Source organism: Pseudomonadota bacterium, from assembly GCA_018823135.1.
Taxonomy (GTDB): Bacteria; Desulfobacterota; Desulfobulbia; order Desulfobulbales; family CALZHT01; genus JAHJJF01.
Genome location: JAHJJF010000086.1, coordinates 1 through 57671, shown reverse-complemented (window position 1 = coordinate 57671; position 57671 = coordinate 1). Strand labels below are relative to the sequence as shown.

29 protein-coding genes and 1 pseudogene (1 of these 30 running past the window's edge) are annotated in these 57671 nt (G+C 45.5%); 17 read left to right on the top strand and 13 right to left on the bottom strand.

Annotated features, from left to right (window positions below; genetic code table 11):
• The 3 genes in view from KKE17_09165 to KKE17_09155 are tightly spaced (at most 10 nt apart) and all read right to left on the bottom strand, a layout consistent with a single transcriptional unit that may run on beyond the window.
• Nucleotides 1–1696: the 5' portion of a two-component sensor histidine kinase gene (locus tag KKE17_09165; GenBank protein ID MBU1710158.1), read on the bottom strand. The gene continues 41 nt to the left of window position 1, outside the view; 1696 of the gene's 1737 nt are visible here — the first part of the coding sequence; the start codon lies at nt 1694–1696; its stop codon lies off the left edge, out of view.
• Nucleotides 1693–2052, bottom strand: a complete 360-nt coding sequence (locus KKE17_09160; GenBank protein ID MBU1710157.1) for a hypothetical protein — start codon at nt 2050–2052, stop codon at nt 1693–1695. Before KKE17_09160 ends, KKE17_09165 begins: the two co-directional genes overlap by 4 nt.
• 10 nt (nt 2053–2062) lie before the next feature.
• A complete protein-coding gene (locus KKE17_09155; GenBank protein ID MBU1710156.1) occupies nt 2063–3442 on the bottom strand; it encodes a sigma 54-interacting transcriptional regulator in 1380 nt (459 codons plus the stop codon).
• 367 nt (nt 3443–3809) lie between these two features.
• Between KKE17_09155 and KKE17_09150 the strand changes: the two genes are divergently transcribed.
• From KKE17_09150 to KKE17_09100, 11 genes are all read left to right on the top strand, one after another.
• Complete coding sequence (locus KKE17_09150; protein MBU1710155.1) at nt 3810–4121, top strand: hypothetical protein; 312 nt, start codon at nt 3810–3812, stop codon at nt 4119–4121.
• A 49-nt stretch (nt 4122–4170) separates the two neighbouring features.
• The gene (locus KKE17_09145) at nt 4171–4575 is read left to right on the top strand and encodes a hypothetical protein (GenBank protein ID MBU1710154.1); all 405 of its coding nucleotides are present in this window, start codon (nt 4171–4173) and stop codon (nt 4573–4575) included.
• A gap of 163 nt (nt 4576–4738) precedes the next feature.
• A complete protein-coding gene (locus KKE17_09140; GenBank protein ID MBU1710153.1) occupies nt 4739–5182 on the top strand; it encodes a response regulator in 444 nt (147 codons plus the stop codon).
• A 13-nt stretch (nt 5183–5195) separates the two neighbouring features.
• Nucleotides 5196–6968 carry a GHKL domain-containing protein gene (locus KKE17_09135; GenBank protein ID MBU1710152.1) on the top strand — a complete coding sequence of 591 codons (1773 nt, stop codon included), beginning with the start codon at nt 5196–5198 and terminating at the stop codon, nt 6966–6968.
• Nucleotides 6965–7378, top strand: a complete 414-nt coding sequence (locus KKE17_09130) for a response regulator (protein ID MBU1710151.1) — start codon at nt 6965–6967, stop codon at nt 7376–7378. Before KKE17_09135 ends, KKE17_09130 begins: the two co-directional genes overlap by 4 nt.
• Before the next feature lie 87 nt (nt 7379–7465).
• Nucleotides 7466–8755, top strand: coding sequence for a sulfite exporter TauE/SafE family protein (locus tag KKE17_09125; protein MBU1710150.1), 1290 nt, complete (start codon nt 7466–7468; stop codon nt 8753–8755).
• A complete protein-coding gene (locus KKE17_09120; protein MBU1710149.1) occupies nt 8752–9438 on the top strand; it encodes a hypothetical protein in 687 nt (228 codons plus the stop codon). The genes KKE17_09125 and KKE17_09120 overlap by 4 nt, the downstream gene beginning before the upstream one ends.
• 224 nt (nt 9439–9662) lie before the next feature.
• On the top strand, nt 9663–12248 hold the full coding sequence (locus KKE17_09115) for a pyruvate, water dikinase (GenBank protein MBU1710148.1): 2586 nt from the start codon (nt 9663–9665) through the stop codon (nt 12246–12248).
• The gene (locus KKE17_09110; GenBank protein ID MBU1710147.1) at nt 12232–12645 is read left to right on the top strand and encodes a response regulator; all 414 of its coding nucleotides are present in this window, start codon (nt 12232–12234) and stop codon (nt 12643–12645) included. The genes KKE17_09115 and KKE17_09110 overlap by 17 nt, the downstream gene beginning before the upstream one ends.
• Nucleotides 12646–13182: 537 nt before the next feature.
• Entirely contained in the window at nt 13183–15918 is a 2736-nt protein-coding gene (locus KKE17_09105; protein ID MBU1710146.1) for a VWA domain-containing protein, read from the top strand.
• A 204-nt stretch (nt 15919–16122) separates the two neighbouring features.
• Nucleotides 16123–18456 (top strand): peptidoglycan-binding protein, encoded by a 2334-nt coding sequence (locus KKE17_09100; GenBank protein ID MBU1710145.1) that lies wholly within the window; start codon nt 16123–16125, stop codon nt 18454–18456.
• Between the two features lie 364 nt (nt 18457–18820).
• On the opposite strand, the gene KKE17_09095 is transcribed toward KKE17_09100, so the two are convergent.
• The 5 genes from KKE17_09095 to KKE17_09075 all read right to left on the bottom strand — a co-directional run bounded on the left by KKE17_09095 (nt 18821) and on the right by KKE17_09075 (nt 24614).
• Nucleotides 18821–19636, bottom strand: a complete 816-nt coding sequence (locus KKE17_09095) for a methyltransferase domain-containing protein (GenBank protein ID MBU1710144.1) — start codon at nt 19634–19636, stop codon at nt 18821–18823.
• A 115-nt stretch (nt 19637–19751) separates the two neighbouring features.
• Nucleotides 19752–19967, bottom strand: coding sequence for an RNA-binding S4 domain-containing protein (locus tag KKE17_09090; GenBank protein MBU1710143.1), 216 nt, complete (start codon nt 19965–19967; stop codon nt 19752–19754).
• 166 nt (nt 19968–20133) lie between these two features.
• Nucleotides 20134–21732: a DNA mismatch repair protein MutS gene (locus KKE17_09085; protein ID MBU1710142.1), complete on the bottom strand. Its 1599-nt coding sequence runs from the start codon at nt 21730–21732 to the stop codon at nt 20134–20136.
• A 176-nt stretch (nt 21733–21908) separates the two neighbouring features.
• Nucleotides 21909–23879 (bottom strand): response regulator, encoded by a 1971-nt coding sequence (locus tag KKE17_09080; GenBank protein MBU1710141.1) that lies wholly within the window; start codon nt 23877–23879, stop codon nt 21909–21911.
• Between the two features lie 471 nt (nt 23880–24350).
• Nucleotides 24351–24614 (bottom strand): GIY-YIG nuclease family protein, encoded by a 264-nt coding sequence (locus KKE17_09075; protein MBU1710140.1) that lies wholly within the window; start codon nt 24612–24614, stop codon nt 24351–24353.
• Nucleotides 24615–24905: 291 nt separating this feature from the next.
• Here KKE17_09075 and KKE17_09070 point away from each other — a divergent pair, with 291 nt between their 5' ends.
• Nucleotides 24906–25634, top strand: a complete 729-nt coding sequence (locus KKE17_09070) for a DUF481 domain-containing protein (protein ID MBU1710139.1) — start codon at nt 24906–24908, stop codon at nt 25632–25634.
• A 227-nt stretch (nt 25635–25861) separates the two neighbouring features.
• Here the strand turns inward: KKE17_09070 and KKE17_09065 are convergent, their stop codons facing one another.
• The 4 genes from KKE17_09065 to KKE17_09050 form a co-directional block, all read right to left on the bottom strand.
• Complete coding sequence (locus tag KKE17_09065; GenBank protein ID MBU1710138.1) at nt 25862–26458, bottom strand: OmpA family protein; 597 nt, start codon at nt 26456–26458, stop codon at nt 25862–25864.
• Nucleotides 26459–26632: 174 nt separating this feature from the next.
• Entirely contained in the window at nt 26633–28018 is a 1386-nt protein-coding gene (locus tag KKE17_09060) for a protein kinase (protein ID MBU1710137.1), read from the bottom strand.
• A gap of 43 nt (nt 28019–28061) precedes the next feature.
• Nucleotides 28062–28940, bottom strand: coding sequence for a DUF4384 domain-containing protein (locus KKE17_09055; GenBank protein ID MBU1710136.1), 879 nt, complete (start codon nt 28938–28940; stop codon nt 28062–28064).
• A gap of 127 nt (nt 28941–29067) precedes the next feature.
• On the bottom strand, nt 29068–30411 hold the full coding sequence (locus tag KKE17_09050) for a tetratricopeptide repeat protein (protein ID MBU1710135.1): 1344 nt from the start codon (nt 30409–30411) through the stop codon (nt 29068–29070).
• Between the two features lie 398 nt (nt 30412–30809).
• Here KKE17_09050 and KKE17_09045 point away from each other — a divergent pair, with 398 nt between their 5' ends.
• The 4 genes from KKE17_09045 to KKE17_09030 all read left to right on the top strand — a co-directional run bounded on the left by KKE17_09045 (nt 30810) and on the right by KKE17_09030 (nt 57049).
• Nucleotides 30810–32363: a tetratricopeptide repeat protein gene (locus KKE17_09045; protein ID MBU1710134.1), complete on the top strand. Its 1554-nt coding sequence runs from the start codon at nt 30810–30812 to the stop codon at nt 32361–32363.
• Nucleotides 32364–33206: 843 nt separating this feature from the next.
• Complete coding sequence (locus KKE17_09040; protein MBU1710133.1) at nt 33207–49649, top strand: hypothetical protein; 16443 nt, start codon at nt 33207–33209, stop codon at nt 49647–49649.
• Entirely contained in the window at nt 49642–56031 is a 6390-nt protein-coding gene (locus KKE17_09035) for a hypothetical protein (GenBank protein MBU1710132.1), read from the top strand. The genes KKE17_09040 and KKE17_09035 overlap by 8 nt, the downstream gene beginning before the upstream one ends.
• A gap of 1 nt (nt 56032) precedes the next feature.
• Nucleotides 56033–57049: a hypothetical protein gene (locus KKE17_09030; protein ID MBU1710131.1), complete on the top strand. Its 1017-nt coding sequence runs from the start codon at nt 56033–56035 to the stop codon at nt 57047–57049.
• A gap of 33 nt (nt 57050–57082) precedes the next feature.
• Here the strand turns inward: KKE17_09030 and KKE17_09025 are convergent.
• Nucleotides 57083–57379, bottom strand: a pseudogene (locus tag KKE17_09025) (transposase).
• A 60-nt stretch (nt 57380–57439) separates the two neighbouring features.
• Between KKE17_09025 and KKE17_09020 the strand changes: the two are divergent.
• Nucleotides 57440–57671: transposase (locus KKE17_09020; protein ID MBU1710130.1), on the top strand; the 232-nt coding region annotated here is incomplete at its 3' end.

The following is a 57671-nucleotide window of genomic DNA, read 5'->3' as shown; positions in this document are numbered from 1 at the left end:
TGCCGATTCCCACAACGCTTTGGACCTGGATGTCTCCATGGAGCTTTTTCACCAGGCCATATGTGATAAACAGCCCGAGCCCGGTCCCCTGTTTATCTTTTTCATTCTTTGTCGTGAAAAATGGTTCAAATATTTTTTTCTGGATCTCGGGAGACATGCCGGGGCCGTGGTCTGATATTTCAATCCGGATGGCAGCCGGCTCCACTTTCTTTGTTCTGATCTCAATGCTGCTGTTCTTGTCCACAGAATCAATGGCATTGTTGATGATGTTGAAGAGAATCTGCTGGAGCTGCCCCTGGTCACTGGTGATGGCCGGCAGATCCTGTTGCAGATCAAGATCGATCCGGACGCTCTTGTACTGAGCCTCCCTTTCAAGAAAGCTTAAAACTTCCTCGATTACCATGTTGATCCACACCGGTTCAAGCTTGCTTTCCATTCTGCGGGCAAAGCCCAGGAGCCGGTGGGTTATGTCTCGGCTTCTGGCAACGGCCTTCTGCTGTGAGTCTAGTTGTGCTAAGAATTTTTCTCGATATTCAAAATCCTTTGTTAATGCCAGTAGATCCTTTAATAGCTGGGCCTTGGCATGGATAATGGCCAGAGGGTTGTTTATTTCGTGGGCAACACCTGCAGCCAGCCTGCCAATGGAAGCAAGTTTGTCATTATGTTCGGTCTGGGCAAGTAGGGCTTCTCGCGCTTCATCCGCACTACGGATCGATGCGGCAACAAATCCTGCTATGCGGTAAGCAGCGATGACGATTAACAATGAACAGACACAGAGAATGATCAGCAGTTTGCGTTTGAATTGGCGCCAGGGTTTTTTCTCTGCATATTGGGTATGTTCCAGGACAAGAGTCCAGGGGGTGTCCTTTATGGGGCTGTAGGTTCGGATTATCGGTTTGGAATTGCGGTATTCCTCGACAAGATTCAACCTGTTTTTGCGTGGAATTTTAGTTAAAGGACTTTGTGCGCCGACCTTTCCGTAAAAACTCGAGGAGCTTTGCAGCAGGCCTGCGCTGTTCACAAGAAAAACGTCCTCTACTATATCGGAATGGATTGACAGCAGAAAACGGTCAATTGTTTCCGTGTCAATGCTCGCCCGCAAAATCCAGTGGCTGTTGTCGGTTGAGATCTTTCTGCTCACTGCAACAACAAAATGCGGCAGATTGCGAAAGCCCAGGAAGACTTCGCTGATGTAACTTTGCTGGGCCAGTGTTTTGCTATACCAGAGGCTTTCGGCGTAATTTTTGCCCGTCAGGTTGAAAGGGCCGGAGTAGGTCTGCTGAACACCGTCTGGTCCGATTACACTTAAATCAACCACCCCTGGATTTTCGTGTTTGAGTTTTTCAAAAACCAGGTCAAGAGTATTCTGCTGCGTCAGATCCATGAATGAATATGCATCTGCGATGATGGATATTGATGACCGCAGTTTGCCCAAAAAAGTCTCAATATTCTGTTTGGTGCTCACCGTGCTCCAGCGGGCATTGCTTTCCACTTCCTCTTTTACCACCTGCCGGTATTGATTGTAGCTGAGTCCGGCGGTGATGATCAATGGAATCATCGCGACCATGCACAGGATCAAAAGCAGGCCTCTTCTGAGGTACAGATAGCGCTGCTGGGCAGAAAGGTTCGAATCATTGATGCAGAAGACGAACTGGTTCTGGGTGAAGCGAATGAGGCGGAGCCAAGGTGATTTCATGATTTTTCCTTGGATGGGGTCGAGGGTTGAATTTCCCGGACAACTTTTCCTGGCTGAAGATCCCCGTTGATTAATGAATGGAGGACACAATCAGCTGATCCGATGACCCGGTCGATAATTTCTATCTTCTTCCAGCAGAGGTATTGGTAATGTCTTTCTTCAATGCCGCCGCACACAACCAGGGTAATGTTTTCTTTAAGGATGAGGCTGCAGAGTTCGTCGCTTGACGGACCCGGCAGCAGGATGGTCCTCGATGTGGGGGGGACCCCTTGTTGTGCTTCCGTGATGATCACCTTGGTTGTGAGATCAAAACGTGGAGCGATGTAATCCTCAAGAAGGGTGAGCAGGATTTTCACTGAGCTGTCCTCATTCAAGACCGTAGAGCTTCATCTTCCGCCAGAGCTTGCTTCGGCCCCATCCTAATTGTTTGGCAGTCTGGGTACGGTTGCCATCGGTGTTTACCAGGCTGTCGAAAATCTTTTTCTTTTCAAAATGAGACCAGTTAGAGATTGTTGCAGCGCGTTCATTGCCCTGGCCGGTAGTTTTCGTGCTGTCCGCCGGTTCGGGAATATCCGCTATGGCTGTATGCAGATATGCGGGCAGGTGTGAAAACTTGATCAGTTCACCCTGGCATATATTTGCGGCGTATTCCGCAATGTTACTCAACTCTCTGACATTGCCGGGAAAGTGGTAATCCAGAAGACATGTTTCTGCGTCCTGATTGAACCCCCTGATATTCTTCTCCAGGGTTTGTGAAAATTTATGGAGAAAATGTTCCAGCAGCAGCTTGATATCGTCGCCTCGCTCGCGGAGCGGCGGCAGGTGGGTGCGCAGAACGTTGAGACGATAGTAAAGATCTTCCCGGAATTTACCCTGCTGAACCAGTCGACGGAGGTCGTGGTGAGTGGCGGTAATCAGGCGAACATCGACCTTTACTTTTTTTGAGCTGCCCAATGGATAAAATTCCTTATCGTCAAGCACCGTGAGGAGCTTGGTCTGGAGGGCTACCGGCAGATCGCCAATCTCTGTCAGGAAAATGGTGCCTCCCTGAGAAAGCCTGAACATGCCTGGCTTGTCGGCGTGCGCCCCGGTAAAAGCGCCGCGAACGTAACCGAACAGTTCCGATTCAAGCAGGGCCTCCGGGAGGGCGCCGCAATTGACCTTGATGAAGGGTGCTTTTGATCGACTGGAGAGCTGATGGATAGTCTCTGCAAGGAAGTCTTTTCCGGTGCCGGTCTCGCCGGTTATCAATAATGTGGTGTCGGTGTGTGTGAGGATTGGCAGCAGTTCAAAAATTTCCTGCATTTTCGGACTGTGGCCGATGATTCCCATTTTTTTTCCGTCATCATGGATATTTTGTTGAATGGCACGCTGGGATGACAAATCTTCAAGCAGTAGCAGAAAGCACTTCACCTCATGGGTTTCACCGAAGAGCGGTGAAAGGGTCAGGCGCACCGGCACTCTTTTCCGGTTCGCATTGATAGTATCCCCTTCCATTATGATCTGTTCTTCGCGGGAAGCTGTCTGCAGAAAAAATTTGCTGTGAATGGCAAGGTTGGTGCGAATTACCTGGTCAACCGATGTGCCACAGACCTTTTCTGTCGCATAGCCTGTGCATGCCTCCAGATAGTGATTCATCTTGGCTATAGTGCCATCTTGGCCAAGCACAGCCACTCCGTGCGGCAAGGAATTGATGACCTCAAGAAGGCTGATATGCTCATCAAGGGGGGGATTCTGTTTTTTCATGTGCAGAACCATGGTTGGTGGATGCCGACTATCCGGCTGTTTTTGTTTTATTAGACAGATTGTGTATCGATATGTCTTGAGTTGTTTTGTACTTTTTTGCACCTTGAATGTCAATAAGTTTCTTTGTTATTGGTGGTTTGCGTGGAATTAGAGCCTTGTTTTCGGTGCTGCGAGATATCATTAAACTGTATCGTTGTGTGTCGATTTGTTCTCTGTCTCGTTTATTTTGAGTCGGGTGACGGGGTGTTGTTTCGGGTAACTGTTTGAATTTGCAGCTATTTTCGATCATGGCACGAACATTGCTTTTTATTAAGTCAAGCGCAAAACGTTGTATGACGATCAATTATTTTGCAAGGGAGGTTACGCCATGAACAAGAAGATGAATACGGATCAGACCCATCAGAGTTGGATGAATGCCATCACCTTTGCTGAAGCAGGGGAATGGGATACCGCAAGGGCCATGATTCCTGTGGTTCGGGGTATAAGTCGAAAAATTCCGCACTTCTTCAAAGTGTTTATGGCAGTTGCCTTTGCAGAGGAAGGACTGCATGCCGAAGCCGTTCGGCTGATGGAAGATGAACATCATGAAAATCAATACATCATGGATTTTATTAAGACATTAGGCCTGGAGGGCATTCGCATGTCCTATGGGGCCTTAGCATGGGAACCAGGGGAATGAAAGAGCTCCGCAGGGTATTCCCTCGGAAAGGCGGATCGGAGTCCACTTCATGAGCACGGTGTATATCAAAACCTTGGATGCGGAATTTGCACAGATGCTCTGCAGAACCATTGAAGCCTGGAAAATTTATGCAATATGGCATGAAGAGGCCCAAGATAGCTGGGAAGATCCCAATTATCTCTTGTTGGACAATATTGATGTCGTCCTCCTTGATATCCGGTGCACCCCGGAAAAGGCAGTGAGATTTCTGCACCGGTTGCGGCAGAAATCAAAATATGTGGAGGTCATTCTGCTGAACACCAGCGACCGGGTTAATGCATCCATGGATGGTATGCAGGCCGGTGCTTCTGACGAACTCACCGTCCCGTTCGACACCGACACATTAAAAAAAAAATTCTGGAAGCCTGTAGTCGGAGAAAAAAATCGGTCAAAAGGCGGCGAGGAATGTCGCTAGGTGAAAAAATCAGACAGACAATGGCTGCTGCAACCTTTGCTCAAGCCGGGGAATTTGAAAGCGCCCTGGATTTCTTGGATGAAGATGAAACAACAGACCATGAATAACCATCGATCGTATGATTTAACCATAAGTTGCAAAAACATTATAGAGGAGAGGCTTTATGGAGGACATTAAAATATTACTGGTTGATGACGAGGAAGATTTTATCGTTTCCATTTCTGAGCTACTGGACTTGAGAGACCTTAAAAGTAAAACGGCCTTGAACGGCAAGGATGCCTTGCGATATGTGGGGCAGAATCTTCCTGACATCATCGTTCTTGACCTAAAGATGCCGGGGTTGGACGGAATGGAAGTTCTGCGCAGGGTGAAAGAGCACTACCCGAGGATTCAGGTCATAATTCTTACCGGCCACGGCAATGATCTTGAAGAGGGCGAGGCGCGACGCCTGGGGGCTTTTGATTACCTGAAAAAGCCTGTTGATATCGAGATGCTGGTGGACAGAATCAGATCAGCGCACAGAGAAATGAATAAAAACAATACGATGGCCGCGGTTGCCTTTGCCGAGGCAGGTGAATTTGAGACGGCACGGAAAATAGCAAGATGAAAAGAGTTAGTCGGTGGCATCAGGTGATGGTAATCGGCAGGGCGGCACGCAGGGAGCCCTGCCTGCCGTGAAAATGTATTTCGCCACCATCCCCGGGGAAGTAATGAAGCAGAAACCGCGGGCGGATTACTATTCCGGCCAGAAAAGGATTTTTAGCCTGGTGATTATCCTGCTTGCCATTCTACCGCTGATTTTTATCAACTGGAACTCCTCAAAACTTTTTCAAGATTCCTGGTTGACCAAGACAGAAAACGAACTCTCAAGTTTTTCAGAAAGCAGAAAAGAGCTGATCGATCTCTTCCTTGCCAATCAGGAAGATCTGCTTGGCGGACTTTTGCAACTCTTTATGCAGGAAGAGCTCAGCCGGGTAGACAGGCTGGAGAAGGTTTTTTTTGCGGTTAACCGAAACAATGTGATGACTGATCTTGGTGTTATTGACGGGGCTGGGCGCCATCTAGCCTATGTTGGGCCTTTTACGGAAAGGCTGGTGGGAAAAAATTATGCGGATTCCCCTTGGTTTGTCGAGGTCATGAAACAAGGCAGATATGTGAGTGATGTATTCACCGGTTACCGCGGTGTACCCCATCTTGTTGTTGCAGTCGCATCACAAGACAGATCATGGCTGTTAAGGGCAACGATCAATTCTGAAATGTTTAATGCCCTGGTTGCCAGTGCCAATGTCGGACCAAATGGTGACGCCTTTATAATTAGCCGTCAAGGCGAGATGCAGACAACGAGCCGTCTCGGGCAGACGATTTTTGATCCGGGTCACGTCCGCATGCTGCACGAAATCGCCAGTAGAGGTGTTAAGGTAACCTCCTATAATAATTATCTTTATGCTGTGGCGCCATTAAACAGGGGTAACTGGCTGCTGGTCCTGAAAACTGATATCCCTTCTTCACTCAAAGATTTTTATCAGGCCAGAAAAATCGGGCTCACCGTTATCGTGGGAACCGCGCTCCTGATCCTTATTGTCGCCAGGTTAGTGATAAACCCCCTGGTAAATAAAATTGAACGCGCGGAAGAACAGAGGATGAACCTGACGGATAAGGTCAGAGAGGTTGAAAAGATGGCCCTGATCGGTCGTCTGGCCGCCAGTGTCGCTCATGAGATAAATAATCCGCTGCAAGTCATTAGTGCACAGGCTGGGTGGATAAACGAGCTGCTGGAGCAGGAAACGGAAGGTCAAGCTTACGATCATCAGGAAGCTCTTCGAGCTATTGAAAAAATTCGAACTCAGGTCAGGCGTGCAGGGGGCATTACGAAACGCCTGCTTGGGTTTGCCGGTTCAGATGATGGGGAATGGTTTGAAACGGATATTAACAAGATCGTCGAAGAAACGATAAATCTTCTGGAAAAAGAGGCGTGCAGCAACCGGATTATTATCAAGCGAGAATATGCGGAGGGTCTGCCGGTGGTAAGAACTGAGGCAACACAGTTGCAGCAGGTGTTTCTCAACATTCTAAATAACGCTATTGATGCCATCGGCAGCGAAGGAGTCATTACCGTAAGTACTTTGCAGGTGGATGGCAGGATTCATGTGCAGTTTGCTGATACGGGTCCAGGGATACCCGAACACGATACAGATAAAATTTTTCAGCCATTTTACACCACAAAGGAGAAAGGCAAGGGGACCGGACTCGGGTTATTAATTTCACGCAATATCATGCAGAAGATGAATGGTGATCTTGAAGTGGTTAACCGGGAGCAGGGAGGGTGTCTCTTCACGGTTTCTTTGAGTTTGAATAATAAGGTCGAAGTTCAGACCCATGAGGAAAAATTATGAGGAATAAACGAATTCTGCTCGTGGACGATGAAAGGGATTTTGTTGACTGTCTGGCCAAAAGGCTGCTGATGCGCGGTGTCAACTGCGAATCAGCATACAATGGCGCCGATGCAATCAAGAAAATTTCCACAGGCCACTTTGATGCGGTGGTGCTGGATATGCTGCTGCCGGATACCAATGGCGTCCATGTATTGCGGACTATACGGTGTGTCAGTCCTGAAACCATTGTAGTCATGCTGACCGGACATGCCTCAGCCAGTGATGGTAAGGAAAGCATGCTTCAGGGTGCAGTGGAATACCTCATAAAGCCGGTGGAGCTTGAGACCTTGCTGGAAAAGCTCTGTCTCCTGCTCAAGTGTGAGCCTTACGGCAAGATCCTCCTGCAGCAGAATTGCAACGATACAGTTTAACACCGGACAAAAACGAGCATTGTCCCGGAAAATAAAAAAAAGCGACATGAAAAATAAACTTGAACACTTGAGGGAGGAAAACAAAAGATGAAGATGGGAAAACAGTTATATGAGATGATGATGTCTGGGGCGCAGGCCTATGCTGCCTGGGACCTGGACACGTCCCGGCGGATATTGCAGAGTCGCCGACGTCTGATGATTTTAGGGCTGCTGCTGATCCCGATTGTTTTGGGTGGCATCGCATTTGCGGAAGAAATCGCCATCGCCCTGCCGGATGTTCTGGGCGGTAAAAAGGCCTATAGCCCGGCATTTTACACGAATACCATCTTCTTTGCTTCCATCGGTGTCGGCCTTTGTGCAGGGCTCATCACCGGCTGTATCGGAGCGGGCGGTGGTTTTATAATTGCCCCGGCCCTGATGAGCGCAGGCGTAAAAGGAATTCTGGCGGTGGGCACCGACCTGTTTCATATTTTTGCCAAGGCGATTATGGGCAGTGTCCTGCATCGTAAACTCGGCAACATCTCTGTATCGCTGGCAGGGACCTTTCTGATCGGCTCCATCGGCGGGGCCACTCTGGGCGGCTATATCAATCGCACTCTCTATGAATTGAACCCTGTTTTAAGCGATGCCTTTATTACCACAGTCTATGTGATCATGCTGGGTTTTCTGGGGTTTTATTCCCTGGCTGATTGCCTGTCGGCAAGAAAGTCTGCCGCAAAGGCTGCAAAAACCGGCGATGTTGATGCAGGCGGTGAATCAATGACCGGCCTGGCCCAGAAAATTCAGTCCGTCAACATTCCGCCCATGCTGCATTTCGACCAGGGCGTGGTGCCGGGCGGCCGCAAGATCTCGGCAATTTTTCTGGTGATCAGCGGTGCCATTGTAGGCCTCGCCGCAGCCATCATGGGTGTCGGCGGCGGCTTTCTCACCTTCCCGATTTTCGTGTACGGCCTTGGTGTTTCCTCGGCAACCACGGTTGGCACCGACATCTTCCAGATTATCTTTACCGCCGGGTATGCAGGTCTTGGTCAGTACGCCATCTATGGGTTCATCTTTTATACCCTGGCCATCGGCATGCTGCTTGGCTCACTGCTCGGAATTCAGATCGGTTCGCTGGTGACCAAGGTTGTTCCCGGCACCACTATCCGGGGTTTTTACGCCACGGCGGTACTTGCCGGGTTTGTCAATCGGGTCTTCGCCCTGCCCGCCAAGCTTGGCAAAATGGATGTCATTACCATATCCGACAATACCGGAAAAATTCTGGAACAGATTGGCGTCTATCTCTTTTTCGTGGTCATCTCAATTTTTGCGATCTGGGTAATTGGTACTTTTCTGATGAATATAAAAACACTGAAGGGTGAGGGGGTGCACGCATGATTGCCAACAAGAAAGAATTCGGCGGCGGCCTGCTGCTGTTTATCGGTTTCTGGATAGTATTCGCCATCGGCATGTCGCCACTCTTTGCCGGTCAGAACATCCTGAATTATATGGACAATCTGTATAATACCATTTCAAAGAAATCAGCTTATTACATTCCGGGCGTGGTGAAAGAGGCGCAACAGTACAAGGGCCAGCAGGTCACCTTGAACATAAAAGCCGGCAGCCCCGAGCAGGCCAAACGGTATGCCAAGCTTTTTAAGGCAGGCGATGCTCGGGTTGCGGTTGATGACGTAAATGTCAAAGTGGAAGGTGGTCTTGGCCTGATGCTTGAAAATATTCTCAATGATGCCGATATGGCGTTTGCTAATGACGGGCAGGCATTTGCCGCAAAATACGGTTTAGAAGCAAAGCAGGTTATGTATGACTGGTGGTATGCCCTCAAGGCTGCGGAAAAGGACTTCAATAAACAGAAGATGTTCAAAGAAGCCAAGATTATTAACAAGTCGCAGACCAGGGGAGTGGAGCCGGCCTATAATTACTACGGCATTCCGGCCGAGAGCATTAAGGATAAAGCGGCAATTGTGGTTGTTTCCCTGGTGGGGTATGTCATTTATACATTATGGTTCGGTTTTTCCATTCTTTTCATGTTCGAGGGCTGGGGATTGAAGTTGGAACATTGATGCCTGGTTGAAAGCGGTTTTGCAGTTATAGAAGACTGCTCTCCCTTGCCGCGTCTCATTCAGCCAAGTTTCAATTAAGCGCCACAGGGCTCAGATACTCCTCTTCCACCTTGTGGCGCTTTTTTTGTCTGAAAACATGCAATTTTTTTCAGGAGGGATTAAAAGTCATCAAATGATGTGTCTGATACTCCATATTCGCACCGAATGAGAACAGTACCAAAGCCATGCATAGCTTTGTAAAATATATCATACAGCTCTTTCGCGGAGGACCGGGATTAGATCCTGTCGATCTCCAGGCGACCTTTCAACAACATTTCAAGGTATTTCGATCCCTGCTTACCGCCAATAATAATGCCCTGAAATTAATGGCTGAGATGGAGCAGACCCTTAATTCCGGACGCTCTTTCGGCATGGCTTTTGTCCGCGGGAATTGTACCGCTCTAACGGCAAATGTCTATAAAATGGTCATAAATCTCGTGGAACTTGCTGACGGAAGATATGAGAGTATTATTCCACGTTTCAAGGAAATATCATTACGAATCGAAAACACCATTGCCAGCAGGCCCATATTTTCCGATCTGATTCAGCCCTTTGTTCTCCCCCTGTCGGAGATTGACCGGCATTCCGTTGATGCCGTCGGCGAAAAGATGGCAAATCTCGGTGAAATCCGCAAGCATCTCGGGTTGAACACACCAGACGGCTTTGTGATTACCGCTGAAGCAGCCCGGCATTTCATCACAACGAATAATCTTCAGGATGAAATCAACCGTCGTCTCAAGCAGTTGAACGAGGACGATCTTGAAGATCTTTTCACGGTCAGTGCCGCTGTTCAGAATCTTATTGTCAATTCCAGGATGCCTGAAGATCTCGATAGTCAGATTAATCAAGCCTATTATCAGCTTGCGGTGCGGCAAGGCCGGGAAATTCTTGTCTCCATGCGATCAAGCGCCTCAGGCGAGGACCTTGTCAACACTTCCTTTGCCGGCCAATACAGGACGCAACTCGACGTGCATCCCGACTTCCTGGGCCATACCTACAAGGAGATACTCGCCGGCAAGTATAAAAGTCAGGCCCTTGTCTATCGTCTGCGGCGGGGGTACAGGCATCAGGATATCGTAATGTGCGTCGGATGCCTGATGATGATCGATGCAACAGTCAGCGGCGTTTCCTATTCAAATGCCGGCAGCAATCTGATGCATATCTATGCTGTTGCCGGGACTGCGGCAAACGTTGTGGAAGGTGAAGCGCCGTGCGATGTTTATCATTTGAATCGCCAGCAACCATTTCCAATTGTATTCAAAAGCCCTGGAGTAACGAATACGCCGGATAACCGGCAGACAGAGGGCGTCTTTCTTTTGTCAGATGAACAAATTCAGGAACTGGCACAAGCCACGCTGCTGCTTGAAAAACATTTTGGTGGCCCTCAGGATATTGAGTGGTCTTTTGATTCCGAAGGGAAACTGGTCATTCTGCAGAGCCGCCCTCTCGATTCCGAAACTTTTCAGGCTACCGCCCTTGCTTCTGCCGGAGATGACCAGAATACAGATGCCGCCATCTGTCCAGGTGGAATAGCGGTCAGCCGGGGAATTGCTTCAGGGCCGGTTTTTAAGGTGGAGTCTCAGGTCGATCTGCTGCAGTTTCCCAGAGGAGCCGTGCTCCTTGTGCGTTATCCCCATTCCGACTGGGCGGTCTTGGTGAGTCATGCGGTGGCCATAATCAGTGCTGCCGGGGAGGCGGCCGCCCATCTGGCAACGGTTGCCCGTGAATTTGGAGTCCCGGCTATTTTTGGAGTGGAAGATGCTTTTTCCACATATAATGATGGTGAAATCCTTACGGTAGATGCTATTGAAAATGTTATCTGCCGGGGAAAGGATGCTGAGCGTATCGCCCGGAGTCAGCCGGCAGTCAAACTCATGGTTGGCAGCCCGGTTTACAAGATTTTACAAAGAGTTTTGCAGGAGATTTCCCCACTGAATCTGACTGATCCCAAAGCGGTTCAATTCGCCCCGTCATACTGCCGGACGCTTCATGACATAACTCGTTTCTGTCATGAAAAAGCGGTACAGGAAATATTTCAATTCGGGATGAAATATCGATTTGACAAGCGTTCGGCAAAACAACTGGTTGTCAAGACGCCCTTCCAGTGGTGGGTGATCAACCTTGACGATGGTTTCAGTGAAAATGTCCAACCAGAAAGTAAATACGTAAGTCTTGATGATATTCAATCCGAACCCATGCATGCTGTCTGGCGCGGCATGGTGGCTGTCCCGTGGGAAGGCCCCCCGCCTGTTAACCTGAGGGGCTTCGGGTCAATTATTTTGCAGTCAACCATGGACCCGCGTCTGGAGCCGGCTGTAGGTGCCAGCATGGGCGGCAGGAATTATTTTCTTGTTTCAAGGAATTTCTGCAATTTGAGTGTCCGGCTTGGCTATCATTTTGCGCTTGTCGAGGCAAATCTTGGGGAATTTCTTACTGAGAATTATATCAGTTTCCAGTTCAAAGGGGGGGCAGCCGATGAAAGACGCCGACTGGTGCGAGTTACTCTTCTGGCTGAGATTCTCCGATTGTATGGTTTCCGGGTCGACTTGATAAGAGACGCACTTACGGCCCGCCTTGAAAAATATCCGGCGGCATATCTCAAAGACCGACTGGCATTACTCGGGTATCTGCTCATTCATACACGCCAGATCGATATGGTCCTGGGTGAGGAGGCCATCTTGGATCGTTACAAGCGGAAGATAATGGCAGACCTCGCAAACATTATGGATAAAGCGCATGATGAGGAGAAAGGCAATGAGAAAGATAATTAACATCCTGCTGGTTGATGATGAGGCAGATTTTCTGGAGGCCACCCGGAAAAGTCTTCTCAGGCGGGGTTATCTGGTTAAATGCGCCGGCAATTGTCTTAATGCTTCCCGGTTTCTCGATATTGGCGGGGTGGATGTGGTTGTCTTGGATGTCATGTTGCCGGACAGAGATGGCCTGCTATTCCTCAAGGAGATAAAGCAGAAATGGCCAGAAATCCCGGTGATTATACTGTCCGGCCACGCGTCCATGCAGTCAGGTATCCGAGGCATAGAGTTCGGGGCATATGATTATTGTTTAAAACCCATTGAGGTGGATGAACTGGTAGAAAGGATAGAAATCTGCTGTCGGATGTCCCCACCACCAGCAGAGGGATTATCTCGTCCAGCAAATAATCTGTAATGATGTAATAATAAAGCGCTTCATTTAGATAATCTTAAAATATCTCCTCAATGAACAGTTGGCATCCTGGATGCAATGAATGGAATAAAGATACGCTCGATTGAATATTGCTATTCTTTCTCTGGGCCCTGGCAATGTCCGGGGCTTTTTTGTTTGCTGATTCAACGGAAGTGTAGGATAGGCGCATATACGAGTCAGGTTGTTGCATACGTTGAATCCAATAAAATAATTAACCCAAATTAGCTCAATTTTTTCATCTCTAATTTGTCCAATATCATTATTTTCTCAATTAATTATATTCTTATATCCTAACACGCTTTATATCCAAAAAAATGTTGACTTTATATTTCTTTGAGTATTAAGGTCAAGTGTCAATCATTGGTTATGATGAATGATGTCAATGCTTCAATGCCAGTAATAATCTCAACTATCTCATTAAGTTAATAATTTTTTGACAGTGAAAGAATTTTTACTCGAAGTCCAGCCTTGCAGACTTTTTGATACCTTTTGGTGAAAACGATTAGGAGGTGACATGAAATGAAAACTTTTTATTTCAGAAGTGTCTTATTGAGTACTGTTGTCCTTTTTCTGGCAGCAGGATTGGCGCTGTTCCCAAAGCCCGCTTCGGCGGCGGTTGTCGCAAACGATGGCGGAATAACCCTCTGGATTTCGTATGATAATCTTGACGTGGCAGGCGCGAGTCTCGACGACACGATTACTGAAGCTGACGTACTTCCGGGGGGGTTCTCCTGCGATGTGACTAATGCGGGGCGCAGCAGTCTCGGTGCTCCCGACAGTCCGCCTTCATGCCCGGGAGGCACAGGGTCATGCACCGGACGTGAAAAAATCGAAGGCGACATCGAGAAACTTGCCGACTACATTTATGCGGCAACCGAAGGCGGGCATTATCTGCGACGCGTTTATGTTTCGGATCAGGGCCGCGCCTGGACCAGCGCCGATATCAAATGGAATACCGGTGTGGGCGGCTCGTCAGCTCCAACAGCAGGATGGGTAAACTCAGATTCCCAGATGTCGTTGAACTCGGGATACCGGACCTGCATTCACGATATTGTCCACCATGAACTGGGACATTATTTTTACCGGTTACCTGACCGTTATGCCAAGTCCGGCGGGTATTACCAGGGAACTATCGACGGCAGTGCTCCATTTCAGGTTGACGTTACAACCGGTGACCCAAACACCGTTATGTCCAGTAACTTCCCGCATTTATATGTCGATACAACAAACGCCCGGATTGTCGTGGATTATGATCAGCCTGGTCCCGGTTCGACTACCGGAGAAGTATTAACCCCGGGATTATTGAGCGATGCCGATGCGGACAACGACGGACCTGACCGCGCCCACCACTATTTTACCAATCCCTTTGCCCAGGATGAATGGAGTCTGATGCCTTCCGAACATGCCGATCTTTCCGGGGTTCATACGGAAGGCATTTTTGCAGATCCGGGCGTCCGCCATGCCGTTGATATTGTTTTTATCGGCGATGATGAGCCGCATCCCGGCACCGTGCTGCTGCTTGACAGATCCGGTTCCATGGGTGTCACAACTGACGGCATAACCGCGGCGCAATTTGTCCAGGAAGCCGGCATGTTTCTGTATCACAGCTCGGAGCCGGCGGATATTGTCGGCACCTATCTCTACAACGCCAGTGTTGAGGAACTGTTCCCCTATGCGGTTTATGACGAGACAAATGACTTAGCTTTCGTAAGCTTCAGAAATGCTTCCGGGTTGACAAATATCGCCCTGGTGCTTGAAACCGCGATTGACCAGCTTATTGCAACGCATGGAGAGGCAGGCGTAAGCGGCGCGGAAATCTATCTGATGTCCGACGGACGCCAGACCACCGGCGCAAGCCTCTGGGATCAGGTGACCCGGGCAAATGAACGTGGCATTAAAATTCATACCTTCTCTTTCGGCAACGCCGATGCCACGACAATGGACTCCATCGCCTCAGGGACATCAGGGACCACAACAGCTGTTTCCGAACGCGACGACGCGGCTGAACTGAAAATGATTATGACCAGGAAATTCTCCACCGGTCGCGGTAAGACGCCGATTTTTACCTATAAGGGAAAAATGGAGAAAAAGGTAACTCTTGGCAAGACACAGATTTGGGGGGGGCAGTTTGATGTGCCGCCTAAAACGCGTGAGCTGCAATTTTACGCATTTCTGCATGTCGGCGATGCATCAAAATCACTGACAATCCATCTCGAAGACCCGGGCGGCACAAGCTTTACATCAGCATCTCCCAATAACGTCGCCCAAAAGGGGCGTTTCAACGGTGTCGATGTCAGCGCTCCCAAGCCGGGTACCTGGAAGTATTATATCGCGGGTATTGACGGTTCAGGGCTCCCCAATGAAAAAATTGAAATCGCCGCGTATGCCGATAACCGCGAACTCAAAGGACGGGTCTGGTTTGAGGATTTCACCGAGGAAAATAGATTGCCGGTGCGGGCGGAGCTTTCCTTCAGATATCCTCTTACCGATCTTGTCGTTGACGTCAGTCTGTATATGGCAGGCGATCTCATCACGGTGGTCCCCATGAAGGATGACGGTTCTATAGGCGTTGATAATCAGGGAAAAGACGGTATTTATTCTGCTTTGATAGATTTGAGTGACAAGAATCTTCAAAAATTGCTTGGCGACCGGAAACTTCGCACCCAGAAACTTCGCGCCGAAGTCAATTTTAAGGTTACCGAAAGTTCAAGACCGGCTCCTTATGTGAAATATGAACCGGGCACAGATATTGACATGATCAAAAAAGACTATGTCCTCGGCAACAAATCAGCTTTTAAAGCCTGGGCTACCGGAGTTATCAACCTGGCTGACCGCGACAAGGATGATCGCGATAAACCTCGGATTATAATTCCTGATTGGAAAGATATTTTCAAAATCGCGCCCGGCAAATCCGGAAAGTTTGTATTCAAGGTAGTGAATCTCCCGACGTTTGCCAGCCAGTTGCGTGTTTCCCTGGGGCAGGGTGTTGAGGTTACGGTGGAAGAAACAAAACCGGACCAGGGCGGGCAGGGCGACTCCCCCGGCCAATCATACCTCCTGCGCTTCACCGTGGATAAAGAGGCAACTCACGGGACGCGCGATCTGAAAGTGCAATTTGGCGGAACAATAATGGCAATGGCCAATGTCCTGGACATCGGAGATAAGCCTTGCTGCTTTAATCTCAAATACCTCTGGATTATCATTATTGCGCTTATTTGCATCGGCTATTTAGTGCGGAAAGGTAAAACATCCTGAGAACCAAGCCTTGTCAGGAGTTGAGTTTTTTGGTTTGGAAACTTTAATTATTTGCCATTAGCAAGAACGTAATACAATGAGATCATTATGATTATCACGATAAAGGAAAACATGCAGCAAGCCAGAACAAAATAGTTGTAATCCGAGGCCACGAATTTTGAACTGACTTCGTGACCTAACCATTTAAAATAAAAGGAGAGAATTATGGACATTAAAAGTGGCGCAAAAGGCGACTTGGTTCAAAAAATTCAAAAAAGATTGATTGAACTCGATTTTATCCCAGGGTCAATTGATGGAGATTTCGGCAGTAAAACAGAAAAAGCGGTGATTGAGTATCAAAAAAGCGCCAAACTGAAGGCCGATGGCATTGTCGGCCCTGTTACCGCTGAAGCACTTGGGCTTGGCCACATCTTTCATGTTTCTGAATTAGAACGCAGGCAATTTAAAACGCTGCTTTCAAGCAACCCCAACTATTTTGGAAACTATCCTGACAGCGGATATAACTCTGTAACGATACTGTCTAAAAAAACAAAATATGAGGAAATAACCTGTGTCGGTTTTAACCCCGACACAAATATTTTAACAGCGACTGTTCAGATTAAACTGCCTTACGGCTATGGCGGAAACCAGTGTGGCGATGGAACGATGGAGCATGTCCGCTTCTATATCGATTATGGTGGCGGTGCTGGCTGGGAAGACGCAGGCCTTGGGGGAGTGAAGGTGTGGGATCTGCCCAACGCTGCCGATTGCGCCAAAAAACCGAACAAGCCACTCTCGTATGTTGTGTCTATTGAAATTGATCCGAAAAAGAAATATTGCCTTACCCCGGTATTACCAAAGGTACGCGCCATTCTCTCATGGGAGCGAATACCACCTGATAGCAATCCCGACTGGCCACCAACATGGGGCAATGTAATGGAGCGGGATATACAGATAAAACCGAGACCCTGGCTGTCTGTCATACCTATCGATGTCGTTAAGCTCGAATACATTGATATATTAGAGGGTAAGCTTGAGCCGCCTGAGTTAATACCGATTGATATTCCGGGTCCACCGCCTGTTGAGTTTATGGAGGTTGCAAAGCTCTATACATCAAAGGAGTTTATTAAGAAATCTGGAGTAAAGGTGGAGCCCCACCGCTTTGGTCATTCCGCTCTGAAAATGATTTCAGGAACATCACTTCCAGACCCTGGATTAGCTTCCGTGACTCTTGCCGAATGGAATGATCTGAAACTGGACTTTGGAAAAGCAATTAAGTTGTTGGATAATACTACCGCTGATATTTCTTATGAAGAGCTTCATTGCATTGGCCTTGATCCGAACCGCGATTGGCTTGAAGCGACGTTTACAATCAAAAAATCTGCCGGTTACAGCAGCGGTTTGTGCAAACCCGGCAGCATGGAGTACGTGGCGTTCTGGGCAGATTGGGATAACACCTGCAGCTGGACTTATCTGGGCACAGCTGAGGTAAACGTCCACGACTTACCCGACATACCCACCGCCGGACTCAATTACACTGCATTTCTGCCGGTTGATTTGGATAAAATTCGACAGCATTGTTCAGAACCTAAAATCGGCCGTATCCGCGCCGTGCTTTCATGGAATCAATCTCCATCAACAACCGATCCCAACAATCTTCGACATTACGGCAATCGGCTGGACACCCACGTTCAGATCAGACCTGCCGCCCCGAAAGCCCTGATTGAACGTATCGGCGGTGTTTCCGTGGCCCAAATCGATTATATCGGCAATGGAAAGACGAAAGTAGGCGCACAGATGATGCCGGAAGGGTCCTTTGCTGACTATTGGGGCGCTGGATCTAACGCGTGTCCTTTCGGAGGTACTATGTTTATAGTCGGAAAACAGTTTAATGACGGAAAGTACCGTCTTAAAGTGAGGCCAGCAGGTGACTCAAGCTCTGAAATAATCGTGAAAACCAAGTTCTGGATTACCAAAGGCTTAAACCCGCCAACAGTAATAACACCAGACCCTGTGACAGGTTATGTTAACTACTCGGATGTCTTTAATAACCACGATGATATGCTTGGATGGTGGGCATCAGCTAGTAATAATGGCATGTGGGAAATTATGCTTGAACGGGTAAAACCAGATTTAACGGTCGTAAATACACCATGGTATAAGATTTTACTGGATAACATCGAGGCGAAGGCGGAAATCACGCTGGATGGTGGAGCGTGCAAAACATTTGTCAAAGGAGTGGCGGCTGAGATCACAGGAAAATTCGTGGCAACCGATAATCCTCACTTTGCCGGTTTCAGGTTGCGTACGCTTCCGGCAAGTATATCACCTCCTGCACCGCTAACCCCGGGAACAGTATCTTCCTCCTCCGGCAGTTGGACAAAAGGCACCACAGAGGCCTTTAGCCCTGGAAGAGTCTGGAAACTTATAGTGGATGATATGGTACCGTGTGGTTATGTTGTAGAAGTTTACGCCTATGATCAGACTATTCGAAGCAACCACTCGAATGCTCATTCATATGGTAGAGACGATGTTGGTTTCTGTTTACTTGAAAAGTGATCTGACTATTGCGATTATCATCTGATTTTTTAATGCGGTGAACGCAAACAGGTTTTGCGTTCACCGCTATTGTATTTTTGCGAGTGCAATGGTCGAGGCACAAACGAAAGTGATCTTTCATCTAAAAAAACGGGCAACTTATTTAATAACCAATCCTTTCAGGGTGTTAAATAGAGCTGCTCTCTTTCTCGCGCGTACGCCCTGTAACCGTCCGGGGTATTTTCATTTCCAGAAAAAAAGCTTTAAAATATTTTCGAGCTCCGCATTACTGATTTCATTAGCGGTATTGGAAACAGGGTCGGAATATGAGTGAGTGAGATCTGAAATGATTTAATGAATATTTCACAAATTCAAATAATTGCAGTTAGTTGCGTGTACCAATTGTATAAAGAATACTCATCTCAAGCCAGAGGCCGTCATCGGTTGCCAGTTTTTCGATTTTCTCAAGATGTTCTTTCTTGAATCTGTCCTGGTTCTGAGGAGCCACCTGGTTTACCAGACCGCGGAAGCCGCCGTTCCAGACGATGTACCACCAGTCGGACGGGCTTTGGAGATAATAGCCGCTTTCCACCTGGTGGCAGCTGATATTGCTTAAACCCGCCTTGCCGAACAGGTCCATGCACTGTTTCCTGGTTGCCACCCGTTTCCAGGCGATATTCGGAACCTGCACGCCATATCTTTCCAGATCAGCAAAAAAAATATTCACCAGGGGTGAAAAGGAATCGTCATAAAATGTCGTGATGAGGATTTGGCCGCCTTTTTTTATTTTCTGGGCAATATGCTGAAGCTGTTTTTCCATGTCTGTGACAAAGAAGAGACTGAAGGCGCTGACGCCAAGGTCAAAGAAGCTGTCCGGAAAATCAATTGCCTGCATATCCATTTCATGAAAGGTGACATTGCGGATATTCCCTTCCTGCATTTTTTTCAAAGCCTCAGCAAGCATGCCTTCTGATAAATCAATGCCTGTGACATGTCCTTCTGGCAGGTGTTGACAGAGGGAGAGGGCAATGTTGCCGGTGCCGGTTGCCACATCAAGGACATGCTCATCACCTTTGAGATTGAGGTGTGATGGGATCTTCCCGGCGCTCTCAGTAAAAAAACGCATGGCGGAACTGTCATATCCAGTGGCCACGGTATTGAAGGTTTTTTTGTAAAACTCTTTTAATTCCTTCTCATCCATCTTGTCTCACTTTGCAGTTGTCAGGATTAAAAATTGGGGAAACCCGGGTGGATTAACGAAGTCAGGATTATGCCAAAAAACATAACAGGGGTAAAGAGTAAATTGCGTGGATGACTTAGCTGGCCTGCTGCACGGTATATTCCATGCCGGCAAAGCGCACCAGATCGCCGTGCCGGAGCTGACGGCCCCGGCGGGTCTCGGTTTCACCGTTGACCTTGACCTCGCCGCCCTGGATGACGATTTTGGCATGGGAGCCGCTTTCAACAGCAGTTGCAAGTTTGAGCATTTGCCCGAGTTTGATGGTTTCTGAATGGATGGTAATTGGGATCATTGCTCAGTTGTAGTCCTTAATAATTTATAGCTGTTGTAATGAGGTTTAAAGGGGTGTCGACCAGCGAAGCAGTTCGGATCAGCCGAAGCACTTAAGCCTCAATGGATCGTATTATAACAGAAAAAACCTTTTGGGTTTAAGTTGATAATAGTTTCAATGCTCAGTATCAGATATAACCGTTTTTCCGGAGATGCTGCTGGATGTCTTCCGGGGTGAATCCGAGTTTCTTCACAACGATTTCCGCATGGCTGTCCCTGGAAATCCCCGGAATAATCCGGTGGGTTGGTTTGTTGTCCTTGAATTCAACCTGCAGGGCCTGGCCGCGGTTCATCTCCTGAAACATTTCAACCAGTTCATAGTTATGGGTGACCAGAATCGTGTTGGTTACCTTTGCATAAAAACCGTTTAAAATTGCCGCAGAAACCGGCAGCCTCTCGTGCATTGTGGTGCCTTCGGCAATTTCATCAAGAATGGCCAGACTCTTCGGGGTTACGTCAAAGAAGATATCTCTGGTGCGTTTGAGCTCGGTGCCGAACCTGCCCTCGGGGTCGCTTAAGGAATCAAAGGCCGGCGCCTGATAGACGATTTTGTCTGCAACGTTCATCTGTGCGGAACTTGCTACAATCGGCGAGCCGATCTGGCCCAGGAGCTGGTTCTGGGCAATGGTTTTACAGAAGGTTGTTTTGCCGCCGCTGTTCGGGCCGGTAATAAAGGTGAGGCCGACCCCGTCGAGATTTACGTCATTACCCACATAATTTTTGTCGTTTTTGGCAATTATCGGATTCATCAGGTCTTTGGCAACAAAATAATGCCTTTCCTGGTTGGTGATCTCGGGAATCACTGTGTCGTGGGGAATGCCTTCCTGGAAAGCGATGAATGACAGCAGTTCATCAAGACAGGCAACCGCCTCTATTGTCGAAGTGAAATAATCTGAACTGATAAGCCGCTGGCGAATGGGAAGAATGGCCAATTCGTCGTCGATAAAGGGTTTCAGCAGAAAGGCATATACTCCGCCGAGAAGAACGCCGCCGCCGGTAAGCAGCACCAGGGATTTTGCAACAGCATAGTCAATAAAGCCGAAAATGCCCGCGCCAAGGGACAGAATCAACGGAATCGATGGCGCAATGGCTCCAAAGCTCAGCCAGCCCGGTCTGAACCGTAAAGCCGGGGTGTAGAAATGTTTTTCATCCCGGGTTTTGATGCCGTCAAAGGTCCTGAAAGTGGGTTTGCTGACCAGACGGCTCTCTTCAGTTTTGCCGTAATTCTTGATAATCTTGACAAGAGAATCAAGGTAGATGGTTTCCGGCTGCGGTATATTTTCCACGGAGGAGATCAAGGTTTCCATTGCCTTGACGGCTCTTTTCAGGGTGCGGTAGGGAAAGATGGGAAGATAATTGACATTGAGAAGCTTAAAGAGGTCCTTTTCCTGGTCGCTGAATTTTTCGATCAGATCATGAACCGCGTCCCGGAGTTTATGGTTTGCCTCAAGCTCCATGAGTGATTCCTGCTTGGCATGGATAATATCGATGGAATCCAAAGGGGAGTGCAGCGAGTGAAAAAGCCGCGCAGCTCCGACCATGGTCCGGGTATGGTTAATGGATTTATAGAGATCATGGATTTCGATCATCAGCAGCGTTCGCTTGTCGAGAACGGTTTCCGAAAGCAGATCGAACATCTTATAGCTGTCAAAGGCGTTAGCTTCCAGCTGTTCGTTGATGATCTGCTTTCGATAATTAAGATCGATAATTAACTTGTCATTATCCATGAAAAACCTGTCAGGCTCCTTCTTTCCCCTTTCTGAAAAGAGAATATTGCTCTCAGGATTAAAAAGAACGTTTGTTCGCTCGGTTGCCAGGAAAAAGGCAAAACGGTAATCAATTTACGAAGGCCTTGTCAATAGAATAAACGGTTGCGGGGTTTGTGAAATTCTATGCGTTGAGATTAAGCGGTACGGGTGGCGTTTTCGATGGCGTTAAGCAATAAGTCTTTTCGTATCGGTTTTGAAGTATGATCATTCATGCCCGCGGCGATACATTTGTCTTTGTACCCTTCCATGTCATGAGCGGTGAGGGCAATGATCGGGATGTTGGCCCCGGTTTCTTTTTCCATATCACGTATTTTGCGGGTGGCCTCAAAACCATCCATTTCCGGCATCTGGACATCCATAAGGATAAGATCGAAGGTGTCGGACTTATATGCTTTGAGAGCCTCAAGGCCATTAGACGCGGTAGTTACCTCATACCCTTGTTTGGTAAGGATGTTGGTGGCTACCTTCTGGTTTACCAGATTATCCTCCGCCAGGAGGATGCGTATTTTTTTTGAATATTCAGGGGTTTCTTGGATATCTTCAACACCTTGCGGTTCGGGCTGTTTGCCAAGCCTGAGAGTGAAAGTAAAGGTGCTTCCTTTTCCTTCAACGCTTTCTATTCCAATCCTTCCACCCATTAATGCCACCAACTGACGGGCAATTGATAAACCGAGACCGGTGCCGCCGTATTTTCTTGTGCTGGAGGTGTCGGCCTGAGTGAAGCTGTCAAAAAGATCATTGATCTTGTCCTGAGGAATGCCGATACCCGTGTCTCTGACAATGAATTGTATTATTGAATGATTATTTAAGTCCTGATCGAGTTCAGCAGTGACCATGACTTCACCTTTTTCAGTGAATTTAATGGCATTGCCAATGAGATTGGCAAGTATCTGTCTGATCTTTCCGGGATCGCCGATCAGGTGGTCCGGGACATTCGGTTTTACCCGGCAGAGTAACTCAATATTTTTTTCCGCAGCAGGCCCGGCAAAATCGTGAGCTGCATTTTCCACGGTATCCGCCAGGCGAAAGGGAGTTTCATGCAACTGGAATTTACCCGCCTCAATTTTGGAAAAATCCAGAATGTCATTGATTACTGCCAGCAGTGATTCAGCGGAGGACTCCAATATCTTCATGAATTCCCGCTGCTCGGGGTTGAGATCGGTTTGCAGAATAAGGCCGGTCATACCCATGATGCCGTTCATCGGCGTGCGGATTTCATGGCTCATATTGGCAAGGAATTCACTTTTTGCAAGACTTGCGCGTTGGGCCGCCTCCTTGGCGACCTTCTGGGTAAGAACGGCGTCTCGGTATACTGTGATATCGTTGAAATCTTCAATGATTCCTATAATTTCACCTTCAGGATTGAAAAAAGGCGCCGCAGTCAGACTGCAGGGAACAATGGAACCGTCCAGCCGTTTTTTTTCTACCTCCACGGTCAGCCGTTTTTTAGTTTTTGGAAGAAACTCCATGGGGCAGTTTTCAGTGCCGCAATAAACTCCGGCAAAAATATCATAACATTTCTTGCCGATGATTTCTTCCTGTAGACCTGTGAAACCGATCAAGTCCAAAAAGGCCTGATTTACTCGAAGCATGTTAAATTCTGTATCAATAACCCTGATACCGTGAACGGCGGTATTGATTAATTGATCTATTTCAAAATAGGAGTTTTTCAGCTCATTCTGAGCCCTGGTGCGTTCCTTGATTTCTTTGTTGAGCGTCGTATTTGTTGCATTAATTTCTTTGGTCCGCTCCAACACGCGGGTTTCAAGTGTATCGTTGGCAAACCGCAGGCGATTTTCGCTTTCATTGATTGTATGTATGGTGCTTTCCGACATATTAATAATCAGGAATACGAAGAAGGCGCCGCCCAGAAAGACCAGGCCGGTGATGGATTCCAGCGGAAAAGGAATATCTGCGACAAGAAGGGTGACAAACGCAATATAGCAGGCAACAAAGAAAAACATCAGCAGGGTAATAATCAACCAGGACTGTTGATGAGTGTGCGGCGCAAGCCGCCTTACACGGAGTCCTTTTTTTATTGAAGCCGCCAGGAAAATCGTACCGGCGCCAACCAATAATGCGGAGATAAGTTGAATGATGGTCATTGCTAACTTTTCTGTTTTAGCTGAAATATCTCAAATCAAGAGGATGATTTCAGCATGGTTTAACTATATCATTACAATAGTTATATTCTGATGCAAACGCATTATTATAATAATAACGATTATGAATTAGAAATCAAGCTAAAATCATCTATTTATTGATTGGATGTTCTGGGTTTTGAGAGCCATTACCAGGTGTATGTCGGACTTGAGATTTAAAATACTGCAAAATTGCAGAATTGGCATATTTTTTCTTTGATTTTCTTTAAATAGCGATGTTATCCGCATTATATCCATGAATATCTACCCTGGCTAATCAATTTTTCGCAACGATTCTTTGAGTCAGGCAGACTCCTGAGTTCTTAATGATTTTTAATGTTTAATGTATGCAATGTTGTATGCATAGAACTGAAAAAAAAACTCAAACAAGATGAGTGAAGACGTTTTTTTATATGAATTCAGGGTCTGCATTCATCACGCATCTCCGTCACTTATCAATATCTCCTTTTGGGCTTTTGTGAACTTTTTGAGCTGGATTTCCCGTTGAGTCGCCTCGGACCTGTCGGGATATGTTTCACAATACACCAGTTTCACCGGTCGACGCGGCATGGTGTATTTTGCTCCGGATCCATCATTGTGTGCTTTCAGGCGTTTCTCAAGATCATTGGTAATGCCGGTATAATAGGTGCCGTCATTGCAGCGGACCATATAGGTGTACCAGTTTTGATTTTTTTGCATTGTCTTTAGAAATTCATTTGACTGTTATTTGAAAAGGTGATCACATTGTTAAAAGTTGCACCCGGTTATGGAGTTGCTTTTGTTATCGATTCTTCTTAATAAAGAGTGGAATTCATCTGCAGAATACAGTGAAATCCGGGATTCTGCACCTGTAGTATAAATACATCAATCAGTGCCAGTCCATAAAAGGTATTTTACTCCGGCCTCTGCGTCATGCTTTTAAAATATCCTCGTTTCTGGACAGACACAGATTAATCGACAGATTATAAAAAATAATATAAGGAGGCAGTTATGAATGTGAAAAGGATACTTGTCCTTGCATGTGCCGTATCGGTCATTGCTTTTAATGTCCAGGCGGAAGAGGGCAAATGGAGTGATGAGGCGGAATTGTCGTATGTTGAAACGCGGGGAAATTCCCTGGTGTCAACTTTTTCAGCCAAGAATCTATTTAAATACAAGTTTACCGAAAAAATTGACGGTGCCTGGAAAATTGCTGCTTTAAACAGCAAGAGTGAAGGGACCAGAAGCGCTGAAAATTATTCCACTGAAGCCCGGGCCAATTATTCCATCACTGAACGGTTCTATGCATCTGCAATTGGTGGTTGGCTCAAAGATAATTACTCAGGAATCGATGCGCGGTATTATGCAGGCCCTGCGGCCGGGTATAAGGTACTCCTGGGACCGGAACATTTCCTCCACGGTGAGGGTGGTCTTGATTATGTCATGGAAGACTACAGAGACGGCACGGACAGTAATTACCTGCGGGGCAGGCTTTTTTCAGCCTATGAGTATCATTTTAACAAGAAGAATAAGTTCAGTCAGTCCCTGGAATATCTGTATGATTTTGACAACAGTGAAAATTATAATGCAATATCCATTACCGCAGTTACTTCTTCGGTAAATGATTATATGTCGCTCAAGGCAAGTTACGAAATCAGATACGATAACGTGCCGGTACCGGCAAGCCTCGAAGACAAGGACACAATCTTTTCTGTGGCGCTGGTGTTTAACTTCAATTGAATAATTATTCTTTTTGAGGGGCTAATACTTTACAGCTTGCTCTGCGAATTGTCCCGGAATCCAGGAGCCAGGAGTCTGAATGCAGAAGTATTCAAGATGTAACATCTGCTCGCCTCGTTATCCCCTGGCATCTGGCTTCTGTGTTTTGACTTCGTAATTTCGAAAATAATAAAAGGGGCTGTCTCAAAAGTGAGGCAGCCCCTTGATTTTTTTGTGCGTAGATTTTTTTACTCGGCGACAATCTCCACCCTTCGGTTCAACTGACGATTTTCAGGTGTGTCGTTTTCCACAAGAGGATTTTCTTCCCCGAAGCCTGCGGTTTTTATGCGTGCTTCTTCAATGCCGTTTGCAGTAAGGAATTGCTTGATGGTTTCTGCCCGGCTGAGGCTGAGGTTCCGATTGTATTCCTCGCTGCCCACTGAATCTGTATGACCGTTGATTGTAAAGGTCTGTCCCTGAAGTTCCTGGCTTTTCATGGCATTTGCAAGTTCGACGAGGATTTGAGATGATTCCGGACGGACGGCAAAGGAGTTGATATCAAACTCAACTTTCAGGTTAACCCGGGAGTCCTCTTTCTTGGCTGAGTCCAGAACCGCTTCGGCGTAATCTTTGTCTTCTACCACCTTGATGGTGTTTGTCTGGAACGACATGGATTCGCCCGACTGCATCTCAACCATCCCGGAGTCGTCCTGGCTGCCGCCATTATTCTTTGTTTTTAATTGCTGAATAATTCCTTCGGATGTGCTTTGAAAGTTCAAGTCCTCGGCAACTGCTGTGGATCCCAGCAATAACAAGAGAGAAAGAGAAATAACTGCGGTTTTCATAAGGCCTCCTGGTTCAACTGCTATTTGTCTATCCTATTGATCAAAGGGAGAATTTACACAGAAATTATTTTTTTGTCGGTCTCGCAAAAAAAACGCGAGACGGACGCGTAATCTGTCTCTAATCGGCTATATAATTAGTAGCGATAATTTAGCATCTGTCTCTTCCGGATGGTATCATTTTTTTTGCATATTGATATTCATGGGAATATTCCCCTTATCAATTACCGAAATCGCCAGCGCCACATCATAATAACCGTCGCGACTCAAGGTGAATTCATATATTCCTGGCGTAAGCTCAAGCTCCAGTGGAGTGGTGCCGATCCTGCCTTTTTCGGGGCTGTGAACGGATATTTCCGGAGGCAAGGTCGTAAATGATACAAGTCCTGTAGACGGCAGGGGCGGTTGGGTTGCTGCTATTGTGGAAAGAGCCGTATTGGCCTGATCGGTTTTCGGTTGTTCTTTCCCTGAATTGGATATGAAGAAGATTCCTCCACCAATGCAAAGCAATAAGAAAACTGCAATACCTATAAACAGGCCCTTATTCGACTTGGTCGCAACGGTTGGTGCAGTGGGAATTTCGCCCATGAGTTTGTCAATTACTGTGGCATCAGTCCTTTTCGGTGGAGCCTGGGGCGCAACAGGGCTTTGATTTGGACCTGCGCCGTCAACCCTGGTGGCATCATCAGAGCCGCCGCTGCTCATTGAATTGCCGAATACCGAGGCGCTGGCGCCTTTCGTGTCAGTGGCAGTAGCGGCCTGTTTAATTGCTTCGGCAAATTCGGTGGCGGTCTGAAAGCGGTCTTCGGGTCGTTTTGCAAGGCTCTTGGCAATAACCGCATCAAATGATCGGGGAATGTGCAGGTTCAGATCCGACGGCGGGATTGGGTCGATATTCAGAATCTTATGATAGATCGAGGCAAGGGAGCCGCCGGCAAAAGGCTTTTCCCCGGTGAGCAATTGATAGAGGATGACCCCTGCGGAAAAGATGTCAGCCCGGCCGTCAACCCTCTGGCCCATGCATTGCTCCGGACTCATGTAATTTGGGGTCCCCATGGTGGTGCCGATCTGGGTGAGTTCCGAGGATTCGATGCGGGCGATGCCGAAATCGGTAATCATGATATGGCCGTTTTCCTTGACCATGATATTGCTGGGCTTGATGTCCCGGTGGATTATCCCCTGCTGGTGGGCAAATGCCAGGGCATCGAGAAGCTGGTTCATTATATTGACGATGCCCTGCAGGGAAAAAAGCTCGTTTTTGTCAAAATAGGATTTCAACTCCCGGCCTTCCACATACCCCATGGAAATAAAGGCGATATCGCCTTCTTCGCCGTAATCATATATCACCACAATATTGGGATGGCTCAAACGGCCGGCAGACTGGGCTTCCTGTTTGAAACGGGCAATCATCTCACCTGCGGCTTCGGATTCAAGGGCGCTTTTGTTGATTGTCTTTATGGCAACAGTCCGGCCGATCATCGGATCAGTGCCTTTGTAAACCGTTCCCATGGCGCCCTTGCCCAGTTCGCCGATTATTTCATATTTACCGAGTTTTTCTAACATCTATGAGGCCCGTTTTTTAAGGTAAGCCGTAAATCCGACCTGGTCATGGGGCTGTGCTGAATTCCATTTCAGCTATTGATAAGGGCAGACAGTAAAAAGTAACCCGTGCATCATGAGCCTGTAAAGTTTTGACCAGATGTGCGGTCAATGTATCCCGTACCGAGTTCATGCTTTCCTTTATCGTCCCAAACACACCCTTATATCTGTCAAGCAGCGGTTCAAATTCCTCGGTGCTGGCAAACAGGAATATTTTTTCGTTACCGTATGGCTCGTCAACAATCAGGTGAAAAGTCTCGCCTCTTTTTTGGTCAGGGAATAAATGTGGCCTTGTTTCTTCAAAATAGACTGTTTTTTTCAGCCGATTGGGAAGCAGTTGAATAATCTCGCCGGTTGCATTCTGATTAATCAGATTTCCGTAAAATCCTTTATTACCCTGGATGGTGAAGATGATTTCATCGTCTTTTCTGTATTGGTCTTTTTTGCCCGATACACTGACCTGCAGCGGCCCCTTTGCCGATTGAACCACGGAAGCATTGGTGCGTAATTGCACTTCGCCGATAATTCGAATACCGGCAAGCTGTTTTCCTGTCCGGTTTGCATCAATCCGGGACGAGTCGAGTATCCTCAGCAATTTCCCATCCTCGCCGGGAAGAAATTCATAGTCTTTTTCGGTAAGTCCGGCATCCTTGAGATATTGCCGGCAATTTTCCAGCCCGAAACTTATCGCCCGGTTGCGGGCCAGATCTTCAGCCCGGGAGGGTTCCTGTCCATCCTGAAATGAGTAAGCGGTTGCGGAAAAGATCAGGAAAGATGAGTGCTGCTGATTCGCATACGCTTCATCTGCACCGGCTGCTCCTGTGAAGATCATGGTCATTAAAATGAAACACAGGCGTTTCATGCGGGATATTGGGTAAGATTTCACTGGTGGATTGTATCCTTTATTATCGTGATGGGTTGACATGAAATGATTAGCAAAATAGTTACCCCATAGAAGTGTTTTTTTCAAGCGTGCAGAATATAACCACAGGTTATTGCGAGGTTTGCTGTTTTCAGGCAATCTTGAGGATAAATATTCTGCCGTTGATCCACTGACCCTGTTCCTTGCGGATATTCTGCTCCTGGTCAGCTGCAACGGTAAATCCGCACTCAGCTGCAAGTCGGTGAATATAATCCGCCGACTGTGCATATCTTCCTGAAGATCGCAGTTCATAATCCCGAACCTCGCCCGCCGTCTCAATGGAAAAGGCAAGATAAGCAGAGCTTGCCGCTCTTTCCCTGATCGTTTTAAAAATCCGCAGCAGGTCACCGATATATATAAAAACGTCCGTTGCGATGAAAAGATCGAATTTGTCTTCTGTTTTTTCAAGAAAAGAGATGAGGTCGTCTTTGTAGAGTTTGTCGTAGATATTTTTGGATTCGGCTTTTTCCAGCATTCGTTCGGACAGATCAACCCCGGAGAGGGTCTTGGTCAGACCACGAAAGGCAAGACCGGAAAGGCCGGTGCCGCAGCCGAGATCAAGGCCATGTGCAAAGCGTGTGTCGCCGATGGTTTGTATCAAGGCATCTTTCAGTATTCCCGGCACCTGATATCCGAGTTTTTCAGTCAGCTGATAGTCGAAATGGGCGGCATACCGGTCAAAGGTGTCCACCACGTAGTCAGCGGGCGCCTTGTGCGTTGGAGTGCCACTGATCGCCGCGAGCATATGGCGGGCCGCGGCATTGTGCTGATCAGCGGCAAGAGCCTGTTGGTAAAAGGATTCAGCTTCAGTCTCGTTGCCTGCCGTATTCAGCGCACCTGCCAGGTTATAGAGGGTTGCGCTGTCTTGGGGATTTGTCGCCAGGGATTGTTTGAAGCAATCAATGGCTTCGGATGTACGCCCCAGGGCGCAGAGCAGCACGCCCAGATTATTCTGCGCCAGAGGATAATCCGGAGCGATCATCACCGCCCGGTTGAGATAGTTCAGTGCTTCCTCAGTCTTCCCCTGCAGATACAGAGCTTTGCCAAGATTGTTCAGAATTCTTGGGTCATTAGGATCGGTTCGCAGTGCTTTTCGATAGCAATTTAATGCACCTTGCATATCGTTATATTCCTCGAGGGTCGCACCGAGATTGAGGTTGACTATGGGATTTTCAGGATCAATGGCCCTGGCCTGTTGCAGGCAGGTTACTGCGGATGCCGGATCTTTCATCTCTCTGTAGAGGGCGCCCAGGTTGCAGAGCAGATTGATGTTTTCAGGGATCTGCGCAAGGACGCGATTATACAGCTGTTCAGCTTCCGGATAATTGCCGGCTTGATGCTGTGACAACGCCTCGGTGAAGAGGCTTTGCAGATCGGCGGTTGATTCGGGATATCCCGCGCTGTGGTTTCTGTTTCTTGAGTCGTGTTTATTCATAACCACACACGGGGGGAGTGAATTAATTCAGCAGGAAATGAATTCCTTCATGGAATAGACATCAAATTTACACTGAAAAATGAAGATAACATATAATGTATTTCCGATGCACCCGCAACCAGTGTTAGTGACTGGTGACTTCAAGGTACTGGGGTAATTTTTCCTGATTACAATGGAATTTAATAAGCATAAGGCGCATGGTGACATACCCGGACCGATTTCCTTCGCGTCGCCTTTGAGGTCGATTGTGCTGAAAAATGACCGGTTATCCCCTCTGGAATTTGACATGCGCATCGTATTTTATTAAATTACTAGCCTTTTATGGATTTCATTAAATGGAGATAGTTTGGGCAGGCATGTGACTGTCCGGCCTTGTTGATTAAGAAACGGCTGAACACATGAAGAACGGAAAAAAGAAAAAGAATCGAAAGTCCGGATCGGCAATTGGCCGACTCCGTCCACAGAGTCGGGATGAGCTGTTTCTTCTCGGACTGGCGCACCATAAGGCAGGCAGGTTTGGTTACGCCGCATCGTTGTATCGCCAGGCCATGGCGATTTCCCCGGATGATGTCGAGCTTCTGTTCAATCTTGGTATTGTCTGCCACAGTCTTGATGATCTTGAAGGAGCGCTCCGGCACTATTCGGAAGCCCTTAAATATGATCCTGGAAATCTCTTGATTCTGAGGAAGAAGGGGGCGGCGCTGCAGGAACTTGGCAATCTGCAGGAGGCGGCTCAGGCCTATGGTGATGTCGTTGCCCTTGCCCGGGAAGATATCGAAGCGCATCATTGCCTCGGCATTATTTTGTATGAGCTGTGGCAGCTTGATCAGGCCGCAGGCTTTTTTGAAAAATGTCTCCGGCTGAACGACTCACATCCCCATGCAGCATATAACCTTGGCCTGGTTAGATACGGCCAGGGGCGCCTCGAAGAGGCGGTTTCCTGTTTTAACCGCAACCTGGAGATCGATCCGGAAAACGGCAATGCCCTCTATAATCTCGGGACGATCCTGCGTCAACTGGGGAGAAATGAAGCGGCTGGCCGGCATCTTCGCGCCGCACTTAAAGCTAATCCCCTGGATGTGGATGTTCTTTTCAACCTCGGCATCGTATCCAAGGATCTTGGCGAGCTTGACGAGGCTATCCAGTTTTTCAAACTGGCCCTTAAAATAGATCCTCAAAACGGTGTTATCTTAAGAGGGCTTGGACTCATTCATCATTTACGAAATGAAATTGACCAGGCAATAGAGGCGTATGGCCGCGCATTTGCCACCGCTGACAGCCTGGAAGCCGATAATCATATGCTTTCGGCGTTGATGGGCAGGATGGCGCATTCGGTGCCCAGGCAGTATGTGGAGAATCTTTTTGACGGCTATGCCCTTAATTTTGAAAAGAGTCTGACTGCCATGAAATATGAGATTCCGGCCCGCCTGAAACAGGCGCTGCTGAATCTCCCAGGCATTCCCGGACATTTTGAAAAGGCCCTTGATCTCGGGTGCGGCACCGGTTTGTCCGGGATGCAGTTCAGGCCCATCGTCGGTTGGCTGGCCGGGGTGGATCTGTCGGCAAAAATGCTTGAAAAGGCGGCAGCAAAGGAGGTCTATGACACCCTGTCCCAGGGTGACCTCGTTGAATTCCTCAATAATGTTGAGGAGCGCTTTGCGCTTTATCTGCTCACCGATGTTATCATTTATTTCGGGAACCTTACCCCTCTTTTCGATGCTCTGAATAAATGCACAGCTGCAGGCGACAGGGTTCTGTTTTCAACTGAATTCTGCAATATGAAAGAAGAGTATATGTTGAGGCAGTCCGGTCGCTTCGCTCATTCGTCGGATTATATCAACAGGCTTGCCGACAGATTCTCCTTCCACGTCGAGTTTTGTGAGTCTGCCGGGATTCGTGAGGAGAAGGGTGAGTGGACCATGGGTGAGATGTACATCCTGTCCAGGATATAAGCGGATCTGTATCCATCTCGGTTTGTGAGAAGAGCGGGGCAAATCTCCACAGACAAAAAAGGGGCCGCCCAATTTGGGACAGCCCCTTGATTTTACTTGGTGCCCGGGACGAGAATCGAACTCGTACAGGGATAAACCCCGAGGGATTTTAAGACCTATTTTGCAGTAGTTAAGAAAATGCTATAATATTAACAACTTACTGAAATAATTATAAAAAACTGGTAGAAAATTTTGGAGGATTTTCTCTCATTTTGACCATTTTCCAGGTTTTTCGTCCCCAGATCGTCCCCAAAACTAACCTTCAGATGGTTTAGTTTTGTCTCAGTTGTCCCTTCGATATTTTAATCAGATTTATTATAAACTAACAGACGGAAAGGTTCATTCTCGATTTGAGATCAAGAAGGATATTTCCGTAAACAATTATGCTGACACTCAAACAGTTGGCAAACCGCTCCTGTTTGTCAAAAACATTATCAGTGTTTGACATCTAGAAATTATTTTGATAGTAACTAACAGTTAGTATCTATCAAATGTTGCCCAATGTGCGTGACATAAATTCATTTATCCTAGCATTCCGGTGGGTTGGAGTCATTTGAAGGTTTCAATGTTGATTTCCTTGAAATCTTTATTTGTGTAAGAGTTTTTTTTATTCTTTGTTTGGTAACTTTTGTTGTTGGTGAAGAATGTAACACATTAATATTGTTGAATAAAGAACATATTCTTCTTGGGGGGAGGAGCTGTTCGGCTGATAGAGCCTATCCGTCTCATTAATACTCTTTAAATATATTCTGAGGTCAATCAATGCACAATTTGTGTGTGTGGTCCAGTTTGCGTGAGGCTTTCTTGTATTACAAGAAAAGAATTTTTTTGTTTTTTTATTTTTTTCTGATTGTATCACCAGTCTCACATTCTTTGGCCGCCGAATTCATTGCTTCTACCTTAGTTGATCACGGCGACGTGATTGTCATGGAAGTGGAGGGCGATTATGACGCCAATCTGCCGGATGGGCAGTCAAATGCTCTTCCTCGTCAGGAGATTGCCAAAGAATTTATCGCAACCCACCAAGATGATTATGACTTCTTGGTAATTATTTCAAATTTCGACTTCCTGATGCCTCAAGATGAAGCCATAGCCTTTTATCATGAAGTAAAAAACGATGTCCAGGGCATAGGCAAAGACCTGTTTAACAATTCAACGTTTTACGGAAGTAATGGTGTGCTTCAGGGCACCATTGATATGGGTAATATCCAGTCCATCGGTGTTGACCCCCTTGATCCAGGTTTTTCAGAAACAATGGGAACCCTGAGTCACGAATTACTCCATAGGTGGGCAGCAGAAGTTACCTACAGAAAACCTGATAACACCATCAGCATCGATCTTCTTGGCAAAGGTGGATCGCATTGGAATTTCCTGCTTGATACGGCAGGTTCTCTGGAGTACGGCAATCGCTGGATAAATAACGGCAACGGAACTTTCACTTCGCTTGCCGGGAGGAAATACTTCAGTCCACTTGATCTTTATCTCATGGGATTTATCGATAAGAGTGAAGTGCCTCCCATGCTCCTGATCGACAATGCAGGAATTGATCATGAGAGATTGCCAGAGCCAGGTGTTACGATTGAAGGCGCCGCTCAATACGTTTCCATTGATGATATAATCGCCGCAGAGGGCGAGCGCATTCCAGGTGTGACAGATTCTCAGAAAACCTTCAGAATTGGTTGCATTTTCGTAACCCGGCCCGGCACTTATTCCGAGAACGATCTCTACGGGATCCGGAATATTATGCAGAACTGGACCATGTGGTTTTCCGGTCTCACCAACGGTGTCGGCAAGATTGAAATTGATACCGCCCCCTTCACGAACCTCCCTGAAAATCCTGGTCCTGAAACACTTCTATTTGACCCGAGAACCGCAGCTCCTGAGATTAATGACGGTGTTGCCTGGTTGATGAATAATCAGGACGTGAATGGAAGTTGGCAGGATGGGTTTTACACTGCAGAGCGGGACACATCCGATACCTTGATCGCTCTCAGTGATTTTACCAATACAACTCAGAGTTCCGATAAGGGAATTGCCTGGTTACAAGGCATAGAAACAACCAATCTGGACTATCTTGCCAGGAAGATCCAGGTGCTCTCCCGTTCCGGGCTGGATGTTTCTCAACTGCATACCGCTTTGCTTGCCCGGCAGAATCAGGATGGCGGCTGGGGAAGCAATATCAATTATATCAGCAATCCCACGGATACATCCCTTGCATTACTGGCCTTGGCAACAATTGGCAACACAAACATCGAAGTGATAAATCCTGCAATAGAATATCTCAAAGGTCAGCAGAATACAGATGCAGGGTGGGGTGCAGATGGCACGAGCAATATTTTTACATCGGTAAACGTCATTACCGCCTTTAGCAGTTATCAGCAGGACTATGAGCTGGACGGATTTATTCAAAATGGCCTCGTCTGGATATACAGTAAACAGAATATCGACGGTGGTTTCGGTAATAGTCCGAGTACTGTTTATAACACCGCGACAACCCTGATTGGTCTTAAGCAATTCGGTATCTCATCTGACGTCACGGATCGGGCCTTGAATTATATTCTCGAACGGCAATCGCAGGATGGCTCATGGTATGCCAGCGCCCATCAGACTTCAAAAGCAGTCAATGCAATGTGGGTTGCGATGCGGGATCCTGACCTTGTAGTAAGTACTTCAGATATCATTCCCTCTCCTGAAAATATAACTTCTCTTCCGACTCAAGTAGATCTTTCCGTAACTGTGCATAATAATGGGATGACCGATGTTGCGGACGCACAGGTAATTCTCTATGAAAACACAATAAGTGAAGAAAATAAGCTTGGGGAACAGTTTGTTGCCGTAATCAGCCAATCATCTGCAACTGTAGTTTTTAATACCACAATCAACGATGGTAATTCTCATCGCTATTTTGCGGTTGTTGATCCGGATAACCTGATAAAAGAGGCAAGTGAAAACAACAACATTGCCCTTAGGATGCTCTATCCGGAACCGACCTATGATTTTGAAATTCTCGCTTCAGATCTCACGGTAACGCCTGAGACTGCTAATTATTTTCAAGATGTAGTTATCCATAACCTGATTTCAAATCATGGCACTCTTGACTCTTATAATGTCCCTATCAAGTATTACCTCGACTTACCTTCGGGAGCAGTTGAAATCGTTCTAGAATATATTGATGTCCCCTCAGGACAAACCATTGACCATGAATATATTTGGAAGGCCGATGTAGTTGGGGAAGGAATGCCTCTTAATCTTCAGATTGATCCAGAAAATGCTTTTGCTGAACTTTCAGAAGCCAATAACCAGTCAAATAAACTCATCACTGTCAATTCCGCAATAGACCCGAATTTGACTTTAAGCTATTTGGATATAGTCGCAGACCCAACGCCTGCATCAGAAAAAGGGACAACTACTTTATCTGCCAAAATTGAAAATAATGGATTCGCACCAGCAGAGAATGTTGAAGTTCAATTTCATTTGGGAGATCCTCAAATGGGAGGGGAACTGCTGGGGGCCTCGACAATACCTTTGATTCCCATAAATGGCTCTGAGACTGCTTCTCATGTATGGACTGATATCCCCGTATCTGGAGAAAAAGTCATATCAGTTGTTGTCGACCCTGATAGTAATATCAATGAAATATCTGAAACTGACAACAGTGCATTTAATACATTAAAAATTCTGACACTTCCAGACCTTACACTTTCAATTCGTTCAATTTCTTTTTCTCCTGATGCCCCGAAAGAAGGAGATATTTTAACAATTGAAGTTTTGGTGCAGAATGCAGGCGAGCAGGATAGTTCTTCGGTGACTGTTGTGATTTCAGAAAATGGAAATCAGATAGGGGAGGAAACCCTTGCTTTTGTTGAAGGGAACTCACAAGGTTCGGTTTTTTTCACGTACGACACAATTGGGAAAACAGGCCTTCATACAGTTACAGCCCAGGTTGATCCCAGCGACACAATTCTGGAACAGGATAATGAAAACAATACAGCATCGAGAAATTTTGGGGTTCAGGATTCGAATCTCTGGCTAACCGAACAATATATTTCTCCAAATGGGGACGGTATTCAGGATTCAACTGATTTTACCTTCCGACTTGAATCTCCTCAAACTGTAGAAATTGTTATCGTAAACGAATATGGGGAGGCGGTTCGAACTTTCAGTGGTAGTGAGTTTGAAAATGTCGCTGCCGGTGCTATAAGCTGGGATGGCTTGGATGACTTTGGCAGAGTAGTGGAGGATGGTCAGTACCAAATTCAAATACGCTCAGAGGATTCAATTCTTTCAAGCTTGGTAATCGTAGTTGATAACAACAAGCTCCTCTGGAGTACAACTGCAGGCACTGATTATATTCTACAAAGGTCAACTAATACACCAAAGAATGCCGTGTGGTTGCCTGATGAGAGCGGTTTTATTTATTCTAATATTTCTTCTTTATTAGCTTGTCGTTATGGTGTGAAATCTCCGTTGTGTGGCCTTTTTTATTATTCAATTGATGGCGCCACAAAAGTCAGGTTGACCAAAGAGGAGTGGTACAATGATTATAACAGTAACTATAGTTATCACTATGAATATGTTAATGACAGCGAATGCGACAACGTATTTTTTAAAATTTCTGATGATAGCAAAAAAGTGGCATTTATAATTTTAAAATATAACAAGCTTATTACGCAATGGGAATATCAGTTATGGTCGGTCAATACAAACGGAGGGGAGTTACATCTGGTTGAATCGTTAAATACTGAAAGTTACAGGGGTGTATATTGGTCTCCAGACAGTGCCTATCTGGCATATAAAATTTATGATACTGTAACCTCAGGTTACAAAATCATAATCAGTAAACCTGATGGATCGGAAAAGGTAGAAATCATACCGAATTGGTCAAATTCGACAGGTTCATATCAATCATTCAGGTGGTCACCTGACGGCAAAAAGATTGCATACGCTTCTGAAACACACCTCGTTGTCAGTGATATTAACGGCCAACAGGAAAATATTTTTCCAGTGCAATCGCCTTCTCACACAATTATTGAATGGTTTGATGAGAATCAAATATTACTAAGAGATTATAATCTTGGTTTAAGCGGGAATCTTTTTAATATTTGGGTCATTGATACAACCTTTCAGCAACAACCGTTAATGGTTGCTGAAAATGCTTACCTTTTTGCTTTAGATCTATCTCTTTTAGGGTGTAATCGATGGGGTGGTGGGGGTTCTGGGTACACAGATAATTATATTTCTTTGAGTCCTGACAAAAATCATTTTGCATATTTAAAAAGTCCATCTGATCACACAATTGTGGTTTGTGATAAAACAGGAGTATGTAAAACCGCAGTTGAGGAAATGGACAATTTTTATGAAAATTCTTACAACTTTTCTTGGTCACCTAATGGTAAGAAATTTTTCGGGTCGAATTGGACTGCGGGTTATTTTTTCACTTATGATATTGATAGTGATCAAGTAGATTTTTTCCCCACTGAAAATTGGTGGATCACTTGTTTAAGACCCCATATTCCTTCTCAGGACGAACTTCCATCGAATTATAAGGTTTGGCCTTATCCTGAGGAATTTTGTAATAATGTGTATGATGATATTGAGCTCGAGCCGGATTATTGGCTAAGTGATAACATTATATCTATTTGGAACAAGAAGTTTATTAAATATAATCAAAGTCCTATTTACCATGAGAGTATTCTCAATATCACTAATGGATCAACATCATACTTTCCGATAGGAGGTAATGTTTCTCCTCAACAGAATTATATATTTAAACCAGGAATCGTAGCAAGCTCACTTCTCCCTCTGACAACTGAACTTCAGGTTACAAAAGATGATTTTGCAGTAATCCTGAAGGGTATAGCCTCAGATCTTAATTTTTCAGGCTGGACCCTTGAATATGCGAATCAGCAAACACCGAATGACTGGCACCTGATTACTCCCCCCTCTGAGAAACCTGTTATCGATGATGTCTTTGCCGAATGGGTGCCTCCCTGTGAAGGCACGTTCTATGTAAAGCTGACCGCAACTGACAAGGCCGGAAACACAAAATGGACTCGAAAACGAGTCAGTTGGGGTAAGAAATTTGCCATAACAAATCTCTATAAATCAGGAGAGTTGTTTTCGCCGAATAATGATGGAGTGAATGATACAGTTTCGCTTCATTTTACCATTAACGAGCCTGTTCATCTCGAGTTCAACCTTCTGGATAATGAAAATAATTTACTGAGGACGTTCCCTGGCGATTTTGCTGTTCCCGGCCCATATTCAATCGTATGGGATGGAATGGATGACCAGGGAAATGTTGTGCTCGACGGGATCTATAAGATTAAAATTTTGAATTATGAGTTTTATTTCCAAGTTGATAACACTCTTCCGGAAATCAAACTTGAGTTTAGTGAAATTACAAACAGAATATCTGTCAGCCTAGACGCCCTTGTCTTGGATGAGAATCTCAAAGTTTGGACCATTGAATATGGCGAAGGGATAAATCCCTCAGAATGGTATTCCCTTAAAAATGGAGAGAATGAGGTATGGGCTAAGGATGACAAAAACGATCTTATTTATGACGGAGAAGGTAATCTTGTTCCTGGGGAAGTCTTTTCGTTTTCGGAAAATGATCTGGAATTTCCCATCAATAAACGATTCAGAATTGTAGCCGAGGACTATGCAGGAAACAGTAATACGTTCGATGTTATTTTTGGTGAAGAAATTTTTGTTCTCCGAAGATGGGACGATGCTTTTATCAGCCTTAATAGAACTGCTACTGGAAATTTTCAGTCAACCAATTTGCTCGAAGCAGAATATGTTCAAGCTGAAATCCATACCCTGAAGCTTGTAGAAACCATACTTCCACAATTCGCTTCCATGACTATCCAATACCGGACCAACAACACATGGTATGACGATACTACGATAACTGAAATTGCTTTGACAAATCCTGAAATCGAATGGGATGCATCAAGTTTTGAGATACATGAGATTCAGGGTGTAAGAGTTTATGCGGAAGATGCGACTGGAAGAGAATTTTATTCAAATAACGCTTATTTCACTCCTGAAGTTTTCTCTATATCTTTCTGTCACAAACCACTCTCAATGCAGGATCTCATCTATACGTCGATCTCGTTGTATGAAGATCTGGCATTTCAAAAAATTCAGATGCAAAGCAATGGCGATCCGGATTTTGTTGAATGGACAGATGTCTGGGTGAAAGATGCCGCTTCAGGTGTGTCAAGTCAGATCGGCGCACCACCCCTTTCTGATTTTCTTCAGGATGTTAACTATAATTTGAGAATGATAGGGATAACTCCTTCAGGTGAAGAGTACATAAGTAACAGCGAAAATTATCCCCCCGTGGATTGCCCTGATAGTCAACCAGAAGAAGATCCTGTAAAAAAAGGTAGACTGGAACTTGATATTTCCCAGGATGAATCCTTGGAATGCAATTCTATAACTTCGAACGCCACTATCTCTGTTCTTTCAAGTGGAGCAATATCCTCATATCCTAAGACAGTCACTTATGTCATCGAAAACACAGGAGAGCCCCAACTCCTTAGAAGTTTTGATTTCGCCACTCACCGTTGGGGCAAATTGGAAGTCGATACGTCGATAATGGCTGAAGGGGTCTATCCGGTTTCTGCGACTCTGGGATATGAAAGCAGTACCGATGTTTACACGGATAATCTGGTTGTTGACCGAGCGCTTCCTCTTAGTCGGATAACATACCCTGACAGTTCTTCTGAAATTTGCCCAAGGCGTATAGATAATCAAGACGGTTCCTGGTATGGCATAGATATCGAAGGAATAGCGACAGATAATAATGAAGTGCAGCGCTATGAAATATTTTACGGTATCGGCGCAAATCCAACGCAGTGGTTACCTGCAAAAACACAGTCTGGCTGCGGTGAGAACCAACAATGCAATATCTCCGTAGAGATTGCAAAGCAGGGCTTGCTCGGGACATGGGATGTTTCAAATCTCTCTGAAAGCCTTTACACTTTGAAACTGAAGGTTGTTGATCAATCCGGAAACGTCAGTTGTTCTTTTGCAACGGTCATCTTCGATAAAATTGTCAATGTGGATGCATCAATTGACAATTACCTTATCTCGCCAAACGGAGACGATATTTTTGAAGAAGTATCACTATCTTATCACATTGACGAGGTATCAACACTTGATGCAAAAGTCTATGGCCCTTTTGATTCTAAAGAAAAAGCTAATACACAAAGTTCTTTGATTCGGACTGTTGTTGAGGGAGTCACCCAATTAGCCGGAGATGGAGATTTTGTCTGGGATGGCAAGGATAACACCGGGGGGGGCGTTTCGGATGGTTGGTATGCCTTTGCCTTATTTGCAACAGATTCTTGCGGAAATGTTAATCAAAAAACTTTTCTAATTGAAGTTGACAATTCTCCACCGATAACTACCATAACCTCGCCCTTATCAACTATAATTCAAGATTTAGCAGTTGATGTAACAGGCACTGCAGCTGATGAACATTTCCTTAAATATAGACTTGTAGCGTTAAACAGTAACAATCACAGTGAATTGTATATCCTTGCAGAATCAGACATTCCAGCTGAGGATAAAACACTCGGCCTCTGGAATACGTTTGGACTATCGGAAGGGCAATGGGACTTGAAATTGTATGCAACAGACTTGGCTGGAAACAGCAGTGATGCAACAGTTACTGTAAATCTCGAACCTCGACCGGATTTACTTAAGACGTTCTTGGTCGATCCTGAGATTTTTTCACCGAACAGTGACGGAAACCTTGAAAACGGCCAAATCCAATATGAATTGACAGATATCTGTGATTTGACAATAAATATATTGGATTCTAATAAAACACTTATAAAATCTACTACTTTTTCTGCTCACCTACCCGGTTTCCATACATACCATTGGGACGGGACTGCCAACTCTTCCGCTCCTGTTCCAGATGGCACATATGGTATCGATATCATAGCAGCACTTACTTCAAATAATTCTATCGTACAAAATGAATCAATTACCGTTGAGATCGATACAATACCTCCGATCATTGAAATTCTCTCACCGCTTAACGATACCCACCTCAAAGAATCTTTAAATGTTTCCGGGACTGTAAACGATGCAAATCTTGAAACATATTCCATGACTTATAGTAGCAGCCAAGAAACTGTAACGTTTGCAAGCGAAAATCGGGTCCGTGAAAATCATACATTTGCAATACTTAATGATTTACATGAAGGTAGTTATATCCTTCATGTTGCAGCTGTTGATGCTGCCCAAAACTCCTTTGCACGGGATATTCAATTCACTGTAGATAATACACCTCCAGCGTTTGACTTTGTTACCCCCTTAAATGGTGAATTGTATGGGTTCGGAAAGGAAGTAATCGAAATAAAAGGCACAATAACTGAAGAAAATTTTTCTGGATACACACTTAGATCTGGTGTTGGTGAAGAACCAATCGAGTGGACTCTTCTTGTATCTGAAGAAAATCTCCCTTCAAATGAAGAGTTATATCAGTGGGATGTGGGACAGAATTCAAATATTTCCGACAACTCCTATACTCTCTCTCTCGTTGCTATTGACAAAGCTGGTTGGGAAATTGAGAAGCGAGCTTCAGTTATTGTTGATAACACGGTTCCAATCGTTGCAATTACATATCCATTAGAAGGAGGGTATTTTAGAGAGAACGGTGCAATATTAGGCACTGCTTCAGACCAGAACATATCGGAGTATAAAGTTGAGCTATCTGGAGGAGAGTGTTTAAGCGCCTACCAATGGATTATTCTGAAGAGAGAAGCCGTGTCAGTAATAGATGGTGATCTTGCTAGTATAAATGCCTTACCTGCTGATGGGACTTATTGCTTAAGGGCGACAGCTCTTGATACGATTGGAAATAATGCTGTTGTCACAAGAACTTTTCATGTTGACACAATACCGCCAGCACCGCCGGTCCTTAATGGTCATCTGATAGAGGATCAAGATACATTGCTAAGCTGGACTCATGAAAATGTTTCAGATGTGGCTGGATATAATCTTTACAGGAACGGCCAGCGAGTCAATAACGATCTTCTGACAGATCAAAACTATACCGATTATAATTTGTCTGAGGGTGGTTTCTCATATGAAGTAACCGCCGTTGATGCAGCCGGATCGGAAAGTAATTTCTCTAATGCAATAAAGATTGTCATCGATAACACCGGGCCGGATGTAAACATCACCTCGCCTGAGAATGGGGCTACTGTTAGTGATCTTGTTGATATAAGGGGGACTTCGAGCAGTTCTGATGATTTCAAGGAGTACAGAATTTCTGTCAGAAGCGGAGCGAATCCGTCTGAGTGGCAACTTATCAGGGAATCTCCAGTCCCGATTCGTTCAAACACCTTGTATCAATGGGATACTATTGGCCTTAGTGATAATGTTTATTCGCTCAAACTGGAGGCTGAAGATCTTCATGATAATATCAGCAGCAAAATTGTTATTGTGACAATTGATAACACTCCACCGGCTGCACCGGTGTTGATTTCAGCAGTACCTAGTGGTGATTCGGTCGACCTTTCCTGGCAGGCAAATAATGAGGATGATCTGGCAGGATATCTTTTATATCGTAATCATCAACTGGCTAATGTTTCTGGATTTACCTATGGAGATTTGAAGCCATATCTTATTTCTGGAACCATGTACACCGAGACCGAAGTTCCTGACGGAGTTCATCACTATTATCTTATTGCTATGGACCAGGCCGGTAACACAAGCGATCAGTCAATAATCCTTGAAGTAGATCTAGATAATCGCGCACCACAAGCCAGGATAAAGGTGCCTACAAGTGGAATAGTTTTTCAAGAACCGATTATATTGACAGCTGACTCGGAAGATTCTGATATTGCAACAATCCAGTTCCAGTACAGGAAGTCTAATGAAGCCATCTGGACTGATCTTGGTTCCCCGGTCACAAGTCCTTTTGTGGTTACCTTTGATCCAGCAACCTTACTATTAGATTATAATGATTATCTTCTTCGTTCAGTTGCTACAGATGTGGGAGGTAGAACAGATAATCAACCTCAGGAAATCGTAGTTACATATACTGACCTAACACCTCCGTCCGCACCTTCCGGTCTTCAAGCAAAAGTTGTGAGTGGTATAGTTACCCTTTCCTGGTCCGGCAATACCGAGCTGGATTTGGCCGGGTTTAATGTTTACCATCAGTCATCAAAATTGAACTCACAAATTATATTAGATGAATTTTATGATTACCCCCAGTATTCGTCAGGGTTGAGTGGTGGGGATTATTCTTTTCATGTTGCAGCAGTCGATATATATGGAAATGAAAGTGAAATGAGCCCCTTGTCGGTCAATGTACCTGGAGCGATACTGCAACAACAACCCAGGGTAGTAACCGAACAGAATATTACATTGGAGGGAATGACACAGCCTTTACTCAATGTGGAAGTTTTTCATGATACCCAAACAGGGGTTGTATCCTTAGGGAGTGTTTCTGCATCTCAGGAGGGGAATTTCATAGTTGATGCTATTTTAATTTCCGGAGACAATTCATTTTATTCAGTTGCCACCGATTCCAAAGGTAATACCAGTAAACCATCTAACATAATCATTGTTTCCTACTCAGAACCACCATCTCCACCAACAGGTCTGTATGTGGATGTTTCGGAATTTGATGTTCATGTTGCATGGGATCCGAATCAAGAATCTAATATTCACGGATATAACCTTTACCGAGACGGAATTAAAATTAATGAGATCCAACCTCTCGACATCCCGAATGAGAATCTCACTGCTTCGGGGAACGCACAATATGCATATAGAGTCTTTGATTCCAACATCCAATCGGCCTGGTATGACTGCGGCATAAATTTATCAAGTCCAGGGTGGTTAGAAGTCCAATTTACATCTGAGATCCAAATTAGTGACATTGGAATTGACTGGAAAGATGAATTTTATTCAGGGAGGGATTTTGAAATTCAGGCTTGGATTGAAGGCACATGGCAATCAGCAGCTATTTTTACTGGAAACCAAGAAATTAAGATATCCTCAAATTTTTATCCACCGATTAAGACAGATAAAATTCGAGTAAATATCACATCAACCAATAATCCTGAATCGGGAAGCTGTGCCATGCTTTCTGAATTAAGCATTCTTCAAGAAGCCCATATAATTGAGAATGTATATAATGATATTGGCCTTGGTGACGGGGAATATCATTATCAAGTATCAGCAGTGAATGTCTATGAACTTGAAAGCATCCTTTCGGAGCCTGTTTCCATAGTTGTTGGAGATATCGTCCCACCAGCACCACCATCTAATCTGATTGCAACTGTTTCAGGAAATGATGTTTCGGTTTCATGGGATGAAAATTTGGAAACAGATTTAGCAGGGTATAACTTTTATAAACTTGTGAATGCTGAATGGATAAAGATCAACACGTTATTATTAACCCAACAGGCTTATCAAGAATTTGAATTAATTAATGCTACCTATAGTTATCGAGTTACTGCTGTGGATAATACAGGAAATGAAAGTGAGTCATCGATGGAAGTGTCGGCTGTAGTTAATATTATTCCACCGGCAAGTCCAACGAATTTGCATATTTCAGCGCCTGTTGATGGTGGACGACTTGAACTGTGTTGGAATGCTTCTATTGAGCCTTTCGAAGGTTACGCTCTTTATCGCAGTATTATTTCAGGAAGTTCTTACAATCGGGTTAATGAGGGATTGATTCAGGAGACTTGCTATATTGATGATGAACTCATAAATGGCACACAATACTATTACATAGTTGTCAGTGTTGATCAGTTCGGAAATGAGAGCACCCAATCCAACGAAGCGTCATCGACCCCACAGGATCTTGAATATCCTATGGTTCCGCAAATAATTGAGCCAACCCAAAGTGGTTATTCAATAACAACCGATTCAGACAATATAACCATTTCCGGGAAGACTGAATCCAACGCAATTGTCTCACTTTTTAATAATGAGGAATTTATTTCTGAAACAATTGCGTCAGCGAGCGATAACATAAAGAATACATACCGATATGGAATTAATGGCAAGATAGATGTTTCACATACCGATGGAATCCTAGCATATAATTATTCAAATTCACGCATACTGTTTTATGGTTTGGCAGAGTATCACTCTTCAATACTTTTAAAATCCACTGTCTCATATATTACCTGGTCAGACCCGGGAGACATGCTGGCATATGTTTACCAGAATGGAGGATATTTCAGGATAGGTATTTATAATTTTATTACGAAAACGGATTCAAATTTAACCGAGTGCAGCGATTGCGCTGAAGTTTTTCCGTCATGGAGTGGTGACAGTATTGTTGCATATATAAGTAAAAAAAATGGAAGCAATGATCTATGGATGAAAAATTTTGAAACAGGTGGAATTTCTCAATTAACCAACGGATATTCTATTGATTTTGCAGAGATTGCACCTGATGGTAGTAAGGTCGCTTTCTTCGAAGGTCAGACACTCTCTGTTATTGATCCCGAGACATTTGAAATAACCCTAATTGACAGCCTTATCCATAGATCCGGGGAAATCCCCTCATTAGGATGGAACCCGGATAGCTCAAGTATTGCTTTTACCTCAAGTAGAAATGGTGTCGTTGATATTTATGTGTACGATTTCAGCCTTGGACAGGTTTATCAGGTAACTGATACAGACCAAAATGAACTTGAGCTGTCATGGTCTGACAGCGGTAAAGATCTTGCCTATATCAAAGAAATCCAAGCTAATTCATGGGAAGTTAGGATTGTTTCTGTTGAAGATATGAACAAGGATCATATTGTCGAAGCCATCAAAAATAATAAGCCTTCTAATCTTATATGGCGCCCCTCAGTATTGCATTATTTATCAGGCCCTTATGTTAAAACAGTCCATTTCGCCGGTACTTTTACCTTTGAGAATGTCCCGCTTAATGCCGGTGAAAACGTCTTCACCGCCACAGCCATGGATGATGGCGGCAATGTAAGTGACCCGTCGGATGAGATCGTTGTTTATCTTGATCCGTCATTCCTTCCTGATCTGGAAGTTTTTGACGACGATATCTTTATTTTTCCAGTAGCGCCCCTTGCCGGACAAGAGACAGTCATTAGTGTGCCGATTAGGAATCCCGGTTCGTTTGATCTTGAGAATGTTGATACGTCGATTTACATCCTTGATGCCACTGGCAGGATGGAACTTGTCAAAACCGCCACTATCCCCTCACTGATCAGCGGCTCGGAAGAGTGGCTCAGCTTCACCTGGGATACAACAGGAAATGTCGGAAGGAACACTATCTATGTAACAGTTGATCCGCAGGATGTGTTTAACGAGGCATCAGAAACAAATAATAATGCAAACAAGGATTTTTATGTAGTTGAGGAACATGGAATTGCAATGAGTGTAATGCTCGATTCGGATCAATACCGCAGTTACGATTATCTATCTGTCATTATTGACTTGTTTAATAGTGGCCTTGATCAAGATGTCACTCTCGATATCACAATCGAGGATGAGAACAGCTATCTGGTAGAAAATTTTGATTCTCTTTATGCGACTCTAACATACGGCGTTGTTGATAATTATATCCTTTACTGGAATACCACGGATATTTTTGCTGGAAACTATCAACTGCGGGCCAACCTGAAAGATTCTGCCAGTATAACCATCAAAGAGACCATCATTCCTTTTGTCATTCTGCCGGAATTGGTTATTGAAGCAGCCGTGTCAACGGCGAAGATACATTTCGGACCTGAAGAGGATGTTTCCGTTAACATAACGGTTGCCAATAATAGTCTTAATTCATTAGTTGCCGGTCTAGATGTTCAGATGACAATCAAGGATAGCGAGGGTACTGAAGTCGGTTTAAATTATTTTGATAATCTGGCTCTATTGAGCGATACAAATGTAAGTTTGAAGTCTTCCTGGAATACAGGCCTCGTTGCTCCTGGAGATTACCTGATAGAACTCACTTGCTTATTGAATAACGAGATCGTTGCCCAGGATTCCTCGGCATTTGTTATCGATACTGTGTCCGAACTTTCCGGTGCGGTTACGATTGATCCCGAAGTAGTGACTTTTGGAAATGGGGCCACAGCCCACTACACAATAACAAACACTGGCAATGCCTCAGCCGGGGCGGTGGAACTCAACATCCTCCTACTCGATTCATTAACAAGCACTATTATTGCGACAGCTGTGGAATCAGTTGACCTTATCCTTGGTGATACCCTTACAGGCAACGTCACGTTCCCTGCCGACCTCCTATCACTCGGCAACTATACAATCCTAATGCAGGCATATCACGAACAGACCATGCTGCATATCGGGGATACAATATTCACCGTAAAAGATCTCACTGCTCCGATTGTTGAAATTATTTCACCGGTGCAGGCAAGCATTCTGAACGGTATCTTCGACCTGGAGGTTAAGGCGACCGATGATGCGTCCGGGGTGTCAGGAGTGGAGTACAGGATCGATTCTCGCACCTGGCTGCCCATTCCTTTAACCAACCAGATATCCGGGGTTTACTCGCTGGCATACATCCCTCTGGCTGAAGATGAAGGCGAACACAGTATTCAGTTCAGGGGTACGGATAATGCGGGGAATGTTTCCTGTGCTGTATCTTCACTAGTGACCATTGAGCTGTGTAATCCGTTTGACGAGCTCTCCGGTTCGGTGACAATTGGGCCTGATCCGCTCTACTTTGGCCAGGATATCTCCTTTGTTTATCATATTAATAACGGTTGCACCAAAGATCTCCAGGGCCTGACGGTCAGACTGAATATCAATGATCCCGTAACGGGCAGTGTCGCTGCTTTTGTATCCACCGTCAATGTGCCTTCCGAGGGTAATTATAATGGAATATTCACATTTTCTTCACTTGATCTGAATGTCCAGGTTTATGATGTCCTGCTGGGAGTCGAAATAGACGGAGAGAGCGGATTAAAAACTCTGGAAATCTCTTCGCTTGAAGTGCTGCCCGCCCTTGAAGTAACTAACGGGATTGCGGATCAATCAAACGTTCTAGTCTGGTTGAATCGTATCATCACTGGCAATACATTTCCGGCGCAGTGTTCTGATCAGGTGCGTATTGATCTTCTTAATACCATGCTGAGCAATGGGGTTGATAAATATCGAATCGTCTGTGACAAGAGTGAATTCGAGCATGAACTCAGGAACCCGTTTTTCACCGACATACTAATCCTGGGAGATCAACAGCCTCTTACCGACCACCACATCGATGAACTCATGGATAAAGTCTACTCCGGAACCGGGCTTGTCAGTGCCGGTTGGCTGGAACACGGCACCCATTTTGAAGGAGAGAATCTCTTCCTTGGCATTAATGACAAGGGTACCTTGGCAGGCAGTCAGCATGAGATACAGCTCCTTGACAGCCCGATCACAACTGCGGATGTCTGGGCAGTCAACTCATATGCCTGGAGAGTCGAGATAGCTGCCAATGCTACTGTCGCAGGATGGATTCTCGGCAATAACTCGAACAATTATCCAGCCATAGTGCTCAGTGATTACGGGATCGGCAAAACAATATTCTATGCCTTTGACCTGAGCGAAGCGATAACGGATCTCAATTTGGCAGAGTTCTCCGATCTGTTGACCCTGTCATTGGCCTACGTTCATAAGGTTGCTGACCAGTCAATTGTCAAGCCGTATCACATGGTGCCTCATGCCTTGACAACCACAAGTCCGGGCCGAGGATTTGACTTAAGCGTGGCCATATCCTATCCGCCGGAATTGAGAATTTATGATACGCAAACCGATACATGGGTTGTTGAAAATCCATGGTTTTTCAATCTTCCTGTTGCTTCAGGAGGAACCATAGTAATGCCGTACAGTATTCTCCTGCCCGATACATTGGGAACCTATACGCTTTCCATTGAAAACGGTTTCATGGATCAGGATCAGTATGTCCCGCTGCAGACAGACACCTATGACATTGTTCTCGACCAGGATAGAGCAGCCCTGATCGACAGTATCATCGGTGAAGTGAGTTCATTGCAGCTCTCAAGCCAGGATAGCGCCAAGGCTGCGGATATCATCGCCTGTCTTGAAAATGTTCGAGCAAATGTAATCATTGATATTGGTGACCTTCAGGTAAATATCCATGAGATCGAAAAAGCCATTGATTCATTACTTCGTATTGAAAGTATTGATATAAGCGATATCCGGCTCCAACTTGACACTCTGCTGCGCATTGAACAGGGCAGGTACTATTTCTATGAATAAAGGAACGATTTTCATGCAGCAAAAAAGAAGATTATTATTTCTGGTATGTACCATACTGTTTTTACTGGTTCCGGTTCTGGCCCATGCCTCCGACCTGACCCTGGAAAGAGACCTCCAGAAAAATCTCAAGCAGAGTAAAGGCCTGCTTGCAAAGATCGAAGGCGCATTGGTCTCGGGAGGATCATATTCCATTGACCTTGTTCAGCTGAAAGCGCTGGGCGAGTCAATCCGCACCGGCCATTCGACGCTTCTGGAACGGTTCCAAACCAGAGAGATCCAGGTCAACACGCTTGGTGCCAGTGCCGTGTCCAGGCATGCAGCCATGCAGGAACAGTATGAACAGTCTGTTGCCCAGTATCTTTCCTATCTCGATGATCTGAATAACACCCAGGTTACCCTGGATGAAATCCTGCAGTTAAAGAGCATCCTTGAAGGCATCCTGCCCAAGAAGAAACGCCGTATCCATGGCAGTGTTCCGTACCGGCACCTCAACCTGCCCGCGCAGACGCCGCAAACGACTCCAGTGGTCACCCCGGCTTATAAAGGTGGAGACAAGGTCGTGGTTGCCGCAGATACCGCCGCAAGCCCTGAAGCGCCAATCTCTCTTGAGATTGCCCGACTGGCCGAATCCCTCAACTGGAATCCGGTGGAGATGTATGAATGGGTGAAAAATACTATCACAACCGAGTGGTATTGGGGTGCGATGAAGGGTGCGGAAGAGACCTTGCGCCAGAAGAGCGGTAATGATGCGGATCAGGCCGCGCTCCTGGTTGCGTTGTTCCGGTCCGCCGGTTTTCCGGCCAGGTACGTTCGTGGGGTGATTGAGTTTTTCCCGGATATCGAAGCCGCGAAGATGCAGACCGGGCTGGATGATCCCCTTGAAATAGCCCGTTTTTTTCAGAAAGCCGGAATCCCCTATGAAGTTGTGATCGCCGGCGGCAGGATCAATAATTTCAAAATCGAGCATGTCTGGGTTGAGGCTGAGATTCCCTATGACAATTATCGCGGTGCGGTGATCGATGAACACGGCAAGACCTGGTTGGCGCTCGACACAAGCATCAAGGTGACCGGGTACACGTTAAGTACTCCGGCGGATCTTTTAAACAATATGGATCTCTCCGGGATCAGGACCGGCTACCTTGCTGATCTCAAGGCCGAGACCCCGCTTGAATATCTCAAAAACGACATCAATAATAAGCTGGCTCAGAGCAATCCGGGCACTGTCTATGAGGATCTGCTCCTCACCCGGACGATCAATCCGGAACACATGAAGATTATCCCGGCAAGTCTGCAGTTCAAGCAGACGGCCATCACCGGTGAATACACCAGTCTGCCTGCCGATCTTCTGCACAATGCCCGGATCAAGGCTGCAAAAGTTGACGGCACTGTTCTATTTGACCAGGCCCTGCCTGTTTATCAACTATCCAATAAGTCAATTGCATTGACCTTTGAACCCGAGAGCGTTGAAGATCAGGAGATCATGCACGCCTATGGGGGCCTGGACAATACCCCGTCCTATCTCATCCATCTGCGACCGGTGCTCACCGTTGACGGGTCCCGTGAGATCGTCGGCCAGGGCGGGCTTTCAGCCGGGGCTGATTTTTCTCTTTCTGTGGAGCTTACAGCCCCTGGGGCGTCCGAGCGCATCGAAAACATGCTTATTGCCGGATATCCGGCAATCATCGGACTTTCCGCCCAGCAGGCGGTTCTGCCTGAAACCATCCCCTTGGAAGACAAGAATGCCGAGCGTCTACTCTTTGAGCAGGCCATGTCATACATTGATCAAGGCAACAAAACCGAAGAGGAGCTTGCCTCCCTTCTGCGGATGACTATTGCCCGGCCTTTGCCTACTCTGGTCACCCTGGGCGGAGTATTGGATGTTGTCTATCTGCTTAATTCGCCACATGGTTATGAATGGAAAGGAGTGTATCTGGATGCGGACCAGCGGATTGCTGAAGCCGCAGGTGTTGTTTCCTTTGCCAATGGTAACGATCCAAAATCTCTTTTCATGGGGCTTTCGTCACTCCAGGGCTCCATCCTTGAAAACCGTACCTTTGAAAACGGATTCGGAGTGGAATCGATTTCTACAGCCAAGTTGCTTGCCCTTGCCAATGAGGGCGGCATTCCGGTTATCACCATTGATGCAGCCAATATCAATGCAGAGCTTCCAAACTTGAATCTTCCCGATGCAATTGCCGAGGACATCACCAATGCGGTGAACCAGGGCTATGTGGTCACTCTTCCTGAAATCGAGATGTTTCACGAGGATTGGTCCGGGTTCGGTTATATCAAGGAGAATCCCGCAACCGGCGAGTCCGGTTGGATGCTTTCCGGTGAGATCGCGGGTGGGATGACGGCCTGGAACAAAGAGAAGTGGCCGGAGTATATCGGGAATAAAGTGAAGAATCCTTTTGCGGAGCCTGCGAATTACGATCCATTTTCTGCGAATTATATTCAGAAGGTTGTGGCTTATGATCTCCAGAAAGGTAAAGTGGACAAGTCATTGGACAGTCCTTTACAGGTAATTATTACGGACAAAAATCATCAACCGGTTGATGGTGCCGAGGTTGTTTTTACAGTTAAGGCCGGTGGCGGATTTCTATACGCGAACCAGATGGATGCTTTAAATAATAACGGTGGAACTGAAATCCTTACGATTCCCAGCAACGTTTCCGGTATTGCCCAAGTCTGGCTCGTATTGGGTAAACATACAGCCAATAATACACTGCTTTGGCCGGAACCAGACAAAACTTACAGCACCCAGGTTGGAGAAAATATTGTTGACGCCAAGCTTGCATCAACTGGAACAACAATTGCCAAACCTTTTACAGCTTTCGGGTTTCCAGGGAATCCGGTCAATATCAAAAGACCCCAGGGGAGTGGCGACTATGGATACATCAATAGCTGGGCTGGTCCGGTTGTTGTGATTGTTGAAGACGAGTTCGGCAATCCCGTATCAAATCAAGTAGTCACCTTTACCGCACAGACCCCTGTGAGTCTTGCCCAGTGTGCCAACCCCAGCTATGATGAAAGCAAGGCGTTGTTGATCGATCCGGATGACGCCTGTCTTGCCAATTTCCCCACTCATGGTCCTTCTTGCGGAATCAATACCCTGTCGCAGACCACCGACAACAAGGGCGCCCATGTCCAGGTTGTATTGGGCGGCATGACCCAGGGAAGATACGACATCGCGGTGACCTCGCCAGGCATGCCTGCGACGTCCTTTTCCATGTTCACCCTGCCGGTGGTTGACTGCGAGGGGACCGACGGCCCAATCAATCATTTCATGTTATCTCATCAACTGGTTTCAGACCCCATGGGCAACCTGATCAATGCCAGCAAGGTCAATGAAGATCTTGAGATAACGGCGGTGTGCCGTCTGTTAAAGGAAAAAGTTGATGCCGGCGGCAACGGGACCGGCGTGTTTGATATCGTCAACAATTTCGGGCAAACCGTGACCATTGGCAGCGTTGTCGCCACGCATTCATCAGATGAGAACGGCGTATTCACGGGTACATATACTCTTCCGGCCCTTGCTCAGAAAAACGATGTGGAAATCGTCTGTTCCGCACCATTCGGCGCAGGCACAATGGAAGAAACAACAAGCATATCCGTCTATGGCGTTGACATCGAAACACCGGAACAATACATCATCCCGGTTGATGAATTCGGCATTGTCAAGGCGGCCCATGAAATCGGCTTTACGATTCTGCCTGCTGAATATCAGGCCGTGACCTCTTATGTGTTTGTCGGCAAAAACGGCGAGGCGAATTTGATTATTCCTGCTGAAACCTCAGGTACAGGCTTTGCGACATTCACCAGGGGATTCCAGTTCGATATGGTGGCGGCTTACGAAGCTCAGGTTGTGCTCAATTATAATTCCGGAGTTGAAATTAGAAGCGATACCAGGCCTATCCTGCCCATTGCCATAGAATTAGATGCGGATATGGATCGAGATGGGAAGTTTGAAGAGGATGACCCTGCTGAATATTCAGGGACCGGTCTCATCATCCCGCTCAATGTCAATGACGACGATGGTGATGGTATACTAGACAATATCGATGGTTTTGATGCAGACGGTATTGTCAATGCCGACGATACCATGATGGATGGAAACGGCGCTATTGTTCCGGATAAAGACCTTGCGGAAATCAGGCTCACCGGCCTGCCTGCAACACTTACCGGAGGTAGGGTGGTTCTTGAAGCTATCCAGGGCGCTGACAAGGTTCGTATCTGGACGAATAATAAGAAAGGCAAGAATAATATACTGATCGACTTTGCCGCAACCGGCTCGGCGAAGAAAGAATGGGTAATCGGCACTGACATTGCTGATCTTTCCGCGCTCACGCTATCTCTCTATGTGGAAGGGATTAAAGAAAGCGCTGCCGCATTTGATACCGCAATTCTTGTAACCAAATATATTTCGCCCCTAGGAGTTGAGGTTGAGATGGATAGGCTGGTGATGAGTGTTATTGATCTTAAAATACTCACTGATTATAACCGAGATAGAAAAATTGATAGCGAGGATGAACAAAACTTCTACTTGGGTAAAACCTTTTATTTTTGGTTGAATGATGATGATGACGAGGGCGAAGTGCTGGTGGATTCTCTGGATGATATACCCGGAGCGCCAGAGAAACCCACTCGACGATATCAATTTCTCCCATCTGCTGATCCTTCAAGCTGGTATCTTAGAGACTCGGAAAGTAAAAAGGTTGATGGAGTTAGAGACTTATTAGACTTTTTTCCTGTGTATATAAAATTCAACAATACATCTTTGTTGAGCAGTTCGACACGGCAGTTCAAATTAAGAACAGTAACAGGATCAGTGAATGTTGCTTATACAAACTTAGGACTGGACAGTGAAGGGAATTATGACTTTTTGATAAATATTGATAAAGCCAGAGATGTTGAGGATGCAGAGGTTATTTATGTCAATAATCAGGGCACAATTCTTAATGATGCAATATTCCTTGATCAATTACGTAATACAGGTGCAGGTGTCTTGTTGGTGGAGGGTGTGGAACAGGTTGAGAACGGTCTTGTACTGGAAGTATTGGAAGATAATTATGTTATAATGAAGAGAAAATTAAACCTCCAAATCTCACCAGTTGAAACCATGTTCCGGCACAAGAATTTGAGACGAGTTTTAAACCAACAAGATGGCCCTGATGACAGACTGGGTGAACCGGTGAATTTTCCAGACAATGAATTCTTGGATAAGAATTTTGTTTTTATGCATGGTTTCAATGTTGATGCAGAGGCAGCCCGAGGCTGGCATAGTGAGATCTTTAAACGCATGTTCTGGTCTGGATCAAAAGCAAGATTTTATGGTGTTTCCTGGTATGGAGATGATTTAACAAAGATTCATTTTCAACGTAATGTTATTCATGCCCTCAATACGAGCATGGCATTTGCTACTTTTGTAAACGGTTTAGCTGGTGAAACTACAGTTGCCGCCCATAGTCTTGGTAATATGGTAGTTGCTGCTGCAATACAAGATCATGATTCCGACCAACATATTGACCATTATTTCATGATAAATGCAGCTATTACTCGTGAATCGATTAATTCCACACTAGATAGAGACCCTGCTATGCTTCATAAAGAATGGCGGGATAAGGGATATGATGAAAAACTCTTTTCATCAGAATGGTATCAGCTCTTTGGAGCCATTCCTGATGATAAACGTTCGGAATTGACTTGGCGCGACAGGTTCTCAAAGGTTGCTAATATAGATGTTTATAATTTTTATTCACCTGATGATGAAGTGCTTGCTAACTTTTCTCGTTATTCTTTTCCTGGATTCACAGATGCTGATGATTATCCTTGGTGTATTCAAGAACTGTTTAAAGGGCGATATCATAATGCCCTTGAAGATATATTAGATGTCAGTGATAAAATGGGTTGGGGTTTTAACGACCATGAAACAAATCCCGGAGATGGATGGTTCAAAATCCTGGGTTATGACTCTCAAGGTTTTCCAATTTACAAGAGATATACAGCTCTTGAAGCAGAAACAGAAATACTATCGAATAAAGAAATTTTGAAAACAAAACCCTTTTTCAGAAAGGGTACTGATCTGGATCTTCTTTATGATGATATCCTTGGAAACGGTTATGCTATGGATAATTACCACATGCTTATGACTCGGGGAATACCTGCAAGAGGTTTTGCGATTGGCGCAAACAATCTCTTTGGAGCTTTATCTTCAAGAGATTTAGAAATGTCTGCTAATAATTATCGTACAAATGGTTGGCCCGTCACGGAAAAAAGAGATTCTGATAAGAAACAATGGCTCCATAGCGATATTCGAGATGTTGCTTATACATACAATTACTTATTGATTGATACAATTAATCAAAAGGGAGGTCTTAATTAGCATGAGAAATAAATACAGAGCTATTTTATTTATACTGTTTGTTTTTTTCTGCTATGGGTTAACTTGCCACGCTTCTTCTTTGCCTCGGCCAAAAGCCAAGTTGACAATTAAGGTAATTGATGAAGAAACAGGCTTGCCGATTCAAAATGCAATTGCCGGCGCTACATTCCGTATTGGTGGTTGGGATGCGGAATTTACGAGGGTGGAAGGACCTACAGATAAAACAGGAAGGTATACTGTCACAGGCAAAGGGAGTAGGAAAATAACATACGGTGCAAGGCATAATGATTATTATAGCACCGGACTGGAATATAATTTTAATCAAATTGAAAGTTTTACTCAACTCCGACATTCTCCCTGGAACCCCGAGTTAATTGTTAAACTCAGAAAGAAAAAGAATCCCGTTCCAATGATTGCATTGCGAGTTACTGCTGCAGTTCCTGAATTAAACAAGGAACTCGGCTTTGATCTTATTGAAGCTGACTGGGTTGCACCATGCGGGAAAGGAAAAGTAAGTGATTTTATTTTTCAGGTAAAAAAGGATTTCAAAAGCAAAGATGAATATTCCGGCGAAATGATTGTAACTTTCTCAAATAAGTTTGACGGGATTTACACATACCCTGTGGAGTCGAATTATCCAAGTGAGTTAAAACTTCCTCATTTGGCTCCTGATGATGGATATGAAAGAAGTCTTTTAAAATATGAACGTAGGGTAACTAAAACGGGAACAAACATTAATATAAATAAAGATCAACATTATTATTTCCGTATTCGTTCAGAAGAAGACGAGGAGGGGAATTTAAAAAGAGCCATGTATGGTAAAATTCATGGTGACATCCTATTATTAAATACTTTTAGCATCGTAAAATTAGACCGAAACAAGCCTCAACTTATTAGATTTGATTACTACTTCAATCCAGACTATACCCGGAATACAGAATATAAGTACAAATCCAACCTGTATAAGAAGGGTGTAACTAAAAGCAAAGACTTAACTGTAGAAATGATCAATAATTGAACAGATCTGATCATATTTACCATCAGTGCTGTCTCATAAATTATTCCACAGCAAAAACTGCGGAGAAACAATATGTTGCGAGTTTGGCGGCTTGAAAAGTTCTTCTAAATTACGCCGGGAAAACAAATTTAGCTGTAAAACTCGGAGTATTTGTTGCATCGAGCTACCCAGCTTTGCTTTGAAATTAAGGAATGCAACAAGCAGATACACGCACAATGCGATCCACACCTGAGTGAGAACTGCGTTTCTTGAAGTGCCCAGAAATGTTTTGACCTTCAGGTTCTGCTTGATCCACTTGAAAAATTGCTCAATCTGCCAACGTTCCTTATAGAAAAGGTAAAAAGGGGTCAGGCTTGACAAATGGGTATTCTGGGGTTAATGATTTAACCCATGGCAAGAAAACCCCGACTCCATTATCCAGGCGCCTGTTACCATGTTATCCTCCGGGGTAACGGTGGCAATGATATATTTTTTGATAAACAGGACCGCAGCCGGTTCTTTTTTCTTTTGCAGCAGGGCATAGAAAGATACAAACATCGAATCCATGCCTACTGCCTGATGACCAATCATGTTCACCTGGCAATCCAAGTCGGTGAAACCCCCTTATCCCGCATCATACAGA

Coding starts and splice junctions, on each gene's coding strand:
- KKE17_09155 (MBU1710156.1), bottom strand. CDS start 3,442: ATGAAAAAACAGAATCCCCCCCTTGATGAGCATATCAGCCTTCTTGAG.
- KKE17_09150 (MBU1710155.1), top strand. CDS start 3,810: ATGAACAAGAAGATGAATACGGATCAGACCCATCAGAGTTGGATGAAT.
- KKE17_09145 (MBU1710154.1), top strand. CDS start 4,171: ATGAGCACGGTGTATATCAAAACCTTGGATGCGGAATTTGCACAGATG.
- KKE17_09140 (MBU1710153.1), top strand. CDS start 4,739: ATGGAGGACATTAAAATATTACTGGTTGATGACGAGGAAGATTTTATC.
- KKE17_09130 (MBU1710151.1), top strand. CDS start 6,965: ATGAGGAATAAACGAATTCTGCTCGTGGACGATGAAAGGGATTTTGTT.
- KKE17_09125 (MBU1710150.1), top strand. CDS start 7,466: ATGAAGATGGGAAAACAGTTATATGAGATGATGATGTCTGGGGCGCAG.
- KKE17_09120 (MBU1710149.1), top strand. CDS start 8,752: ATGATTGCCAACAAGAAAGAATTCGGCGGCGGCCTGCTGCTGTTTATC.
- KKE17_09115 (MBU1710148.1), top strand. CDS start 9,663: ATGCATAGCTTTGTAAAATATATCATACAGCTCTTTCGCGGAGGACCG.
- KKE17_09110 (MBU1710147.1), top strand. CDS start 12,232: ATGAGAAAGATAATTAACATCCTGCTGGTTGATGATGAGGCAGATTTT.
- KKE17_09105 (MBU1710146.1), top strand. CDS start 13,183: ATGAAAACTTTTTATTTCAGAAGTGTCTTATTGAGTACTGTTGTCCTT.
- KKE17_09100 (MBU1710145.1), top strand. CDS start 16,123: ATGGACATTAAAAGTGGCGCAAAAGGCGACTTGGTTCAAAAAATTCAA.
- KKE17_09095 (MBU1710144.1), bottom strand. CDS start 19,636: ATGGATGAGAAGGAATTAAAAGAGTTTTACAAAAAAACCTTCAATACC.
- KKE17_09090 (MBU1710143.1), bottom strand. CDS start 19,967: ATGATCCCAATTACCATCCATTCAGAAACCATCAAACTCGGGCAAATG.
- KKE17_09085 (MBU1710142.1), bottom strand. CDS start 21,732: ATGGATAATGACAAGTTAATTATCGATCTTAATTATCGAAAGCAGATC.
- KKE17_09080 (MBU1710141.1), bottom strand. CDS start 23,879: ATGACCATCATTCAACTTATCTCCGCATTATTGGTTGGCGCCGGTACG.
- KKE17_09075 (MBU1710140.1), bottom strand. CDS start 24,614: ATGCAAAAAAATCAAAACTGGTACACCTATATGGTCCGCTGCAATGAC.
- KKE17_09070 (MBU1710139.1), top strand. CDS start 24,906: ATGAATGTGAAAAGGATACTTGTCCTTGCATGTGCCGTATCGGTCATT.
- KKE17_09065 (MBU1710138.1), bottom strand. CDS start 26,458: ATGAAAACCGCAGTTATTTCTCTTTCTCTCTTGTTATTGCTGGGATCC.
- KKE17_09060 (MBU1710137.1), bottom strand. CDS start 28,018: ATGTTAGAAAAACTCGGTAAATATGAAATAATCGGCGAACTGGGCAAG.
- KKE17_09050 (MBU1710135.1), bottom strand. CDS start 30,411: ATGAATAAACACGACTCAAGAAACAGAAACCACAGCGCGGGATATCCC.
- KKE17_09045 (MBU1710134.1), top strand. CDS start 30,810: ATGAAGAACGGAAAAAAGAAAAAGAATCGAAAGTCCGGATCGGCAATT.
- KKE17_09035 (MBU1710132.1), top strand. CDS start 49,642: ATGAATAAAGGAACGATTTTCATGCAGCAAAAAAGAAGATTATTATTT.
- KKE17_09030 (MBU1710131.1), top strand. CDS start 56,033: ATGAGAAATAAATACAGAGCTATTTTATTTATACTGTTTGTTTTTTTC.